The organism is Streptomyces plumbidurans (assembly GCF_019857225.1).
Classification (GTDB): domain Bacteria; phylum Actinomycetota; class Actinomycetes; order Streptomycetales; family Streptomycetaceae; genus Streptomyces; species Streptomyces plumbidurans.
In genome coordinates this window covers 1-54930 of record NZ_JAFJSY010000028.1, presented here as the reverse complement: position 1 = coordinate 54930, position 54930 = coordinate 1, and the positions used below count along the sequence as shown (strand labels likewise).

Here is a 54930-nt window from a genome sequence, read left to right as displayed (position 1 = left end):
ACGAGACCTTTGGAGATCGTGTTGGCGACCTCCACCGAGAGGAAGGCGCCGACAAGGTTCAGCACGGCGGACATGGCCACCGCGACCTTGGGCTTGAGTGCGCCGGTCGAGATGGTGGTGGCCATCGCGTTGGCGGTGTCGTGGAAACCGTTCGTGAAATCAAACGCGAGTGCGGTTACGACCACAATCGCGAGGATCAGCGAGAAGTTTTCCATTTACCCAGGCAATCGTTCGAAGTCATCGGTCGCTTGACCGTAAGCAACCTGGGTGAACGGCAAGTGAACTGGGAGGGGCGTGGGAGTGTCCAGGTGAGGAGGCCGCCGCTCCGCCCGGTTCCGGCGGCCCCCGGTCCTTCGGTGCCCTCTCGAGGCCCCCCGGCTAGCGCCCCCTGGCGAACTGCTTCAGCTGGGCGGCGGACCCGTTGAAGAGATTCTGGTCACCCGGCAGGCTGCCGCTGCTGCCGTACTGCCAGAAGGTCCAGAACGACCATCCGGCGGGCAGTGCTCCCGCATCCTCTGAGTTGGGGCGGGCCAGCCACAGCGCGTGGTTCGAGGCGAACGCGCGGCTGCTGCCGGTGCAGGTGTTCCACCAGCGGGTGGTCGTGTAGATCACCGGGTGGCGGCCGGTGCGCCGGTACATCTCGTTGCTGAACGACCTGATCCACCCGACCATGCTCGCGTGGCTGAGGCCGTAGCACTTGTGCTTCTTGTCGTACGGGTTGTATTCGATGTCGAGCGCCGGCGGCAGCGTCCAGCCGTCCGCGCTCCACCGGCCGCCGTTGCGCGCGAAGTACGCCGCCTGGGTCCTGCCCGACGACTTGTCCGGCAGTGCGAAGTGGTAGGCGCCGCGGATGATGCCGGCCTTGCGGGCGCCGTCGTACTGCTTGGTGAAGTACGGGTTGCGGTACGTGGTGGACTCGGTGGCCTTGATGTAGACGAATCTGGCGCCATTGGCCTTCGCGCGCGACCAGTCGACGTTCTTCTGGTGCGAGGAGACGTCGTGTCCCTTCGGCAGGCTCGCCGCCGAGGCCGGAAGCCCGGTGAGGACGGCCCCGCCCGCGGTGAGCGCCGCCACGGAGGCCGCGATCACACGGGTGCGGCGGCGGAACGGTTTGCGATCACGAGCCATGCTTCCCCCCGGAATGGCAACGTGCACGACAAATCAACGGGAGGCTACTGGAAGATCGCCACATGCTCGGCGATCTCCGGCCAAGCAGGACGACAAGGTGATTTGTGCGCATATGCAGACTTTCGGAAGCTTGGCTTCCGTCCTAAAGTGCCCCGCCCGGCGGCGCGTTGAGGGCGCTCCTGGCAGGATCGCGGCATGGCGGAGCAGCAGCGGGACCAGGGGGACGGGCGGGGCACCCGGGAGGGCGCACAGGATGTGCCGGAGGCGTGGGGGAGGAGTGCGCTCCCCGAGGAGGCGCGCGCCTGGGAGGCTCTCGTCGCCACGGCCCGCCGCACGGTGTTCGAGGGGCTGGTCGTCGGCACGTCCGGCAATGTCTCCGTCCGAGTGGGCGACACGGTGCTGGTCACGCCCTCGGGTGTGCCCTACGACCGGCTCGCGCCGGACGACGTGACCGGCGTGGACCTCGCGGGCCGGCAGGTGCTCGGCACCCTGCTCCCGACCAGCGAGCTGCCCATGCACCTCGCCGTGTACCGCACCACCGACGCGGTCGCCATCGTGCACACGCACGCCGTGCACGCGACCGCCGTCTCGACGCTCGTCCCCGAGCTCCCGACGATCCACTACATGGCGGCGGCCCTCGGCGGACCCGTCCGAGTTGCGCCGTATGCGACATACGGCACCGACGAGTTGGCCGAGAACATGCTCCGCGCCCTCGCCGACCGCACCGGCTGCCTGCTCCAGAACCACGGCACGATCACCTACGGCGCCACCCTGGACCAGGCCTACGACCGCACGGCGCAGCTGGAGTGGATGTGCCGCCTGTGGCTGACCGCGTCGTCCGTCCCGGGCCTGACCCCGGCCCTCCTCTCCCGCGAACAGGTGGCGGAGGTGGGGGAGAGGCTGCGGGGGTACGGGCAGCAGGGGTAGGGGCAGCGGGGGTGAGCAGACGGGAGCCACACATCCGGCACCGCGGGGTACCCGAAGTGCCGTGAGCACACCACACCTTCGGCGGCAAGCCGCATCACCCCGTCCCGTCCTCCCGCTGGCCGGTCACCCGGTCCGCCGGGACACTGGAGGGGTGCGCACTGTCAAAGCGACGGCCGCGGCCGTCACCGTAGCCCTGGCGGCCGGCGTCGCGAGCGTGGCCGCCGGGCGGTTCGCGAGCGACGCGGCGCTGAAGGCGCCCCCGGGCAGACCCCTGCCCTCCGAGCCCAGGCTCACCGTGCACGCCACGGCCGCCGGGCAGATCGCGCTCACCCGCCATCTGGCGGCGCTGCGCCCGGGTACGTACGGCCTCGCGGGCGACGGCACCCACGCGGTCGTCGGCCCGGTCCTCGACACGGCCACGCACTCCGCCGACACCGTCGTGCGCCGCCTGGAACGGGTCACGCGCGGCACGCCGGAACCGGGCGACAAGGTGCGGCTGACCCCGAACGTGCACATCGGCGACCCGCGTTCGGCCCTCTCGCTCAACTACACCGACGTCGACATCCCCGGCGAACTCGGCTCCCTGCCCGCCTGGTTCGTTCCCGGGGTCCGCGACACCTGGGTGATCACGGTGCACGGCCTGGGCGCCACCCGAGAACACCCCCTGAACGTCATGGAGTTCCTGCACCGCCAGCGCTTCCCGGTGCTCGACCTCGCCTACCGCGGCGACCGCGGTGCGCCCCGCTCCCCGGACGGACTCAACCACCTGGGCGAGACGGAGTGGCGCGACGTGGACGCGGCCATCCGGTTCGCCGTGGACAACGGTGCCCGGCAGGTCGTCCTGCACGGCTGGTCCACCGGTGCCACCATGGCGCTGCGCGCCGCCGTGCGCTCCGCGCTGCGCGACAGCATCTCGGGGCTGGTCCTCGACTCCCCGGTCCTCAGCTGGCCGACCACACTGCGCGCCCTCGCGTCGGCCCGCCGCACCCCGGGCGCCCTGCTGCCACTCGCCGTGCGCGCCGCCCAGGGACGCACGGGCCTGGAACGCGACCGCACCGCCGAGGCAGCGGGACTCACCGTGCCCACGATGATCTTCCACGGCCCGGACGACACCCTGGCCCCCTGGGAACACTCCCGCCGCCTAGCAAACACCCGCCCCAACCTCATCGCCCTGCACACCGTCCCCGAGGCCCCCCACGCAGCAATGTGGAACGCCGACCCGAAGGCATACGAGGAAGCCCTGCGCCGCTTCCTCACGCCGCTGATGTGACTTGCTCGGCCGCCGCCGAAGCGCCCCGCCGATGCGCCCCGCCAAGCTGCCGCTCGTGCAACCCGCTCGAGCGGCCTTCGGGGGGCGTTTTGCCGGGGCGGCCGAACAGTTCATACGATTCCGTTTAAGGGTGTACCACTGGCCTGTTCCCGGCCCCGGGCCGCTCGCAGGACCCCGTGCGTTGGCCAGTCCCGTCGCCCGGCGTGACATTCCGTTTGGGTTTTCGGACCGTCAACCGGAAGACTGCACCCGTGACGTCCCGTATCCCGCGCGACTCCAGGCTTCGACTCGTCCGCCCGCGACCCCTGGCCGCCGCCCCATCAGCTGTGAACCAGCGGCGCCAGCGCCGCCCCGCGCCCCACCCCCCGGAGGGCACGCCGGCACCCGCGGAGCTGGCCAGAATGGCACGCTCCGGTCTGGCCGCGGCAGCCCGCGTCGCCCGCTGGGCCGACGCCGCGCTCGGCCCCGGCGGGGACGGCGCGACCGCTGACGGCAAGGCCACGCTCTCCGACGCCACCGCCGAACGGGCCGCCGCGGAGCTGGGCCTGACCGTGGTTCAGGTGCGCGCCGACTGGGACACCGCCCGCCTCGCCGGTCTCATCGAGGTGCATGGCGACATCGCCCGCCCCGGCTGGCGGCTACGGGCCTGGAACCGCGACGACAGCGCCGTACTGCGCGGCTGGGTCGCCCTGTTCGACGCCTGGTCGCTCGCCCACCCCGAGCCCGCGCACCACGAGCCCGCCGCCGTCGCCGAGGTCGTCTCGGCCATGCCCCAGGTGCTCTCCTTCCTGCAGCTGTCGGCCGGCCCCGTCCCGGTCGCCCAGCTCCTCGACCTGCTGGAGCAGCGCGTCACCGAACTGCGCACCGAACGCTGCGAGATCCCCTACGGCCCGCAGCCCGAACCCGTGGAACCGCCGCAGACCCCCGACACCCCGCTCGCCCCGCTCCTCGACTGGGCCCTGCACGCCCTCGCCTCCGTCGGCGCCCTCACCTACGGCGGCGGACAGGCCACGCTCACCCCGCTCGGCAGCTGGGCGGTCTGGGTCAAGCTGGAGCAGATCTGTGTGGCCGCACAGAGCCCTGCGGGGAACATCGAGCAGTCCGCCGAGGACATGCTGCGCGGCTGCGCCCAGCTGCGCCCCAATGCCGCGCGCGCCGAGTACCGCGCCTGGCTCGCCGCCCGCCCCGTCAAGAGCGCCGTCACCGAACTCGTCGACGCAGCCCGCGGCGACGACGCACTGCTGCGCGGCCTCGCCTTCGAGGCGCTGCGCGTGGTCGGCGCCCCCGCGGAGCCCGACGTCAGGGCCGTGGCCGAGGAGCCCACCCTGCGGCCGTACGCCCTGCTGTGGCTGGCCGAGCACGACGGCGTCGACCCCGAGGACGCCCACGAGGTCCTCACCCGCGAGGAGGCCACCTGGCTCTGGGTCGACACCGCCGCCGCCGTGGCCGACCACGGCGAGGCCCCGATGCTCGTACGGCATCTGGAGTCGGCCGTGCAGGCGACCGTCCCGCTGCTCCTGGACGAGGTGCGCGCCGTCGGCCACCCCCGCACCGTGCAGGTCCTGGTCGCGCTCGCCGCGGCCCACCCCGACCCGGCCCTCGCGAAGGCCGTCCGCCGCGCCGCCTTCCAGGTGCACACCGGCGGCAGCTAGTCCGGAGCCGGGGCGCTCACGGGTCCGGGCGTGCCGTTCGTCACGCCCGGCCGCCCGAACCCCCGAACCCGGAAAAACCGCTTGCAGCGCCCCGTTAGACTTGGCCCATGGCCATTCTCCTCGCGCATTAGACGGCGGGAACGTCCTCAGCCGCCCACACCCGCCACCCCTGTCTGCCCTGGAGCCTGTCCGTGATCTCCGCCACCGGTATCGAGCTGCGCGCCGGCGCCCGTGTCCTCATCGAGTCCGCCACCTTCCGTGTCGCCAAGGGCGACCGCATCGGCTTGGTCGGCCGCAACGGCGCGGGCAAGACCACACTGACCAAGTGCCTGGCCGGTGAGGGGATCCCGGCCGGCGGCCAGATCACCCGCTCCGGAGAGGTCGGCTACCTCCCGCAGGACCCCCGCACCGGCGACCTCGACGTCCTCGCCCGCGACCGCATCCTGTCCGCGCGCGGCCTCGACGTGCTGATCCGCAAGATGCGCGACAACGAACAGCGCATCGCCAATGGCCAGGGCGCCACCCGCGAGAAGGCCCTCAGGCAGTACGAGCGCCAGGAGACGGAGTTCCTCACCAAGGGCGGATACGCCGCCGAGGCCGAGGCCGCCACCATCGCCGCCGCGCTGGGCCTGCCCGACCGGGTGCTCGGCCAGCCGCTGCACACCCTCTCCGGCGGTCAGCGCCGCCGTATCGAGCTGGCTCGGATCCTGTTCTCGGACGCGGACACCCTGCTGCTCGACGAGCCCACGAACCACCTCGACGCCGACTCGATCGTCTGGCTGCGGGACTACCTGAAGACGTACCGCGGCGGCTTCATCGTGATCTCCCACGACGTCGACCTGGTCGAGACGGTCGTGAACAAGGTGTTCTACCTGGACGCCAACCGCGCCCAGATCGACGTCTACAACATGGGCTGGAAGCTCTACCAGCAGCAGCGCGAGGCCGACGAGAAGCGCCGCCGCCGCGAGCGGCAGAACGCCGAGAAGAAGGCCGCCGCCCTGCACTCGCAGGCCGACAAGATGCGCGCCAAGGCCACCAAGACGGTCGCCGCGCAGAACATGGCCAAGCGCGCCGACCGGCTGCTCGCCGGCCTGGAGGCGGTGCGCGTCTCCGACAAGGTCGCCAAGCTCCGCTTCCCCGAGCCCGCGCCCTGCGGCAAGACCCCGCTCACCGCCGAGGGCCTGTCGAAGTCGTACGGCTCACTGGAGATCTTCACCGACGTCGACCTGGCCATCGACAAGGGCTCCCGGGTCGTCATCCTCGGTCTGAACGGCGCGGGCAAGACCACCCTGCTGCGCCTGCTCGCGGGCGTGGAGCAGCCCGACACCGGCATGGTCGCCCCTGGCCACGGCCTCAAGCTCGGCTACTACGCCCAGGAGCACGAGACCCTGGACCCCGGCCGCACGGTCCTGGAGAACATGCGCTCGGCCGCCCCCGACATGGACCTCGTCGAGGTCCGCAAGGTGCTCGGCTCGTTCCTGTTCTCCGGCGACGACGTCGACAAGCCGGCCGGTGTGCTCTCCGGCGGCGAGAAGACCCGTCTCGCGCTGGCCACCCTGGTGGTCTCCTCCGCCAACGTCCTGCTCCTGGACGAGCCGACCAACAACCTCGACCCCGCCTCCCGCGAGGAGATCCTCGGCGCGCTGCGCACCTACAAGGGCGCCGTCGTCCTCGTCACCCACGACGAGGGCGCCGTCGAGGCACTGCAGCCGGAGCGGATCATTCTGCTTCCGGACGGTGTCGAGGACCTGTGGGGCGCGGACTACGCGGATCTCGTCGCACTTGCTTGATCGAATGCGTGATCCACAGCGTATGGATCATTCGGCCCATCGGTGATCCACCATCTGTGTGAGATCTCCTCGTACCGAGGTGTGTCCTACATCGAATTCGCGGCCGAGTCCTTTATCGACAAGGGCTCGGCCGTCGTACGTCGCTGACCTGGCACTTCGCGGAGGAACCCGTTCGGCGGTACGAACCGCGGCACGTGGAATTTCGGATTCCCCTTGTGGGGATGCGCTCCTGTCGTCAAATCCCTGTCTTACGGACCTTGCCGAATGGGTGGCCATGAAGGCCCGGAGGGGTGATCATGAGGAGACCAGAGCGCACTTCCCATGAGGAGGCACGGGTGGCCGAGACTCTGAAGAAGGGCAGCCGGGTTACCGGCGCCGCGCGCGACAAGCTCGCGGCAGACCTGAAGAAGAAGTACGACTCCGGTGCGAGCATTCGGGCGCTGGCCGAGGAAACCGGCCGCTCGTATGGCTTCGTTCATCGGATGCTCAGTGAGTCGGGCGTCACGCTCCGTGGGCGTGGCGGGGCGACCCGGGGTAAGAAAGCCGCAGGCTGACCCCGGGCGGCCCCTCGGCTTCGATGGTGGCCACCCGGTCGGTCGGACGATCGGCCGGGTGGTTACTGTGCAGTCACTTGAGCATGCTCTGCTGACCGCACACATCGGAGGCGCCCCATGGCCACGCCCGCCAAGGACCTCGGTCCGGTACTCGACAAGGACGGCGTAAGGCTCACCGTCGACGACGCGATCGCCACGGTGACGCTGACCAACCCGGCCAAGCGCAATGCGCAGAGCCCCGCCATGTGGCGGACGCTCGCCGAGGCCGGGAGGGTCCTGCCGGGCTCGGTCCGTGTCGTGGTGCTGCGCGCCGAGGGCCAGTCCTTCTCGGCCGGCCTCGACCGGCGGATGTTCACGCCCGAGGGAATCGAGGGCGAGCCGACCTTCATCGATCTCGCGCGCAGCAGCGACGGTGAACTCGACGCGAGCATCGCCGGATTCCAGGACGGCTTCACCTGGTGGCGGCGCAGTGACCTCGTGTCCATCGCCGCCGTCCAGGGGCACGCCATCGGAGCGGGCTTCCAGCTTGCCCTCGCCTGTGACCTGCGCGTCGTTGCCGACGACGTGCAGTTCGCCATGCGCGAGACCAGCCTCGGGCTGGTGCCGGACCTGACGGGCACGCACCCGCTCGTCGCGCTGGTCGGGCAGGCCCGCGCGCTGGAGATCTGTGTGACCGGACGCTTCGTCACGGCCGAGGAGGCCGTCAGCACCGGCCTCGCCAACCTCGCCGTACCGGCCGACCAGCTCGACGGTGCCGTGAAGGATCTGGCGTCCGCGATCCTGGCGGCGCCGCGCGACGCCGTGATCGAGACGAAGGCACTGATCCGGGGCGCGCAGGGCCGCTCCTACGACGACCAGCGCGCCGCGGAGCGTGCCGCGCAGGCTCGGCGGCTCAGGGACTTGGCCGGCCTCGGCGAGTAGCCGCTCAGCCGACCGCCGTCACCAGCACCGCCACCGTCGGGCGGTCGGGCAGCGCGTCCCTCACCGCCGTACGGACCTGCCGGGCCACGTCCGACGGCCGGTGACCCGGCTCCACGGCGAGCTCCACGCGCGCGTGGCGGTGCGGCAGCGCGCCCTCGGCCTGACGTTCCTCCAGCTGTACGGCCCGGCCCAGACCCCCGGTCAGGTGGGCGACCCCGACGACGGACAGGGCGGCGGACGCGGCGCGGCTCTCGTCGTCGGACCCGGGCTCGGCGGCAGCGTACGGCGGCTCGGGCTCCCGTACGGGCGCGGGTTCCGGGTCCTCGTCCAGCAGAGCCGTCACCTGCAGATCCACCTCAGTCACCCGCAGACCGAGCCGCTCGTCCGCCGCGGCCGCAAGGGTCGTACGCACCAGGGCCGCCGTCGCCGGCAGCGGCGCCGTGGCCGTCGCCGCGAACTGCGCCGTCACCCGCAGTGCTCCCGGCGGCAGCGCGGACGGCGGAGGCGGCACGGCGGGCTCCTGCACGTCCTCCGGGTCGGCCAGAGCCATCCGCAGCCCGTCGAGGCGCACCCCGCGCAACTCCACGGCCGCGCGCCGCAGCACCGCCTCGGCCGCCTCCTCCGAGATCCATGTGCCGTCACGCGGTCCGCCGAGGGGCAGCAGCCTGCCCAGACCCAGCTGATGCCGCACCGTCCGCGTCCACCGTTCCGCCGTCATTCCTCCAGCCTGCCGCATCCCTGGCGCGCGGGACCGCAACCCCACATACCGTGGACCAAGGAGGACGAACCGAAGGGATGTACGGCAATGACCGACATGACGGAGCCGAACCGGACGGGGACCCCCGGAGTAGAGAGCGAGGCCCCGGACACCCCCGCGACCACCCGCAGAACCACACGGCGCGGCGGCGGGGACCCGGCGACCCGCGGACGGACGACGATCGCCGACGGCGTCGTCGAGAAGATCGCCGGACTGGCCGCACGGGACGTGCTCGGCGTGCACGCTCTCGGCAGCGGGCTCAGCCGCACCTTCGGTGCCGTGCGCGACCGGGTGCCGGGCGGCTCGAAGTCCGTGACCCGGGGCGTGAAGGCCGAGGTCGGCGAGGTGCAGACGGCACTCGACATCGAGATCGTCGTCGACTACGGCGTCTCGATCTCCGATGTCGCGCGCGCGGTGCGCGAGAACGTCATCGCGGCGGTGGAGCGGATGGCGGGCCTCGAGGTCGTCGAGGTCAACATCGCGGTGAGCGACGTCAAGCTGCCGGAGGAAGAGGACGAGGAGCCGGAGCCCCGGATCCAGTGACGCGCCGACGACCGGACAACCGCACCGCTGAGGGGAGCGCACGATGAGCATGGCCGTGGTCGGCATGATCGCCGGCATGGCACTGGGCTTCGCCGGATACTTCGGCGGCTTCGGAGCCTTCCTGCTGGTGGCCGCACTGGGCGCCATCGGTTTCGTCGTCGGCCGGTTCGTCGAGGGCGACCTGGAGATCGGCGACTTCTTCCGTACGCGTGACGACCGTCGGCGGTGACCCCGGTGAGCGACGGCGTCAGTGAGCTGCACAGACCCCTGGCCGCCGTCGAGGCGGCGGAGCGCGGGGCCACCAGGATCGCCGACCGGGTGGTCTCGAAGATCGCCGCCCAGGCCGCCCGTGAGATGCTCGCCGACCTGCCCAAGGAGGCCGCGGCGCCGCACGCCTCCGTGGTGGTCCGCCATCACACCGCCCATGTCCGCGTCCATGTCGAACTCGGCTATCCCTGCGACATCGGCGGCCGATGCGCGGATGTGCGTCGACATGTCGCTTTGCGGGTACGCGCGTTGGTGGGCATGGAGGTGCCGGAGGTCGCGGTCCATGTGGAGCGGCTGCATCTGACCCCGGCGCACGGCGCGGCACAGGGGAGGACGCGATGAGCGAGCCCCAGGGCTCCGAGGGCACCACACAACGACTGCCGGTCATCGAGAAAGCACCCGGCGACGACCTCGGCCGCGGTGCGCCGCCCCCACCGGCGGCGCAATCCGCCCGCGAGGGCCGCTTCTGGTCCGCGCGCCGCGTCCCCGCGGGCATCGTCGCACTCCTCGTCCTCGCCGTCGCGGGCGTCTTCCTCTACGACATCGCCGCCGTCCGCGCCGACCGGCCCGCGATGAACTGGCGCCGCCAGCTGGCCCGGCAGCTCGCCGAGCGCCCCCTCGACGACACCTGGGTGCTCGTCGGCGCCTCAGTCGCGGCGGCCCTCGGCCTGTGGCTGATCGTGCTCGCCGTCACGCCGGGGCTGCGCGCCGTCCTGCCGATGCGGCGACCGCAGGCCGACGTGCGCGCCGGGCTGCACCGCGAGGCGGCAGCGCTGGTGCTGCGCGACCGGGCCATGGAGGTCGCGGGCGTCCAGTCGGTACGGGTACGGATGCGCCGCAGGCGTGCCGACGTCGCCGCCGTCTCGCACTTCCGCGAACTGGACGACGTGCACACGGACCTGGACTCCACGCTCGCCGAGGCGATCGGCGGTATGGGGCTCGCCCGGCCGCCCGCGCTGAGGGTGCATGTACGGCGTCCCGGACGGAAGGGGTGAGTGCGGTGCTCAGGACCGTCAACCGGGTGCTGATCGGGCTCACCGGACTTGTGCTGCTCGTGCTGGGCGGCTCCGTACTGGCCGTGGGACTCGGCGTGCGGCCCCCCTCCTGGTGGATCCACGACGGCCGGCACGACGTGCTGCTCAGCACGACCGAGCGCACCCGCTGGCGGGACGCCGGCTGGTGGTGGCCGACCGTCCTCGCCGTACTGGCCGTCGTCGTCCTGCTCGCCCTGTGGTGGCTGACCGCGGTCCTGCGCCGGCGCCGCCTCGCCGAGGTCCTGGTGGACACCGGCGACGGCGAGGGCGCACTGCTGCGAGGTCGCGCCCTGGAGGGCGTCCTCGCGGGCGAGGCAGGCCAGTTGGAGGGCGTGGCCCACGCCCACGTCCGCCTGACCGGCGCCCGGACCGCCCCCGCGGCACGTATCCAACTCGAACTGCAACCCCACGTGGACCCGGGCACCGCCCTCCACCACCTGACCACCGAAGCCCTCACCCACGCCCGCAACTCAGCCGGCCTCGCCTCCTTCCCCGCAGAGGCACACCTGAAGGCGGTGAAGCACCGCGCGGAGAGGGTCAGTTGACGGGGCTGTTTTTTCAACGGCGCATCTTCAACGGGCGTGCCCCGAAGGGGCGCGGGGAACTGCGCGACCAGCCCACGACGACCCGCGGTCAAAATCCGCGCCGCACGCCCCCGTTCTTCAGGGGCGCGGGGAACGGCGCGAGCAACCCCCGCCGACCCGCACTCAGAACCCGCGCCGCATCCCCCCGTCGACGGGCAGCATGACCCCGGTCAGATAAGAAGCGGCCGGAGACAGCAAGAACGCCGCCGCCCGCCCGAACTCCTCCGGCCTCCCGTATCGCCGCAACGGAATCCGGGACTCGTGAGCGGCCCGAGTCGCCTCCGGATCGGCGGACATCGAGTCCAGCTCACGCACGCGGTCCGTGTCGATACGGGCCGGCAGCACACCGACCACCCGGATACCGCGCGGCCCCAGCTCGTCCGCGAGCGACTTGGCGAAACCGGCGAGCCCCGGGCGCAACCCGTTGGAGATGGTCAACCCCGGAATGGGCTCGTGCACCGACCCGGACAGCACGAACCCGATCACACCCCCGGGCTCCAGCTCCGCCGCAGCCGCCCGCGCCAACCGGACAGCACCCAGAAACACCGACTCGAACGCCGACTCCCACTGCTCGTCCGTGTTGTCCGCGACGAACCCGGCGGCGGGCCCGCCGACGCTGACGAGAATGCCGTCGAAACCGCCGAACCGCTGCCGTGCGGCCTCGATGAGCCGCGCCGGAGCCTCCGGATCCGCGTTGTCGACGGCGACCCCGGCCGCGTTCGGCCCGAGCTCGGCCGCCGCGTCGGCGACCCGCTGCTCGTCCCGCCCCGTGACGACCACCTTGGCGCCGTCCGCGACGAGTTCGCGCGCGGTGGCGTTGCCGAGGCCGCGCGTGGCCCCGGTGACGACGTACACCCGGTCCTTCAGTCCAAGATCCATGGCCCCTATCCTGCCTCGTCGCCCCCGAACAGGGCGAGGGCGGTGTGCACCAGCCCGACATGGCTGAACGCCTGGGGGAAGTTGCCCAGTTGGCGCTGCTGCACGGGGTCGTACTCCTCGGACAGCAGGCCCACGTCGTTGGCGAGGCCCACCAGCCGGTCGAACAGTTCCCGGGCCTCCTTCTCGCGGCCCGTCAGGTGCAGCGCGTCGGCGAGCCAGAACGAGCACACCAGGAAGGTGCCCTCGTCGCCGGGCAGCCCGTCCACCGCCGTCCGGTCCGTGCTGTAGCGGCGCAGCAGACCGCCCTGGCCCAGCTCCTCGCGGACGGCGTCGATGGTGCCGGTCACCCGGGGGTCGGCGGGCGGCAGGAAGCCGACGCGGGGCATGAGCAGAAGCGCGGCGTCGAGCTCGCCCGAGCCGTAGTACTGCGTGAAGGTGTTCCGCTTCGGGTCGAAGCCCTTCTCGCACACCTCGCGGTGCACCTCGTCGCGCAGTGCGCGCCAGCCCTCCAGGTCGCCGGGCAGCTCCGGGTTCTCCTCCAGGGTGCGTACGGCACGATCGAGGGCCACCCACACCATGACCTTGGAGTGGACGAAGTGGCGTCGCCCGCCGCGCACCTCCCACAGCCCCTCGTCGGGCTGCCGCCAGGCCGTGCGCAGCCACTCGATCAGGGAGACCTGGATGTCCCACATGTGTGGCTTGGTGGGCAGGCCCGCGCGGCGGGCCAGAAACAGCGAGTCCATGACCTCGCCGTACACGTCCAGCTGGAGCTGGTCGACGGCCTCGTTCCCGATGCGCACCGGCCTCGACCCCGCGAAGCCGGACAGCCACGACAGCTCGAACTCCGGCAGCCGGCGCTCGCCCGCCAGGCCGTACATGATCTGCAGGTCGGCCGGGTCGCCCGCGACCGCGCGCAGCAGCCAGTTGCGCCAGGCCTCCGCCTCCTCCCGGTAGCCCGCCGACAGGCCCACGTTCAGGGTGAGGGTGGAGTCGCGCAGCCAGCAGTAGCGGTAGTCCCAGTTGCGGACGCCGCCCAGCTCCTCGGGGAGCGAGGTGGTGGGCGCGGCGACGATGCCGCCGGTCGGCCGGTAGGTGAGGGCCTTGAGCGTGATCAGGGAGCGGACCACGGCGTCACGGTAGGGGCCGCGGTAGCGGCAGCGGCGGGTCCACTTCTGCCAGTCGCGGACGCTGGAGTGCAGGGCCTTGTGCGGGTCGACGGCCTTCGGGCGGGCCTCGTGCGAGGGGTGCCAGGTGAGGACGAAGGCGACCTTCTCGCCCTCCTCGACCGTGAACTCCGAGTGCGTACCGAAGTGCTTTCCCCAGGTGTGCACTTCGGGCTCGCTGCGCAGCCACACCGAGTCCGGGCCCGCGACGGCCACCCGTTGCCCGCCGGACTTGCGCACCCAGGGGACGATCGAGCCGTAGTCGAAGCGGATCTTCAGGATGCTGTGCATCGTGACGCGGCCCCGCAGGCCCTCCACGACGCGTACGAGGTCGGGGGCGCGCTCGCGCTGCGGCATCAGGTCGGTGACGCGCACCGCGCCCTCGTCGGTCTCCCACTCGGTGTCCAGGACGAGGGTGTCGGGGCGGTAGGCGCGGCGGGTGCAGGGGCCCTCGACGCCCTTCGGGGCGATACGCCAGTACCCGTTCTCCTCGTCGCCGAGCAGCCGGGCGAAGCAGGCCGCCGAGTCGAACCGGGGCAGGCACAGCCAGTCGACGGAGCCGTCACGGCCGACCAGGGCGGCGGTCTGTTCGTCACCGATGAGCGCGTAGTCCTCGATGCGGGGGTGCACGGAGTTGCGGGTTCCCGGACGGGCCGCCGGACAATCAGGGGCGGGGCCGGGGGAGTGACGGCACGCACGCGTGCTGCCCGCTCAGACGGCTGCCGGTTCCGTCTCCTCGGTCTGCTCCTTGGCCGCCGCCTCCGCGCGGTCGCGGCGCTCGCGCCGGACCAGGACCCACCAGCCCACCGGCACGGCGGCGGCGAACAGCCACCACTGGATCATGTACGCGTAGTTCAGCGGGGCGTCCTCGCGACCGGGGTCGGAGATCTGCTCCGGGCTGCCGCCCTTCGGCTCCGGCGCCGTCTGCTCGATGTAGCCGCCGAGGACCGTGGCGTGCAGCCGGCGGGCCTGCTCCTCGCTGTTGATCAGCATGATCTGCCGGTCCGGGAGACCCTTGAGCTCCTTGATGCCGCTGGCCGCGGTCGTCTCGTCGGCCTTCAGCCGGCCCTTGATGGTGACCTTGCCGGCGGGCGGCGCGGGCACCTTCGGGAACGAGGTCTGTGCTCCGTTCGCCGGGATCCAGCCCCGGTTGACCAGCACCACCTTGCCGTCCGTGAGGACGAGCGGGGTCAGGACGTGGAAGCCGACCTCGTCGTCGGAGTTGGTGCGGCGCCGGACGACGACCTGACGCGCGGTGTCGAAGGTGCCCGTCGCGGTGACGGTGCGGTACTTCTCGGTGCGGGTGACCGCGTGTCCGGGCGAGGTGAGCTTCTCCACGGGTACCGGCTCCGCGTGCAGCGCCGAGGAGACGAGGTCGTTGCGGGCGGTGCGCATCTCGTAGCGGTGCTTCTGCCAGATGCCCAGCCTGATCATCGTGGGGATCAGCGCGAGGGCGACGAGGGTGAGGATCACCCACTGCCGGGACATCAGGAAGCGGTACACCCCACGACCGTACAACTCGGTCGCGGGGTGCCATCAGGCGGGTGGCGGGTTACACCCTGTCGACGATCCCCGCCTTGCCCTCCGCGCGGGCGCAGTGCGCGCCGCAGTACCACTGCCCGTCGACCTCCACGCCCTGCCCGATGATCTGCACACGGCAGTGCTCGCACACGGGTGCCATGCGGTGGATCGCACAGGAGAAGCAGTCGAAGACGTGCACCGCGCCCTGCGCGTGCACCTCGAAGGACATTCCGTAGTCATTGCCACAAACTTCACAGGTCGCCATGCGCCACAGGGTGAGCCCTCGCCGTGGTGCGGGCGAGCGGGCGCCGGGCGAGTCGCTCGGCAATCACCCGTCCGCGGGCTCCACGTCCCGCAGCAGCTGGCCGAACGCGGCCTCGTCCACCACCGGTGTCCCGTACTGCTTGGCCTTGACCACCTTCGAGGTGCCCGAGTCCGGGTCGTTCGTGACGAGCAGGCTGGTCAGCCGGGACAGGCTCGTCGCGACATGCAGCCCGGCCTCGACCGCGCGGTCCTCCAGCAGCTCCCGCTCGACCGAGGTGTCCCCGGAGAAGGCGATCCGCATGCCCTGCTTGAGCGGTTTGCCGTCCTCGTAGCGCCCCGGGTTGGGGTACGGGCAAACGGGCCTCTTGCGGGAGGGACGCCAACTGGTCGGCCGATAGCCGCCGTAGCCGCCGGACTGGCGCGGCACGGGGCTGTCGGTCCACTCCGTCAGCGGACGGCACTCCAGCAGCGGCAGCCGTACGCCCCCCGCCGCAGCGGCCGCGAGGCTCGGGCGGAACGCCTCCGCCAGCACGCGCGCGTCGTCCAGCGCGTGGTGCGCGCGCTGCTGCACGACACCGAAATGGGCGGCCAGCGACTCCAGCTTGTGATTGGGCAGCGGCAGGCCCAGCTCCTTGGAGAGCGCGATCGTGCACAGCCGCTGCCGCACCGGTGGCTCCCGCCTCGCGCGCGCGTACTCGCGCGCGATCATCTGCCAGTCGAACACCGCGTTGTGCGCGACGAGCACACGGCCCTCCAGCCGGGAGGCGAACTCCTCGGCGATGTCCTGGAAGAGGGGTGCACCCTCGAGCACCTCGCTCGTCAGCCCGTGGATCCACACCGGCCCCGGATCCCGCTCCGGATTGACCAGCGTGTACCAGTGGTCCTCGACCTCACCGCGCGCGTCCAGGCGATACACGGCCGCGGAGATTATCCGGTCGTCCCGGGCCAGGCCGGTGGTCTCCACGTCAACGACCGCGTACCCCTGCGGATACGCGGCCGGCCACGCAGTGGGGGAGGACGCTGCGGTCGTACGGTCTTCGAGCATGGTCCTTGAGGATACGGGCCGCCACTGACACTCCTGACCGTCAGGTACCCCTGCACGCCGCTCTGTTGGGACGCCGAGAATGACCTGAATGTCTACGTCCGCGGCAATGGGCCCCCGTTGCGGGGAGAGCGACGGTGTGCCGTCCCCGGGGTGGCGTTTGCGCTGTTCCGGGCGCTCTCGGCGAGCGCCCCCCACCAGGTGCGGCGTACCGTGAAATGCGCTCGGCACCTCCGGGCGCGCTCACGGACCGGCACGAGAAGGATCCTCGACATGCGCGCCACCACGATTCACGCCCCGTACGACATGCGCGTGGAGAACGTGCCCGCGCCGGTGGCGCAGCTGCCCACCGACGCCGTGGTGCGAGTGCTGCGCGCCTGCATCTGCGGCAGCGACCTGTGGGCGTACCGGGGCGAGTCGGAGCGGCAGCCGGGGCAGCGGATCGGGCACGAGTTCCTCGGGCTCGTGGAGGAGACCGGTTCCGACGTGCGCACCGTGCGCCGCGGTGACCTGGTCGTCGCGCCCTTCATGTGGTCCGACGGCGTATGCGACTACTGCCGCGAGGGCCTGACCACCTCCTGCGAGCACGGCGGCTTCTGGGGCTCGGTCGGCTACGACGGCGGCCAGGGGGAGGCCGTCCGGGTGCCGTTCGCCGACGGCACCCTCGTACAGCTCCCCAAGGAGGCCGCCTCCGACGAGCGTCTGCTGTCCTCCCTGCTGACCCTCTCCGACGTCCTCGGCACCGGCCATCACGCCGCCCTCGGCGCGGGCGTGCGCCCGGGAGCCACCGTCGCGGTCGTCGGCGACGGAGCCGTCGGCCTGTGCGCGGTGCTCGCCGCCCGTCGGCTCGGCGCCGAGCGGATCATCGCGCTCGGCCGCCACCAGGTCCGCACGGACATCGCGCGCCGCTTCGGCGCCACCGACGTCGTCGCCGAACGCGGCGACGCGGCCGTCGAGGCCGTGCGCGAACTCACCCGCGGCCAGGGCGCGCACGCCGTGATCGAGGCCGTCGGCACCGAGCAGTCCATGCGCACGGCGGTCGACATCACCCGCGACGGCGGCGCGATCGGCTACGTCGGCGTGCCGCACGGCAGCGGCACCGGGCTCGACCTCGGCGTCATGTTCGACCGGAACATCGCGCTGCGCGGCGGCGTCGCACCCGTCCGAGCCTACATCCCCGAGCTGCTGCCCGACGTCCTGGACGGCAGCGTCGACGCCTCGCCGGTCTTCGACATGACGGTCGGTCTCGAGGGTGTGCCCGACGGCTACAAGGCGATGGACGAGCGGTCCGCGCTCAAGGTGCTGGTGACCAACTGACGTGCACCGCGCGGATGTTCACCGCCCTCACGTTCACCACCGGATGGGCAGCGGCAGCGCCGTCAGCAGCCCCGACACCGCGACCACGACCCCCAGGACGGCGACCTCCGCGCGCGCGGGGGAGCAGGCGGTGAGGGGATCGGCGGCGCGGCTCAGCCGGATCCGCGCCCACAGGGCGAGCACGGCGACGCCGGCCACGAGGATCACCTTGGCGAGCAGCGCGCGTCCGTACGCCGTCGTCGTCAGCTGGTCGAGGATCGTGTGCGAGGGCATGCGGCGCAGCGAACTCCACACCCCGGTCGCGGTGATGAGAGCGAGCAGTACGGCCGCCACGCGCGCGTAGAGCCCCAGCAGGGCCGGGCCCGCCGCCACGGGACCCCAGCCGCGCAGCGTCCGCAGCACGTGCAGCAGACCGCCCGCCCACAGCGTCGCGCACGTCAGGTGCACCAGCGTCAGACCGGACCCGAGGAGCGGGTGGTGCTCGGTCGTGGGATGCGCGCGCAGGGTCTCCGCCACGATCACCGCGGCCAGCGGCCAGAGTTGGGTCGCGGGGCGGCGCGAGCGGGCGCACAGGCCCGCCACGAGGAAGGCGTTGACCTCCACCAGGGCCAGCTTGCCGTCCCGGGAGTCGTACAGACCCCCTACGTCGATCTGGGCGAGGCTGTGCGGCACCAGGTTGCCGGTGGACACCACAGACGCCAGCCCCAGCGCGGCGAGGACACCGGCGCCGGCCGCGTACGGGGCCCAGCTGCGCGGCAGTTCGGACGCGGGAGCACCGGGCAGCGCACGGGCCAGACGGTGCACGAACTGCTCGCCCACCGGGACGCACAGGGCGGCGAACAGCACCGCCCGCAGCAGCGCGATGCCGCCGACGCCGGGTGCGGCGGCCTCGCCGGTGCCGTGCAGCGCGGCGGACGGGCCGAGCAGCGGTATCAGCGCCGCCAGGGCCACCAGGACGAGGACGGCCACGGCCCGGCGGACACCGGGACGCCGTATCGGCCCGCTCGTGTCGGCCGCGTCGGCCGTGGGTCTGGACAACGTCACCTCAAGATCTTCACCAACCGTCGCAGAACCGGGCAAGTGAAGTAGAACAACTGGCGGTGCGGTATTCCGCCCATGGGTACGTTTTCGGTCGCCCCGCGATTCAGACCCAGCGCGCGGGCTGCGACCCCCACGGCACCGGCGGCCGCGCCCAGCCCGCGGGACCGCCCGCGAAGGACACCGGCGGCAGGGCGTACCGCAGCCGGCCCAGGGCGCTGCCGGTCTCGGCGAGCCAGGGCCCGGGCCCCTCGTACACCTCGTACACCTCGTACGCGTCGTAGGTGTCGTCCTCCGCATCGCCGGCCTCGATGCCGTGCACGAGCCACTCCGCCGTCCGCGCCAACGCCAGCCGTACGGACCGGCTGCCGCCGTCGTAGGACTGCTCGGTGAGCGCGCGCAGCACGGCGGCCGCCAGCAGATAGCCCGTCCCGTGGTCGAGCGCCTGCGCGGGCAGCGCACCCGGCTGTTCCGCGGAACCCTCGACGGCGGCGATCCCCGAGGCCACCTGTACCAGGCTGTCGAAGCCCCGCCGGTCACCCCACGGCCCGTACGCGCCCCACGCCGACACCTGGGCCACGACCACCCCGGGCCGCCGTTCGGCGAGGGCCCGCGGCGACAGCCCGAAGCGGTCAAGGGCGCCCGGGCGGTAGCCGGTGACGACCACGTCCGCCGCCGCGAGCAGCTCCTCGAAGGTGCGCCGGTCGGACGTCAGGTCGAGGGTCGCCGACCGCTTCCCGAACCCCGTGTCGGCGTGCTGGTCGGGCAGTTCGGGCAGCTGCGGCGGATCCACGCGCAGTACGTCCGCGCCCAGCAGGGCGAGCGTGCGGGTGGCGACGGGACCGGCGAGGACGCGGGTCAGGTCGAGGACCCTGAGCCCTTCGGCGGGCAGCAGGGGAGAGCCGTCGAGCGGCGGGAGCACGCGCGCGTGCGCGGTGTCCAGCCGCTCGCGCTCCACCAGGGGCCGCGCCGCCACCGCGACCGCCTGCTCGTGCGCGGCCCACTCCTTCGGCGTCCGCAGCGCGACGGCAAGACCTCCGGCGGCGTACACGGCCTCCTCGATCTCGGCCGAACTCCGCCGCGCGAGCGCTGCCTCGACGGCGTCCACGTCATCGGGCACGCCCAGCGCGTCCAGCAGCCGTGCGCGGTGGTGCGGATAGTTCGCGTGCGTCCGCACCCAGCCGTCCGCCGTGCGCCAGAACCGCGACAACGGCGCGAAGTTGACCGGCGCCCGCCCGTCGACCGTCAGATGCCGCTCGCTGTGGAAGGCCGTGGCCACGGCCCCGTCGTCCACGAGTACGCCGGGCACCTCCGCGAGCCCGCCCCGCCGCGCCCCGAGCTCGGCGGCGGCCAGCGCGCACGCTCCGACGCAGGCGCGCGCCAACTCCCCTACGGGAAGGCGCGCTTCGAGCGCGCTCCGGCGCGCGACGGTGGAGACGCGCGAGAGCAGGGCGGGATCGCCGCCCAGTTCCCTCCATGCAGTGTTGATGTCTGTCGTGATACCCGTCATGACAGCACTATGCATTATTGATTCAATCAATATATTGCCCCACGCATGCAGAAGGAGGGGCCGGACGGCGGTCCGTCCGGCCCCTCCTCGCGGCGGCAGGGTTCTACTTCACCGCGCGCAGCGCGTCGACGATGCCGTACCCGTAGAAGCCGTTGACGTGCTTGCCGCCCACGCAGGTCGCGTCGACCACGCCGTCACCGTCGGTGTCGTACGGGTCCGTCGGGCAGCCCGGGTTGTCGGCCTCCGCCTTGAGCAGCGCCTGCAGACGGGCCGGCGACGCGTGCGGGTGCGTCGACTTCAGCAGCGCGGCGACTGCGGCGACGTGCGGCGAGGCCATCGACGTGCCCTGGAGGAAGCCGTACTCGTTGTTCGGCAGCGTGGAGAGGATGCGGCCGTTCTTGGACGGGGTGTCCGCCGCGACGCGGGCGTCGCCGCCGGGCCCCGCGACGTCGATGACGCCCTCGCCGTAACTGGAGTAGTACGACTTGGCGCTCGTGAAGCCCGTCGCGCTGACCGTGACGACACCCGGCAGCTGGGTCGGCACGTCGTAGCACTTGTGCGGGTCGACCGTACGCGTCACCGGCGTCCCGTCGTCCGGGCTGGAGGCGTCGGTGAGGGCGTGCGAGTCGAGGTCGTCGTTGGAGTTGCCCGCCGAGGCCACATTGAGCGTGCCCTTGCGCTGGGCGTACAACTGGGCCCTGTTGACCGCATCGACGATGGCACGTTGATCAGGGTCGTCCATGCAGTTGTACAGCCACGGGTCAACGTAATAGCTGTTGTTGGTGACCTCGATGCCGTGGTCGGCGGCGAACACGAAGGCGCACACGACGCTTTCGGGGTAGAACAGCGAACTCGCGTCCGGCTGCGCCACGGTGATGCTCGCGACCTTCACGCCGGGGGCGACGCCCGCGACACCTATGCCGTTGCGGGCCGCGGCGATCTCGCCCGCCACATGCGTGCCGTGGTAGTGGTTGCCGTCGTTCACCGGCCGCCATGCGCCGTACGTCGTGTCGGCCTTGCCGCTCACGCAGTTCGCGGACTGCGAGGCGGAGAAGTTGGGCGCGATGTCCGGGTGGGTGTCGTCCACGCCGGTGTCGATGACGCCGACGGTCACCTTCCGGCTGCCGGGGTCGATCCGGGCGGCCTTGTCGGCCCCGATCGCCCTGAGGTCCCACTGGTCGGCCTCCAGCGGCTCCTGGCCGGCCGCCGAGCCCTTCGCGACCTTCGCGGCCTGGGCCTCGGAGAGGTACTGGACCGCTCCCTCGTCCGTCGTTCCCGCCGCGGTCACCGGCGAGGTGCGGGAGGCACCCGCCGACTGCACGCCGCGTACCTTCCGTATCTCGGCGGCGAATCCGGGGTTCGCCGAACGGGCCACGACGACGCCGATCCTGTCGTACGAGGCCACGACGCTGCCGCCGTTCGCGGCGATCGCCTTCTCCACCGACGTGATCGTGTGGTGGTCTGTCCTGGTGTTGACGAGATACGCGTAGGTCCCCGCCTCGGTCGTCTGTGCGGCGGACTCCGCGCGCGGGGCGGCCTGCGCGGCCGCCGGCAGGAATCCGAGCGAGGCCGTCAGGGACAGCGCGACGGGCACGGCGAGGGCGAGACGGCGTCTGGAACGCAGATGAGCCATGGGATCTCCACATCATCCGGAAACGAAACCCGCCCGAGACACGGTGGCGCTCGGGCAGGTACATGACGGGTGGTGCAGGCCAGAACCTAACCCCCGACGTCACCGCTCAGCAATGAGCTGCCCAAGGAGAGTTCGGAAACTGGTCAAGTCAGTTGAACCCCCCTTTGCGTGGCGCCGTGACGTTGAGCAGGGAGCAGCAGGACAGCCGCCCCCGATCCCCGTCACCACTGCATCCGCACCGCGAGGAGATTCCGTGGCCACCGAGACACCGCCCCCCTCGAAAACCCAAGCCCGACTTCCTTCCACCGAGGAGTTCGTCGCTGAGCAGGAGAGCGCGGAGTTCGGTGAACTGCGCCGCTCCCACCGCTCCTTCGCCTTCCCGCTGACCATCGCCTTCATCGCCTGGTACCTGCTCTACGTCCTGCTGTCGAACTACGCGGGCGACTTCATGGGCACCGAGCTGTTCGGCAACATCAACGTCGCCCTGGCGCTGGGCCTGGCCCAGTTCCTGACCACGTTCCTCATCGCCTGGTGGTACTCGCGGCACGCCGCCGCGAAGCTCGACCCCAAGGCCGAGGCCATCAAGTCCCGTATGGAGGGCGGCGCATGAGCCCCGTACAGACCACCCTGCTCGCGGCCGGAGAGGCGAGTGAGCACCGGCCGCTGATCATCACCCTGTTCTCAATCTTCGTCGCCGCCACCCTCGTCATCACGGTGTGGGCCGGCCGCCAGACCAAGAACGCCGCCGACTTCTACGCCGGCGGACGGCAGTTCACCGCCTTCCAGAACGGCCTCGCCGTCTCCGGCGACTACATGTCCGCGGCATCCTTCCTCGGCATCGCGGGCGCCATCGCCCTCGCCGGGTACGACGGCTTCCTGTACTCCATCGGCTTCCTGGTCGCCTGGCTCGTGGCCCTGCTCCTGGTCGCCGAACCGCTGCGCAACTCCGGCCGGTACACGATGGGCGACGTCCTCGCCTACCGGATGCGCCAGCGCCCGGTCCGCACCGCGGCCGGCACCTCCACCATCGTCGTGTCGATCTTCTACCTGCTCGCGCAGATGGCGGGCGCCGGCGTCCTGGTCTCGCTGCTGCTCGGCATCACCAGCGACGGCGGCAAGATCGGCATCGTCGCGCTCGTCGGCGTCCTGATGATCGTGTACGTCACCATCGGCGGCATGAAGGGCACCACCTGGGTCCAGATGGTCAAGGCCGTACTGCTGATCGTCGGCGCCATCCTGCTGACCTTCCTGGTGCTGCTGAAGTTCGACTTCAACATCTCCGACCTGCTCGGCTCGGCCGCCGACAACAGCGGCAAGGGCTCGGCCTTCCTGGAGCCCGGCCTGAAGTACGGCCTGACCTCGACGTCCAAGCTGGACTTCATCTCCCTGGGCATCGCCCTGGTCCTGGGCACCGCGGGCCTGCCGCACATCCTGATCCGCTTCTACACCGTGCCCACGGCCAAGGCCGCCCGTAAGTCCGTGAACTGGGCCATCGGCCTCATCGGCGCCTTCTACCTGATGACGCTCGCGCTGGGCTTCGGCGCCGCCGCGCTCATCAAGCCCGACGAGATCATCGCCTCCAACAAGGCGGGCAACACCGCCGCGCCGCTGCTGGCGCTGCATCTGGGTGGCGTCGACTCCGACTGGGGCGCCATCCTGCTCGCCTCCATCTCCGCGGTCGCCTTCGCCACCATCCTCGCGGTCGTCGCCGGCCTGACCCTGGCCTCGTCCTCGTCGTTCGCCCACGACATCTACGCGAACGTCATCAAGAAGGGCCGGGCGAGCGAGAAGGACGAGGTGCGCGCGGCCCGGCTGGCCACGGTCGGCATCGGCGCGGTCTCCATCCTGCTCGGTGCCCTGGCCCGCGATCTGAACGTCGCGGGCCTCGTCGCCCTCGCCTTCGCGGTCGCCGCCTCCGCCAACCTGCCGACCATCCTCTACAGCCTCTTCTGGAAGCGGTTCACCACCTCCGGAGCACTGTGGTCGATCTACGGCGGCCTGATCACGGCGGTCGGCCTGGTGCTGTTCTCGCCGGTGGTCTCCGGCAAGGAGTCGTCGATGTTCCCCGACGTCGACTTCCACTGGTTCCCGCTGGAGAACCCGGGCATCATCTCGATCCCGGTCGGCTTCCTGCTGGGCGTCGTCGGCACCTATCTCTCCAAGGAGGAGCCGGACGCCGGCAAGTACGCCGAACTGGAGGTCCGGTCCCTGACCGGCACCGGCGCGCACTGACGTCCGCGCCCGGCACGTCCCCGAGCGGCCGCGTCGTAGATCCCTACGACGCGGCCGCCTCGTGCCTGGTGGGATCGGGCCACTGTGATTGTCAGTCGCGTCACGTAGGCTCGCAGGTGACGGAAGACGACGAGGCACAACCGATGCGCAATGAGGGAGGGGGCCCACGTGCTCATCGACACCTACGGCCGGGTGGCCACCGACCTGAGGGTCTCGCTGACGGACCGATGCAATCTGCGGTGCACCTACTGCATGCCCGAGGAGGGCCTGCAGTGGCTGGCCAAGCCGGATCTGCTCACCGACGACGAGATCGTCCGCCTGATCGACATCGCCACCACCTCCCTGGGCATCGAGGAGGTCCGCTTCACCGGCGGTGAACCCCTGCTGCGCCCGGGCCTGGTCGGCATCGTCGAGCGGGTCGCCGCGCTGCCCTCCCGCCCCCAAATGTCCCTGACGACCAACGGCATCGGCCTCAAGCGCACCGCGGCGGCCCTGAAGGCGGCAGGCCTGGACCGGGTGAACGTCTCGCTGGACACCCTCCGCCCGGACGTCTTCAAGACCCTCACCCGCCGCAACCGGCACCAGGACGTCATCGAGGGCCTGGACGCCGCCCGCGCCGCGGACCTGACCCCGGTCAAGGTCAACACGGTCCTGATGCCGGGGCTGAACGAGGACGAGGCCCCGGACCTCCTCGCATGGGCGATCGAGCACGACTACGAACTGCGCTTCATCGAGCAGATGCCCCTCGACGCCCAGCACGGCTGGAAGCGCGAGGGCATGGTCACCGCGGGCGACATCCTCACCGCCCTGCGCACCCGCTTCGAACTGACGCCGGAAGGTTCCCAGGAGCGCGGCTCGGCCCCCGCCGAGCGGTGGATCGTGGACGGCGGACCGCACCGCGTCGGCGTCATCGCCTCCGTCACCCGCCCGTTCTGCGCGGCCTGCGACCGCACCCGCCTCACCGCCGACGGTCAGATAAGGACCTGCCTGTTCGCCACGGAGGAGACGGACCTGCGCGCCGCCCTGCGCTCCGGCGCACCGGACGAGGAGATCGCCCGCATCTGGCGACTGGCCATGTGGGGCAAGAAGGCCGGAGCGGGCCTCGACGACCCGTCGTTCATCCAGCCGGACCGCCCGATGTCGGCGATCGGCGGCTAGGACGGCCCTACGACCCCGCGGGTGCTTCCCAGTCCTCGAACTTCACGACGTCCTTCAACATCCCCCGGACGCCCAGGAATTGGGAGAGATGCTCCCGGTGCTCCTCGCACGCCAGCCACGTCTTGCGCCGCTCGGGCGTGTGGATCTTCGGGTTGTTCCACGCCAGCACCCACACGGCGTCGGCACGGCAGCCCTTGGCGGAGCAGATCGGGGTCTCTTCACTCACGGATTCGTCTCACAAGTACGCCGAACAAGGCGACGCCGAGCAGCCACGGGGGGAGCTGCCCGGCGTCGGTCCGTCGCTCCGACGGGGGATGCGGAGCGCCTACGAAGTATGTCACGGGTAACCGGTCGCTCGGCACCGGAACAACATGATTGATCTGAGCATTTCTTGAGCCTCTGCACGGCCCCGAGGACCGTCTGCGCGCGGCCCGCCGGGATCACGCCCGGTCGCGCGGTTCGCCCTTCGCACCGGGCGCGGCCTCGCCCACGACATCTTCCGGGACCGGTTCCGCGGGACCGTCGTTCGTCCGCGGCGACGCGATCATCGGACGCATCGGAACGCTCACGAACGTCGACGGAAGCGACGGCGCGTTCTCCCGCCCCGCGTTCGCGACCACGACGGCGATATAGGGCAGGACCAGCCCGAGCACCAACGCCACGATCGCGACGGGCCGTTCGACGTTCCACAGCGAGGCCGCGAGGATCACCGCCACCGTACGGACCGACATCGAGATGACATACCTGCGCTGCCGTCCGCGCACGTCCTCGTCGAGACCCGTCCGGGCGCCGGTGATCCGGAAAACCTGGCCGTTGCCACTGCCATGCTGCTTCCGCATCAGATTCCACCATCCGCCCGCATCGGACTCTCCCCGCCCCGTGACCGGGGTACCCCCCGGTCGGGGGACGACTCCCGGACATCTCCCACGGTACGCCGCGCCTGCGCCGCCTACGAGACCGGGTCCGCTCCCGCCTGGGCGGACGGCCTCAGCCGTAACGCGTACGGCAGTCCCCGACATGCGCCGTACGGTGCACGGGCCGACACTGGGCGTAATGCTCACGTCGAGCCGTACAAGGAGGCAGCCATGGGCTGGTTGTGGGCGATCATCGTGGGATTCGTACTGGGTCTGATCGCCAAGGCGGTCATCCCCGGGAAGCAGCACAGCCCTCTTTGGCTGACCACCATCTGCGGCATGCTCGGCGCCATCGTGGGCAACGCGATCGCTCGCGCGGCCGGCGTGGAGTCGACCTCCGGCATCGACTGGAGCCGGCACGCCTTCCAGCTGGTCGCCGCGATCATCATCGTGTTCGTGGTCGACATGCTGTACATGGCGACGCTCGGCAAGAGGAAGCGGCAGCGGCAGACGACCTAGCCGCACCGGCCTGGCGCGGGCTCGCCGGAGGGGCGGGCCCGCGAGGAGCCCGCCCCTTGGGATCGTGTCTACGCGGACGCGACCTCGACCGCCGCGAGGTTCTTCTTGCCGCGTCGCAGCACCAGCCAGCGCCCGTGCAGCAGGTCCGCCTCGGCGGGGACGGCGTCCTCGGCGGCGACCTTCACGTTGTTCACGTAGGCGCCGCCCTCCTTGACCGTGCGCCGCGCGGCCGACTTGCTGGCCACCAGCCCGACCTCGGCGAACAGGTCGACGACGGGGCCCAGCTCGGCGACCTTGATGTGCGGCACCTCGGACAGCGAGGCCGTCAGCGTCTTCTCGTCCAGCTCCGCCAGCTCGCCCTGCCCGAACAGGGCGCGGGACGCGGCGATCACCGCGGCCGTCTGGTCGGCGCCGTGCACCAGCGTCGTCAGCTCCTCCGCCAGCGCACGCTGAGCGGCACGGGCCTGCGGACGCTCCTCGGTCTGCCGCTCCAGCTCCTCGATCTCCTCGCGGGAGCGGAAGCTGAAGATGCGCAGGAACTTGGAGACGTCCCGGTCGTCCGCGTTCAGCCAGAACTGGTAGAAGGCGTACGGCGTGGTCATCTCGGGGTCGAGCCAGACCGTGCCGGACTCCGTCTTGCCGAACTTGGTGCCGTCGGCCTTGGTGATCAGCGGCGTGCCCAGGGCGTGCACCGCCGCGTCGGGCTCGACCTTGTGGATCAGGTCGGTGCCCGAGGTGAGGTTGCCCCACTGGTCGCTGCCGCCGGTCTGCAGGGTGCAGCCGTACCGGCGGTACAGCTGCAGGAAGTCCATGCCCTGCAGGATCTGGTAGCTGAACTCCGTGTAGCTGATGCCCTCCTGGGACTCCAGGCGCCGGGCGACGGCCTCCTTCGCGATCATCTTGTTCACGCGGAAGTGTTTGCCGACGTCCCGCAGGAACTCGATGGCCGAAAGGCCCTGCGTCCAGTCCAGGTTGTTGACCATCACCGCGGCGTTCGGACCCTCGAAGTCCAGCAGCGGGGCGATCTGCGCGCGCAGCCGCTCGACCCACTGGGCGACGATCTCGGGGGCGTTCAGCGTGCGCTCGGAGTTGGGCTTGGGGTCACCGATCAGGCCGGTGGCACCCCCGACCAGGCCCAGCGGACGGTTGCCCGCCTGCTGGATGCGGCGCATCGTCAGGATCTGCACGAGGTTGCCGAGGTGCAGGCTGGGCGCGGTCGGGTCGAAGCCGCAATAGAACGTGACGGGACCGTCCGCGAACGCCTTGCGCAGTGCGTCCTCGTCAGTGGAGAGGGCGATCAGCCCGCGCCACTGCAGTTCGTCGACGATGTCCGTCACGGTTCTCGATCTCCTTGATGATCCTCGGGCGGTCGCACGACCACCGGCTACGAGGTTATACGCCCCGACTGACAGAGCTCATATTGAAGTCGGGCACGCGCAGCGCCGGCATCGCAGCCCTAGTGAACCAGTCGCTCCATTCCCGGGGCAGCGTCTTTTCGGTGCGCCCGGCCTCCGCGGCCCGCCCCAGCAGGTCGACCGGCGACTCGTTGAAGCGGAAGTTGTTCACCTCGCCGGTCACCTCGCCGTTCTCCACCAGGTACACGCCGTCCCGGGTCAGGCCGGTCAGCAGCAGGGTGGCCGGGTCGACCTCGCGGATGTACCACAGGCAGGTCAGCAGCAGCCCGCGCTCGGTGCTCGCGACCATCTCCTCCAGGGAGAGGTCCTGGCCGCCGGTCAGGATGAGGTTGTCGATCGCCGGGGCGACCGGCAGACCGGTCAGGCCGGCGCTGTGCCGGGTGGTGGTCAGATGCGTCAGCTCGCCCTCGCGCACCCAGTCGGTGCCCGCGAGCGGCAGGCCGTTGTCGAAGGCGGACTGGTCGCCGCCGGAGGAGTGCGCGATGACGAACGGCGCCGACTCCAGACCCGGCTCGTTCGGGTCGCTGCGCAGGGTCAGCGGCAGCTCGCTGAGCCGGTCGCCCACGCGCGTGCCGCCGCCCGGCCGGGAGAACACCGTGCGGCCCTCGGCCGCGTCCCGGCCCGACGCCGACCACAGCTGGTAGATCAGCAGGTCCGCGACGGCGGTCGGCGGCAGCAGCGTCTCGTAGCGCCCGGCCGGCAGGTCGATGTGCCGCTCGGCCCAGCCCAGCCGCACCGCGAGCTCCGCGTCCAGCGCGGCCGGGTCGACGTCCTTGAAGTCGCGGGTGGAGCGCCCGGCCCACGCCGAACGGGTGCGGTCCGGCGACTTGGCGTTCACCTCCAGCGTCCCGTTGGGCTGGTCGTGCCGCAGTCGCAGCCCCGTCGACGTACCCACATAGCTCGACACCAGCTCGTGGTTGGCGAAGCCGTACAACTCGCGGCCGCCCGCACGCGCGCGTGCGAACGCCTCGCCGAGGGCGGGCGCGAAGTCGGTGAACACGGCGGAGGTGGTCTCGGCGGGCGCGTCGGTGAAGTCGGGCGACTGCGCCACGTCCGTCACCAGGGGCTGCGCGTCCTCGGCCGGTCCGGCGCCGCGCGCGGCGGCCTCGGCGGCCCGCACCAGGGGCTCCAGATCGTCCGCGGTCACGGCCGAACGGGAGACCACACCGGAGGCCGTGCCCTCCTTGCCGTCGACTGTGGCGATCACCGTGAGAGTACGTCCGCGGGTGACGCCGTTCGTGGTGAGCGCGTTGCCCGCCCAGCGCAGGTTGGCGGTGGAGTGCTCATCGGCGATGACCACGCAACCGTCGGCGGTGGACAGCGCCAGGGCCCGCTCGACGACCTCGTGCGGCTTGTCCGCCTTGCTGGTACCCGCGCTCATCGACCGGCCTCCGACGTGGTGTTGAGAATGTTGACGCCCTTGAAGAGGGCCGAGGGGCAGCCGTGCGAGACGGCGGCGACCTGGCCCGGCTGGGCCTTGCCGCAGTTGAACGCACCCCCGAGGACATAGGTCTGCGGGCCGCCCACCGCGGCCATCGAGCCCCAGAAGTCGGTGGTCGTCGCCTGGTAGGCGACGTCCCGCAGCTGTCCGGTGATCCGCCCGTTCTCGATCCTGAAGAACCGCTGGCCGGTGAACTGGAAGTTGTAGCGCTGCATGTCGATGGACCAGGAGCGGTCCCCGACGACGTAGATCCCGCGGTCGACCCCGCCGATCAGATCCTCGGTGGCCATCCCCGCCGGGTCGGGCTGGAGTGACACGTTGGCCATGCGCTGCACCGGCACATGCCCGGGGGAGTCGGCGTAGGCGCAGCCGTTGGAGCGCTCGAAGCCGGTCAGTCTCGCGATGCGCCGGTCGAGCTGGTAGCCGACGAGCGTGCCGTCCTTGACCAGGTCCCAGGACTGGCCCTCGACGCCCTCGTCGTCGTAGCCGATGGTCGCCAGGCCGTGCTCGGCGGTGCGGTCGCCGGTGACGTTCATCAGCTCGGAGCCGTACCTGAGCTTGCCCAGCTGGTCGAAGGTCGCGAAGGAGGTGCCGGCGTAGGCGGCCTCGTAGCCGAGCGCGCGGTCCAGTTCGGTGGCGTGGCCGATGGACTCGTGGATGGTCAGCCACAGGTTGGACGGGTCGACGACGAGGTCGTACAGGCCCGCCTCGACGCTGGGCGCACGCATCTTCTCGGCGAGCAGCTCCGGCAACTGCTCCAGCTCGCCCTCCCAGTCCCAGCCGGTGCCGGTGAGGTACTCCCAGCCGCGTCCGACCGGCGGTGCGATCGTCCGCATCGAGTCGAACTCGCCGCTCGACTCGTCGACCGACACCGCCGTCAGCTGAGGGTGCAGCCGTACCCGCTGCTGGGTGGTCACGGTTCCGGCGGTGTCGGCGTAGAACTTGTTCTCGTGCACGGTGAGCAGCGAGGCGTCCACGTGGTCCACGCCGCCCGCCGCGAGCAGCTGCGCGCTCCAGTCCGCCAGCAGCGCCGACTTCTCCTCGTCGGGCACGGTGAACGGATCGATCTCGTACGACGAGACCCAGGTCCTGTCCGCGTGCACGGGCTCGTCGGCGAGTTCCACCCGCTCGTCCGAACCGGCCGCCCTGATCACCTGGGCGGAGAGCTTGGCCATCGCCACCGCCTGGGAGGCGACCCTGGCGGCGGCGTCGAGGCTCAGGTCCACGCCCGAGGCGAAGCCCCAGGTGCCGCCGTGCACGACCCGGACCGCGTACCCGAGGTCGGTGGTGTCCGACGAACCGGCGGGCTTGGCGTCGCGGAAGCGCCAGGAGGCGTTGCGCACCCGCTCGAACCGGAAGTCCGCGTGCTCGGCGCCCAGCGCACGCGCGCGTGCCAGCGCCGCGTCGGCCAGGGCGCGTAGAGGAAGTGCCGTGAAGGCTTCGTCGATGGAATGAGGCACCGAGGTCTCTCCTTGTTGTCGTGACCCGTTGTGACCTGTTGACCTGTTGACCTGTGGCTGCTCCGATCATGTCGCGTGAGCGGCCCGGCGGACCACAGGTTTCGCTCCGGTACGGAGAACTTTCTGTAGGGACCCGACAGCGAGTCCCGTACGCCACTGTCGGTGCCCGATTGTCCGCCGGAGGTGTCGGACCGATAGGTTTTCGAGGAAGCCGCCTGTCATCCAGGTGTCCAGGCGCAGGCATCAGACCGCTATCGAAAGGGTGATCCGTTGAGCCGCTCGGTTCTCGTCACCGGAGGCAACCGGGGCATCGGCCTCGCCATCGCCCGCGCATTCGCCGACGCCGGCGACAAGGTCGCGATCACATACCGCTCGGGAGAGCCGCCGGCCGGCTTCCTCGCGGTCAAGTGCGACATCACCGACACCGAGCAGGTGGAGCAGGCCTACAAGGAGATCGAGGCGGAGCACGGCCCGGTCGAGGTCCTGGTGGCCAATGCCGGCATCACCAAGGACCAGCTCCTGATGCGGATGTCCGAGGAGGACTTCACGTCCGTCCTCGACACCAACCTCACCGGCACCTTCCGCGTGGTCAAGCGCGCCAACCGAGGCATGCTGCGCGCCAAGAAGGGCCGTGTCGTCCTCATCTCGTCGGTCGTCGGCCTGTTCGGCGGACCCGGCCAGGCGAACTACGCCGCCTCCAAGGCCGGTCTTGTCGGCTTCGCGCGTTCCCTCGCCCGTGAGCTGGGCTCGCGCAACATCACCTTCAATGTCGTCTCTCCCGGCTTCGTCGACACCGACATGACCAAGGTGCTCACCGACGAGCAGCGGGCCAACATCGTGTCGCAGGTGCCGCTCGGCCGGTACGCGCAGCCCGAGGAGGTGGCCGCGACGGTGCGGTTCCTCGCCTCCGACGACGCCTCGTACATCACTGGAGCCGTCATCCCCGTTGACGGCGGACTGGGAATGGGTCACTGATCACCATGAGCGGAATTCTCGAGGGCAAGCGCGTCCTGATCACCGGTGTGCTGATGGAGTCCTCCATCGCCTTCCACGCCGCCAAGCAGGCCCAGGAGCAGGGTGCCGAGATCATCCTGACCGCGTTCCCGCGGCCCACGCTGACCGAGCGCATTGCCAAAAAGCTGCCCAAGCCCACCAAGGTCATCGAGCTCGACGTCACCAACGACGAGCACCTGGGCCGCCTGGCCGACGTCGTCGGCCAGGAGCTCGGCGGCCTGGACGGCGTCGTGCACTCCATCGGCTTCGCGCCGCAGGACGCGCTCGGCGGCAACTTCCTGAACACGCCCTTCGAGTCGGTCGCCACGGCCATGCACGTCTCGGCGTACTCCCTGAAGTCGCTGACCACGGCCTGTCTGCCGCTGATGCAGAACGGCGGCTCGGTCGTCGGACTCACCTTCGACGCCCAGTACGCCTGGCCGCAGTACGACTGGATGGGCCCGGCCAAGGCCGCCCTGGAGGCCACCAGCCGCTACCTGGCGCGCGACCTGGGCAAGCAGAACATCCGCTGCAACCTCATCTCCGCGGGCCCGATCGGCTCGATGGCCGCCAAGTCCATCCCGGGCTTCAGCGACCTGGCCGCGGTGTGGGACAGCCGCTCCCCGCTGGAGTGGGACCTCAAGGACCCGGAGCCGGCCGGCAAGGGCATCGTCGCCCTGCTGAGCGACTGGTTCCCGAAGACCACCGGCGAGATCATCCACGTCGACGGCGGTCTGCACGCCATCGGCGCCTGACCCCGGTCACTGCCGCAGGACGCTGTTCGAGGGCGCGCATCCCACGGGAGGCGCGCCCTCGGCATGTCACCCGATCGGCCTACCCGGCCGGGCGGGGCCGGGGCTCAACTGGGCACTCTGGATCACGTGTTCAGCACGTGGGAGTACGTGTTCGTCACGTGACTCCCTCCGGGGCACGGCCGAGGAGGTTTCCTTGTGCGTCTGTTCCGCAGCCTGGCCTCAGCGACCTTCGCCGTCGTACTCGTGCTCTCCCTGCCGTACGAGGCGATGCCCTACGCGCGCGTGCAGCCCGCGAAGCCGCCCTCGCCGCAGCCCTTCGGCGCCGAGTGCCGTATCCGGATCACCGGATCGCACGTGACCGCGTACTGCCACAACCCCTATCCGCAGACCGACGGCGTCAGCCTGCACGTCGAGTGCGCACGCTGGTGGGACCTCGACACCGACGGCGCCCGGGTCGACACCTGGCCGGCCATGACCGTACGGCTCACCGGACGGTGCTGGGAGGAGGTCCGCTCGGCATGGGTCAGCCACCAGAAGCGGTGAACCGCCCCGGACGGCACAGGACCGGATAGCTCGCCGCCGCCGCGCCCGCCGCCTCGGCGTCGCCCGCGCGGATCGCGTCGACCAGGCGGGTGTGCTCCATGTACGTCTCCGGTGTCAGGGCCTCGCCGACGTCGACGCGCAGCCAGTCCCGCAGCACCTCGCCGAGGTCGGCGTACATCGCGCTCATCACGTCGTTGTGGGACGCCGCCACCACCGCCATGTGGAAGGTGGCGTCCGCCGTCACGAACGCCTCCGTGTCGCCCGACTCCCAGGCCTCCTCGCGCCGCACGAGCAGCGCGTCGAGCTGCTTGAGGTCCTTCTCCGTGCGCCGCTCCGCGGCCAGCCTCGCGGCGGCCGACTCCAGCGTGGAGCGCAGCTCGGCGATGTGCCCCGGATCCGCGTCGGCGAAGCGGCGGTGCATCACGCCCGCCAGCTCACTGGTCGCCACGACGTAGGTGCCCGAGCCCTGACGGATGTCCAGCAGACCGTTGTGGGCGAGCGCGCGGACGGCCTCACGGACCGTGTTCCGGGCCACACCGAGCTGCTCGACCAGCTCCGGCTCGGTCGGGATGCGCGAGCCGACCGGCCACTCGCCCGAGGTGATCTGATGCCGCAGCGCGGCGATGACCTGCTCGGACAGCGCCGAACGGCGCGGGTGGCTCAAGGGCATGGCACACCTTCGCACGGGAGGGACGGGGCCGGACGGGCAGGACGGTCGGGATGGCCCCGCGATGGACAACCAATCATCCCATGATTCTATGATGGGCGTCATGGCAAGCGAGGAATCCAGGACGATCACGCCCGCGCAGATACGCACCCCGGAGGCGCGGACGACCACAGGGCCCGCCACGCGCGCGTGGGCGACGCGGCTGCTGGTGGTCGGCATCGTGCTGACCGCCCTCAACCTCCGGCCTGCCATCACCAGTCTTGGCGCGCTCCTGGAGGAGGTCCGCGACGGGCTCGGCATGAGCGGCAGCGTGGCCGGACTGCTCACCTCCGTACCGCCCCTCTGCTTCGCCGTCTTCGGTGTCACCGCACCCCGCCTGGCCCGCCGCTTCGGACCCGCCGCGGTGGTCTGCGCGGGCATGGTCGCCATCACCGCGGGGCTGCTGGTGCGGCCGTACACCCACAGCACGGCGGGCTTCCTGGCCGCCAGCGCGCTCACGCTCATGGGCATCGCGGTCAGCAACGTCCTCATGCCGGTCATCGTCAAGCGCTGGTTCCCGAACCGGGTCGGCTCCATGACCGGCCTCTACTCGATGGCCCTCGCCCTGGGCACCGCGGTCGCCGCGGCGGTGACGGTGCCCATGACCGATGCCCTGGGCGGCAGTTGGCAGTCGGGGCTCGCGGTCTGGTCGCTGCTCGCGGCCGTCGCCATCGTGCCGTGGATCCCGTTCGTACGGCAGCGGGGCGCGCGGCCCGCCGATCAGCCGGCCGCGCCGTCCGCCGAGCAACCGACCGTGCAGCAGGAGCACGCGCGCGTGGCGGCGCCCGCGCTGCGGATCACCCGCAGCCGCACCGCCTGGGCCCTGGCCGTCTACTTCGGGCTCCAGGCCACCGGTGCCTACATCACCATGGGCTGGATGGCGCAGATCTTCCGAGACGCGGGCGTGCCCGCGGGCACCGCGGGACTGCTGCTCGCCGTCACGATGGTGATGGGCGTGCCGCTGGCCTTCGTCATCCCGCGCCTTGCCACCAGGCTGCCCCACCAGGGCCCGATCGTGATCGCGCTGGGCGTGTGCGGCCTCGCCGGCTACGCCGGTCTTTACCTCGCCCCCGCCGCCGGGTCCTGGGCGTGGGCCCTGTTGCTCGGTGTCTCCAACTGCTCGTTCCCGCTGGCTTTGACGATGGTCGGCATGCGCTCCAGGACCAGCGCCGGAGTGGCCCAGCTCTCCGGCTTCGCGCAGAGCACCGGATATCTGATCTCCATCCCCGGACCGCTCCTGGTGGGCGTGCTCTACCAGCACAGCGGCGGCTGGAGCCTGCCGATCGGCCTCATGACCGCCCTGCTGATCCCGCAGATGGTGGTCGGCGTCCTGGCGGGCCGCAACCGCACCGTCGAGGACGAGGCGGCCGGCTGACCCCCGCCGCACCGCCGCACGCGCGGAGTGGGAGACTTGGCGCATGCCAGTGCTCGACCCGAACCCCAAGAACGGCCAGAAGAAGATGCTCATGGTCTTCGGCGCGTTCCTCGCCATCTTCGTGGTCATCGCCATCATCGCGACGATCGCTTCGCCGTGACGCGCGAGACCTTGCCGCAACGCGCGACGGCTCGCCGTGACGGCCGGTGGTGGGGCTAGCCCCACCATCCCCTAGGGGGCGGGTGTCAGGGTCAAGTGGGTGGATCTCCGGATGGGTTGGGGGCCGCCGACTGCGTAACTTCGAATCGTGACCGCGGGGGCGGTCACCGACGACTCGGAGACCGCGGAGGCACTCATGTCCGCCCGTTCGCACACCCTGCCCCACCCGGCTACCACGGGTGTCCAGACCCGGCTGCCCTGGTGGGCACTGGCCCTGCCGACGCTCGCCTTCGTCGTGCTCCTGGCGCTGATGCTGAACCCCACCCACGCGCAGGCGGCGGACGACCCGGCGATCACCCACCTCTTCGAGCGCATACAGCAGCTCGTGGCCCGCTGAGCACCTCGCGGACCGCCGGTCAACTACCTGCGCTTGCTGGCCTGTTTCATGCGAAGCTGGATTCCATGAGCGTCGCTGAACCCCGCAGGATCGTCCTCTTCCGGCATGCGAAAGCCGACTGGCCGCAGGTGACCGACCATGAGCGCCCCCTGGCTGACCGGGGCCGCACGGACGCCGCAGTCGCCGGACGCAAGCTGGCCGACACCGGCATCCCCTTCCACCTGGCCCTGTGCTCCACCTCGATCCGGACCCGAGAAACCTGGAAACTCGCCGTTCACGAGTTCCCGCAGCGGCCGAAAACCGTCTACGAGGAGCGTATCTACGAGGCCTCGCCCGGCGAGCTGATCGCGCTGCTCAACGAGACCCCCGACGACGCGCAGAACGCCGTGCTCATCGGCCACAATCCGGGTGTCCAGGGCCTCGCCGACATCCTCGCCGGCTCGGCCGAGGGCGACGCCCGCGAGCGGATGAGCCAGCGCGGGTTCCCGGCCGCCGCCTTCGCGGTCCTGTCCTTCGAGGGCTCCTGGAAGAGCCTGGAGCCGGCCTCCGCCAAGCTGATCGACTACTGGGCACCCACCGAGTAGCCGCCACGCCGCACGATGGGCCCGGCGCCACTGCGGTGCCGGGCCCCGATACGTACGAAGACGCTTTGGTGCTGGTCGACGATCTGCTGCCGCTTGCCGGTCTACTGATCGTCGTGCGTGTCCGCCGCCTCGACCTCTTCGCGGGTGACGCCCAGCAGATACAGGACGGTGTCCAGGAAGGGCACGTTCACCGCGGTGTGCGCCGCCTCCCGTACGACCGGCTTGGCGTTGAAGGCGACCCCGAGACCGGCCGCGTTCAGCATGTCCAGGTCGTTGGCACCGTCACCGATCGCGACGGTCTGCGCGAGGGGCACGCCCGCCTCGGCGGCGAACCGGCGCAGCAGCCGCGCCTTGCCCGCACGGTCGACGATCTCCCCGATGACCTTGCCGGTGAGCCTCCCGTCGATGATCTCCAGGGTGTTGGCCTGCGCGAAGTCGAGCCCGAGCCGCTCCTTGAGGTCGTCGGTGACCTGGGTGAACCCGCCGGAGACGACGCCCACTTGGTAGCCGAGCCGCTTCAGCGTGCGGATCAGTGTGCGGGCACCCGGTGTCAGCCGTACCTCGCTGCGCACCTTGTCCACCACGGAGGCGTCGAGCCCCTCCAGCAGCGCCACGCGCGCGTGCAGCGACTGTTCGAAGTCCAGCTCCCCGCGCATCGCGGCCGCGGTGACCTCGGCGACCTTGTCCGCGCAGCCCGCGTGCGCCGCGAAGAGCTCGATCACCTCGTCCTGGATGAGCGTCGAGTCGACGTCCATGACCACCAGACGCTGGGCCCGCCGGTGCAGACCCGCCGCGACGACCGCCACATCGACACCGAGTGCCGCGGCGTCGGTCACGAGAGCCGTGCGCAGTGGCTCGGTCTCCACGCCCGAGACCGCGAACTCCACCGCTGTGACGGGGTACTTGGCGAGCCGGAAGATGCGGTCGATGTTGCCGCCCGCTTTGGTGATCTTGGCGGCGATCCGGGCGGTCGCCTCCGAGGTGAGCGGATGGCCGAGGACGGTGACCAGGGAGCGCCCGAGACCGCGTGGCCGGTTGTCGCCGTGGCCGGAGATGATCTCCGCCTGCATCTTCATGGACTCGGCCCAGCTGTGCACGGTCGCGCGCAGGTCGCCCTCCAGCCCGGCGGGCGGCGGGGTCACCAGCGCGCACAGCACCATCCGGCCACGGGTGACGACCTGCTCGATGTCGACCACGTCGACCGAGTAGGCGGCGAGGGTGTCGAAGAGACCGGCCGTGATGCCCGGCCTGTCCTTGCCGAAGATCTTGACCAGCAGAGTGGGGGCGTCGGGCGTGACGTCAGAGGGCGGGGTCTGCGAAGCGCTCATGGTGTACCCACCGTATCCGGCACGCAGTGCCCACCGCCGCTGTGGTCCGCCTGGCGGACACGGAACAGTGGGTGTCGAGTGGGTGACGTGAGGCTGAAAAGGCCCTCGCGCCCTCGCTATGTCGGCCTCTCCGCACCCGTACGCGCATGCCTACGCCAGCCTGCCCGAACGTCGCCGTCAGCTCACGGCCGGCCCTTGGGCCGTCCCGGTGGCGGAGGGGGCGGGGGCGGGGGAGGTGGCTCGCCCGGTGCGGACTGCGACCGGTCCGCGGGGCGCGGCCGGGGCGGACGGCGCCAGGACCGCGGGGGCGGGCCGCCGACCGGTCCGGCGACCGTGGGCGCGCCGTACATGCCGGCGCCCTCCTCCGGCGCCCTGGGCGGCTGCTCACGCGGCTGCTTGCTCGGCTGCGCACCGGGGCGGGCAGTGTCGCCGGACGGCGGCCGTGCGTCCTCCGGTTCGCGCAGCTCGTCCGGCACTTGCAGATAGGGATTGGTGGCGGGGTTGGGCGCCCGGTACGAGGCGCTGGGCGTGTACGGCCCGGACTCACCCCGCTGCGCGCCCGGCTCTGCGGGAACCCCGGCGCCCGCCTCGTGCGCGTACTGCGGCTGCCCGGGGCTCGCGGCCACAGCCCCCGCGGGCACGGCCGTCAGCGCGAGCGGGGCCGCCCGCCGTCCCGCCGCACCCGTGGCCCGGGCCAGCAGCGCCCCCACGGCCCCCGTTCCAGCACCCCACAGGGCGCCCAGGAGCAGCGCCATGCCGAGGTGTCCGTGCAGTTCGATCCCGGCGCCGAACGCGTCGAAGCCCAGCACCGACAGCGAGGCGTTCACGGACACCTCCGTGAGCCAGGCGAGCAGCGGCAGCGTCAACGCCGTGACGATCCCCAGCCGCAGCGCGCACCGGCCCGCGAACGCGAGAGCGCCCGTACCCGAGTCCGGGCCGGTACCCGAGTCCGGGCCCGCACCGGAGACCAGGCCCGCACCGGAGACTCGGCCCGCACCGGAGACCCGACCCGCACCCGAGACGGCGCCACCCGCGGCGCGCGCACCCGCGCCCCCGGCGCCGACCGGCGTCCGCACCGGCGTCCGCACCGCCGTCAACACCCCGGCCAGCAGCATCATCAAGGCCGCCGCCACGCCCAGCAGCCACACCCGCCCGTCCAGGTCCGCCAGCCGCCCCAGCGTCACCGACTGGTCGGTCTTCGCGGTGAGCAGGTCGTCCAGCGGGTCCGGCAGGAGTTTGGCGAGCGCACCGCTCGCGTTGCCGTCGAACGGCACGAACAGGCCGATCGGGATGCCCAGCCAGGTGCCGTTGGGCGCGCCCAGCAGCGCGGCGCCGAAGATCCGCTTGGGGTGGTCGTCGCCGATCGCCGCGTACGCGGCCGCCGCGAGGCCGGCCACCACCGCCGTCAGCATCACCGCGACGATCGCCGACACCGCCGGCCGTACCACCCGGTGCACGGCCTCCCAGCCGGGCGGCAGGGGAGTGCGGCGCGAGGCCAGCAGGGCGATCAGCAGGACGCCGGCGCACCAGACCAGACCGCCGAGCAGCGTGGACGCGGTGTCGACGGTGAAGCCGACCGCCGCCTTCGCGTGGATGAGGTTGCCGATGTTGTCGGGCAGCAGCCCGCCGATGTCACCGAGGTCGCCGAGACCGGGGATGTTCACGCCCCCGCCGCCCCTACCTCCGCCGCCGGGCAGCATGTCCAGGCCCAGTGAGCCCCCGTCGATCGTGATGACATCGTGTCCCGCCCACGCCAGCCCGCCCAGCGTGGCCACGAACAGCGCGACCACCGCGCCCGCGCGCGCGAGGAGTTCGGCCGGTGCGACGACAACTCCGCTTGTGCGCAAGGATCGTAGAAAGAACCAGGCCAGCAGCAGTGCGCCGACCAGGCTCACGCCCAGCGGGGTGATCGTGACGGCCGTGTGCGCCTCCGCACCCTTCAGTCCGAAGGCGGACACATCGCCGGACGGGGTGACCGAACCGCCCGCGGCGAGCGCCACGACCGCCGCGGTCATCGGTCCGAGCGAGGCCGAGGCGTCCGCCTCCAGCAGATGCAGACCCAGTGCCGCCACGCCCGCCATACCGATCAACGCCCAGCTCACCGAGGCGATTGCGGACAGTACGACGTCTCCCCACGGCACCCTCGTACCGCTCGTCACGGTCTCGATCCTCGACGACGCGCTCATTGCAGACCCCCCGATCCGCGGCACGGCACGGCCGCCGTGCCAGTCCCCCTCGCGTGGATTACCACTCTCCGGGTCGGTTTCAACCCCGTCAACGGAACCATCCGATGCGCACGTGCGTGCTCTTCACAAGGCCCGGCTTTCGGTCAGGGGGGCGAGCCTGAAATAGTTCCCGACGATGTTCGACATCCCTAGACTCCCTGTGATGGGGGTAACTCGGGGGACTACTCATGGGGCATGGAGTGCCGGAACTCGTACTGGAATTGAATGGACGTACCTGGACGCTCGATCCGTCCAGGCCGTACACCCTCGGACGCGATCCGCAGGGCGACATGGTCATCGACGACGCCAGGGTGTCCTGGCGCCACGCCACGATCAGCTGGAGCGGCCGTAGTTGGGTCATCGAGGACCACGGCAGCACGAACGGCACCTTCGTGCAGGGGCAGCGGATCCACCAGCTGGAGATCGGGCCGGGTCTTGCGGTGCATCTCGGCAACGCGACCGACGGCCCGAAGGTTACCGTGGCCGGTGCGGCGGCCGCCGTCGCGCAGCCCCAGCAGCAGCCGTACGCCGCCCAGGGCGCGAGCCCCGGCTGGGCGCAGGCCCAGCAGGCGCCGCCGCAGCAGGCACCGCAGGCCGGCTGGCCGCAGCAGGGGGCGCCGCAGCAGGCCGTGCCTCAGGTCCCGGCGCAGCAGGGCCCCGGTGGTGCCGCGGGGGCGCCGCCGGTCTACGGCGACCGCAGCCCGACCACGTTCCACCAGTTCTCACTCGGCCGCGTCATGCGCATCGGCCGTGCCCTGGAGAACGAACTGGTCGTCTCCGATCTGCAGGTCTCGCGGCACCACGCCGAGTTCCACGCGACGCCCGACGGTCGCTTCGAGATCCGCGACCTGGGCTCGCACAACGGCACGTACGTCAACGGTCAGCCGATCGCCAAGGGTGGCACCCAGCTGCTCGGCCCGAACGACATCGTCGGTGTCGGCCACTCGACGTTCCGCCTGGTCGGCGACCGTCTCGAGGAGTTCGTCGACACCGGTGAGGTCTCCTTCTCGGCCCGCCATCTGACCGTCACGGTCGACGGCGGCAAGCAGATCCTCAAGGACGTCTCCTTCGGTGTCCCGGAGAAGTCCCTGATCGCGGTCATCGGCCCGTCCGGCTCCGGAAAGTCGACCCTGCTGAAGGCGCTGACCGGCTACCGGCCCGCCAACCAGGGCGACGTCCTGTACGACAACCGCAACCTCTACAAGCAGTTCGCCGAGCTGCGTCAGCGCATCGGTCTGGTCCCGCAGGACGACATCCTGCACAAGGAGCTGACCGTCAAGAAGGCCCTGAAGTACGCGGCCAAGCTGCGCTTCCCCGCCGACACCACCGGCGCCGAGCGTGAGGCCCGTATCGACGAGGTGCTGCGCGAGCTGAAGCTGGACATCCACAAGGAGAAGAAGGTCACCTCCCTCTCCGGTGGCCAGCGCAAGCGTGTCTCGGTGGCTCTGGAGCTGCTGACCAAGCCGTCGCTGATCTTCCTGGACGAGCCCACCTCGGGTCTCGACCCGGGCATGGACCGCGACGTCATGCAGCTGCTGCGCGGCCTGGCCGACGACGGCCGCACGGTCCTCGTGGTCACCCACTCGGTGGCCGAGCTGGCGATCTGCGACAAGCTCCTGGTGATGGCCCCGGGCGGCTCGGTCGCCTACTTCGGCCCGCCGGAGGAGGCGCTGAACTTCTTCGGCTACGACAGCTGGGCCGACGTCTTCTCCGCCTTCGAGAACTACCGCGACTACGACTGGGCGGGACGCTGGAAGGGCTCGCAGCACTACCAGATGTACGCCGCGGACATCGACGCCGTTGCGCCGCAGTCCGTACAGATGCCGCCGATGCAGGCGATGAAGCCGCCCAAGCCGCAGGGCTGGATGTCCCAGCTCACCACGCTGGTGCGCCGCTATGTCTCGGTCATCGCCTCCGACAAGGGCTTCCTGGCCCTGACGGTGATCCTGCCGCTCGTCCTCGGCGCGGTCAGCCTGCTCATCGACTCCGGCAAGGGCCTGCTGCCGAACCCGATGATCAACCGGGCCACCGGCCAGCCCGTCCCGAACGGCACGGCCACCACCGTCCTGCTGATCCTCGCGGTCGGCGCCTGCTTCGCCGGCGCCGCGAACTCCGTCCGTGAGCTGATCAAGGAACGGGTCATCTACGAGCGGGAACGCGCGACCGGCCTGTCCCGCTCGGCCTATCTGATGTCCAAGGTCTTCGTGCTCGGCGCGATCACCCTGCTGCAGGGCCTGATGGTCGGCGTCATCGGCTTCGCGAGCCGCGACATCCCCAAGAAGGGGCTCGTCCTCGGCAACGCCACGCTGCTCGAGCTTTCCCTGCCGATCATGGCGCTGGGCTTCACCTCGATGATGTTCGGCCTGATCATCTCGTCCCTGGTGAAGACCGCCGAGAAGACCATGCCGCTGCTGGTCATGTTCGCGATCATCCAGGTCGTCTTCACCGGTTGCCTGTTCGCCCTGAACGGCTCGATCGGCGCCAACCAGATCTCTTATCTGATGCCGTCGCGCTGGGCGGTGGCCGCCGCGGGCGCCACGCTGGACTTCAACAAGATCAGCCCGCCCGGCAAGGGCAAGAGCAACGACCCGCTGTGGGAGCACACGGTCGGCGCCTGGGGCATGGACATGCTCGCCCTGCTCGTCCTCGGCGTCATCTGCGGCATCTTCGTGGCCCGCTTCCTGCGGCGCCACGAGCCGGAGGTCATGCGCAAGTAGCCGCGTTCGTACGTGGCTGTCGTACGTCGCTGTCGTACGTCGTTCTCGTACGTCACGAAGGGCGACACCCCGTGATGGGTGCCGCCCTTCGGCGTTCAGTCACGTGAAGAGGTCCGCGCTGACCTCAGTACGCGCTGTTGACGTTGTCGATCGAGCCGTACTTGTCGGCCGCGTAGTTGGCAGCGGCGGTGATGTTGGCGATCGGGTTGTAGATGTTCCAGGACGTGCCGGCGACGTGGTAGGCGCTGAAGGTCGGCGGTATGACCTGCAGCAGACCCTTCGACGGGATGCCGTTGATGGCGTTGATGTCCCAGCCGTTGATCGCGTTCGGGTTGCCGGAGGACTCCCGCATGATGTTGCGGTACAGGCCGTTGTAGCTGCCCGGGATGCCCTTGGACTTCATGATGTCCAGGGAGTGCCTGATCCAGCCGTCCAGGTTGTTGGAGTAGCTCTTGGTGACGACCTTCTTGATGGTGGCGCGCTTGGCGGACCGGCTCGCGGCCTCCTTGGCCTTGCGCGCGGCCTCGGCCTTCTTGGCCGCGGCGGCGGCAGCAGCCTTCTTCTGGGCTGCGGCCTTCCTCTGCGCGGCGGCCTTCTTCACCGCTGCCTTCTCGGCGGCGGCCTTCTTCGCGGCCTGCGCCTTCAGGTCGGTGCCGGCGAGCTGGTCGGTGACGCTGGCCTTGACGTCCTTGATCGGCTTGGTGCTGTACTCCACCTTGGCCGCGGAGGCCGCGGTGTCCTTGGTGGTGGTGTCGGCGTTGCTGGGTACCGCGGAGAAGGCGAGCGCGGCGGCACCGAGGGTGGCGACACCGGCCACAGCGATCCGCTGGTGGCGGTTGAGCGAACGACTGAGTCGGCGAATCTCGAACTTCTTGGGCATAACAGACGGACCTCTTCGAATAGCGCGGAGCCGCTCGGGGTCAGCGGGGGGCATGGGACCCGGCCCGCACAAACGCCGCGGTGGGAACCCGCGGCGCTGAGCGACGGCAGCCATTCTTAGCGACCGCAAAATCTCCAGGCAAAGGTGTGACGTACGATGCTGGATAGTGGATCGGGGAAGGGCAAAACGGGGCAGACTGGACCGTCTGCCCCGCTCAAAAGGGGACGCTTTATCTCCTAACGTCCTTCGTACGTGATGTGCGCCCTATGCGCGGGCTCACATCGGGCCCGTTGCGGTCTCACCAGCAGTTGCTGCAGCAATGCTCTGTGTGAGGACCCTCTTCCGGGAGGACGAGATGGACGTCCCCGAACTCGTGCCACAGATACCGACCGCGCAGCGCCTCGTCGTAGCCGCGGTCGACCGCGGTCCGCCCGGCGATCGCCTCCAGCATCAGCAGATGGGAGGCCTCCGGCTCGTGCAGTCCGGTCAGCAGCCCGTCCACCGCCCGCACCCCGCGCTCCGGGGTGACCACGAGGTCCGTCCACCCTGCACGCGCGCGTACGACGCCGTCGGGCCCGGCCGCGGACTCCACCGCCCGTACAGCGGTCGTCCCGACGGCGACCACCCGCCCGCCGCCCGCCCGTGCCGCGTTGATCAGCCGTGCCGAGGCGGCGGGCACCGAGAACCGCTCCGGATACGGCGGCTCGTGCGCCTCCGTCGACGCCACCCCGGTGTGCAGCGTGATCGGCGCGAACTGCACACCCCGGCTCACCAGCTCGGCGACCAGCCGCGCGGTGAAGGGCCTGGCGGCGCTCGGCATCTCCGCACTGCCCGTCCCGTCGGCCGTCGGCAGCGCGAACACCGTCTGGTACACCGACAGCGGCTGATCCCGCTCCGTATAGGAGTACCGAATGGGCCGCCCGTGCTCCCGCAGCATCCCGAGAACCTCCGCCCCGGACGCGCATGCCCACCACAGCCGGTCGGCATGCGCACTGAGCGGTTCCTCCAGGGCCAGCAGCACGCCCCCCGGCAGGCGCACCTCCACACCCGCGGGCCCACCCGCACGCGCGCGCGTGGTTCCCCTTCCGTCGGGGTCGCGCAGCTCGACCGCCCACCGCCCGTCGTCCCCGAGCGTGGAGAAATGCACCACCACGCGCGCGTGCCCGATCCGCCCGTCCACGGCGGCGGCCAGCGTGGGCGAGGTGTTCACCACGAGCAGGTCCCCGGCCCGCAGCAGCCGCGGCAGCTCCGCGAACGCGTGGTGCGACACCTGTGTCCCACGCGACACCAGCAGCCGTACGGCATCCCGGCCGAGCCCGGCCCCGCGCTGCTCGACCGGGACGCGCGCCAGCAGTTCCTCCGGAACCTTCCCCCACGCCCGGACGGGCTCGCTCGGAGGAACCCCCGTCGCCACCGTCATCGCTGCTCCCCGAGCAGCGCCGGAGCCGTATAGCGGCCACTGGCCGGCCGCTCGTCCAGCAGCCGCAGGAAGCCCGGCACCACACTGGCGGGCGCCGGCCGCGGATCGCCGTCGTCCGGTACGGCCGCCGCGTACAGATCGGTGGCCATGTCGCCCGGGTCGACGGCCCAGACCCGCAGCCCCGGCTCCTCCGCGCCGAGCACCGCGGCAAGATGATCGAGGGCCGCCTTCGACGCCCCGTACCCGCCCCAGGTCTCATAGGCCTCGGCGGCCGCGTCCGAGCTGACCGCGATCACCGTGCCCGCCCCGGACGCCCGCAGCAGCGGCAGCGCCTCCTGGACCAGGCCCAGCGCGGCCACCACGTTCACCTCCAGCGCCCGCCGCAGCCCCTCGACGGGAAGCACCTCCAGCCGTACGAGCGGCTCGGCGCCCAGCGCGCTCGCATTGCTCACCAGCAGATCCAGGCCGCCCAGCTTCCACGCGGCGGCCACCAGCTCGGCCCGGTGACCGGCGTCCGTGACATCCCCGGGCAGCGCCGTCACGCGCGTGCCGTACGTCCTGACCCGGTCCGCCGCTTCCTGAAGGACTCCGGGTGTTCTGGCGTCCAGCACCAGATCCCAGCCGCGCGCGGCCAGCGCCTCGGCCAGCGCCCGCCCCAGCCCCTTCGAGGCCCCCGTGATGATCGCTACCGGCATGACACGTCCCCTCGTCTCGCCCGCCTCTCGATCGGCGGTGACCTCAACGTAGGAACCGCATCGCCCGCCCCGCCTCGGACGCGGGCCGCAAAAGTGCGGGGCCCTTCGCCCTAAGCCGCAGGCCCCGGGTGCCCGGCCTAGTCCTTCGGCCCTAGGCCCACCGGCGCAGTCCGCGCCGCCACAGGTCCGATCCGCGCTGTCACACCCCGCCGGTACCGTGAGGACATGAGTCAGGAACCCCGGTCCGGCCTGGCGGCGGTGAGTGCCGCGCTGCTGGCCATGAGCAGGCATCTCGAGGTGCGCGACGTCCTCAAGACGATCGTCGCCTCGGCCCGCGAACTGCTCGGCGCGCAGTACGCCGCGCTCGGGGTCCCCGACGACCACGGCGGCTTCGCCCAGTTCGTGGTCGACGGCGTGAGCGACGCCCAGTGGAAGGCCATCGGCCCCCTCCCGCGCCAGCACGGCATCCTCGCCTCGATGCTGCAGGAGGCGAAGACCGAGCGCCTCGCCGATGTGCGCAAGGACCCCCGCTTCGAGGGCTGGCCCTCCGCCCACCCCAACATGTCCGACTTCCTGGGCCTGCCCATCAAGGACAGCGACGAGGTCATCGGCGCGCTCTTCCTCGCCAACAAGGACTGCCCCAAGCCGGAAGGCGGCTGCGGCTTCACCGAGGACGACGCACAACTGCTGGAGATCTTCGCCCAGCACGCGGCGATCGCCCTCACCAACGCGCGGCTGTACGAGCGCAGCCGCGAGCTCACCATCGCCGAGGAGCGCTCCCGTCTCGCCCACGAACTGCACGACGCGGTCAGCCAGAAGCTCTTCTCCCTGCGCCTGACCGCCCAGGCCGCCGCCGCACTCGTCGACCGCGACCCCTCCCGCGCCAAGGGCGAGCTGCAGCAGGTGGCGGTGCTCGCCGCCGAGGCCGCCGACGAACTGCGCGCAGCCGTCGTGGAGTTGCGCCCCGCAGCCCTCGACGAGGACGGCCTCGTGGCCACCCTGCGCACCCAGATCCAGGTCCTCGACCGCGCCCACGCCGCCCGCGTGACCTTCGACTGCTGCGGCGTACGGGCGCTGCCCGCCTCCCAGGAGGAGGCCTTTCTCCGCGTCGCCCAGGAGGCCCTGCACAACGCCCTGCGGCACTCCGGTGCGCACCGGGTCGACGTGACCCTGGCCCGGCGCGGCACCGGAGCGGTCCTGCGGGTGACGGACGACGGCAGCGGTTTCGACCCGAAGGCGATACGACGGGCGGGACGCCATCTGGGCCTGGTCTCCATGCGCGACCGCGCGAGCGGCGTCGGCGGCACGCTGACGGTGGAGTCGGCGCCCGGAAAGGGCACCACGATCGAGATGGAGGTCCCCGGTGGCTGACGCAATCAAGGTGCTGCTCGTCGACGACCACCAGGTGGTCCGCCGCGGCCTGCGCACGTTCCTGGAGGTGCAGGACGACATCGAGGTCGTGGGCGAGGCCGCCGACGGCGCCGAAGGAGTCGCCCGCGCCGAGGAGTTGCGGCCCGACGTCGTCCTGATGGACGTCAAGATGCCCGGCATGGACGGCGTGGACGCCCTGCGCAGACTGCGCGAGCTGGACAACCCCGCGCGCGTGCTGATCGTCACCAGCTTCACCGAACAGCGTACGGTGGTCCCGGCGTTGCGCGCGGGCGCCGCCGGCTATGTCTACAAGGACGTGGACCCCGACGCGCTCGCCGGAGCCATCCGCTCCGTCCACGCCGGGCACATCCTGCTCCAGCCCGAGGTCGCGGGCGCCCTGCTCTCCCAGGAGGAGGCCAACTCGGGCCAGGGGAGAGGTGGTTCGCTCACGGAGCGGGAGCGCGAGGTGCTCGGCCTGATAGCGGACGGCCGCTCCAACCGCGAGATCGCCCGCGCCCTCGTCCTGTCCGAGAAGACCGTCAAGACCCACGTCTCGAACATCCTGATGAAGCTCGACCTGGCGGACCGCACCCAGGCCGCCCTGTGGGCCGTGCGCCACGGCGTGGCCGGCTGACACGAGCCGCGCGCGCCGGGCGCCCCCGGACGGCAACACGGAGGGTTCCGTTCCGGACTGAGATTCATACCGTCGTGGGAATGTCCCCCGGATGGCGCATCCTTCGTGGATCTCCGCCGTTCTTCAGTGCGTGCTGCGGCGAGCGCCGCGGCAATCGCCAGGGAGGGCTCAGAACAGTGAAGAACCTGAAGAAGGCAGCGGCCGTGACGATGGTGGCCGGCGGTCTGATCGCCGCTGGTGCCGGTATGGCCTCCGCCACCGACGCACACGCCCACGGCAAGGCCGTGGGCTCGCCCGGTGTCATCTCGGGCAACCTCGTCCAGGCCCCGGTTCACATCCCGGTGAACGCGGTGGGCAACAGCGTGAACGTCGTGGGCGTCCTGAACCCGGCCTTCGGCAACCTGGGCGTCAACCGCTGACGCTGCCAGACGCACGCAGTGACTCCGGCCTCCCGCCAGCAAGCGGGAGGCCGGAGTCACTTTTATGCGTAACGGTCCCGTTCATGCGCAACCGTCTCGGCGCACGTCAGCCATCCAGCCCGTCCGGCGCTTGAGGACGAGGCCGTCCAGGCCGAAAGGGGGTCTGGGGGCGAAGCCCCCAGCTACGGCACCCCAAATCCCGGCGCCAAAGAACCCGGCGCTCACTGCACCCCCCGCTCACCTCACCCCCCGCTCCCGCTCCTCCACAACGGAGTTGTACGCGGCGACCTGCGCCCGCCGAGCCACCCGCTCCACCGGCCGCAGCGCCTCGGCCCGCGCCCCCATCTCGGCGGAGCTCACTGCACCCCCGTGCCCGTTCTCCCGGGCCAGCGAGACCAGCAGCCCGACCCGCTGCGCCAGCTCGAGCACCCGTACCGCCCGCGGCGGATAGCCCGGAGCCAGCACTTCCTGCCCCCGCTCGGCCCGCGCCCGGTACGCGTCGATCGCCGCCTCCGCCACCGGCCCCGACGCGGCGACGTCCAGCCGCGACAGCACCTCCGTGGCGTCCCGCAGCGCCTCCGCCAGCTCCCGCTCGGCCTCGCCGAGGGAGGGCACGTCGGCGGGCGGTGCCTCCCGGACCGGCAGACAGTGCCAGACCACCTCGACATGCAGATCGCCGTCGGGCCCGGCCTCGTACATCTCGGGCACCAGCCCGAGAGCGGCGCCGTAACAGATGACCGCCTCCTCGGCGTCCAACGCCCGAGTGTTGAACTCCGGCGGACCGCTCAGCCCCAGCGGATGCCCCGGCGCGGGCAGCGCCAGCCGCAGCCCGGTCACGCCGAGCGACCGCAGCCGCCCGAGCGCGAGCGTGAGCCCGACCGGCCCCGTCTCACCGGGCAGCCCCTCCATACGGTGCACGGCATCGTCCCCGACGATCGTGAGCACGGCATCGTCGGGCGAGACAAGTCCGGCCAAAAGGGCATTTCCCCAAGCCGCAAGGCGTCCTGAACGCGGTTCCGAGAGCATGCGTCCACCCTAAGGACCGGACCGATGGAATGGAGCGGGCGGCCGGTGGCGTAGATTTCGTTGAGGGCAGCGCCAAAAACGCGCACGCACAGCCGAGACGCCGACCGGTCACACTGCAAGGGGAGACAACGCGCTCATGAGCGATGTTCTGGAGCTTCAGGACGTATCCGTGGTCCGGGAGGGCCGGGCTCTGGTGGACCAGGTCTCCTGGTCGGTCAAGGAAGGCGAGCGCTGGGTCATCCTCGGCCCGAACGGCGCCGGCAAGACCACCCTCCTCAACGTCGCGTCCAGCTACCTCTACCCCAGCAAGGGCACCGCGACCATCCTCGGCGAGACCCTCGGCAGGCCCGGCACCGACGTCTTCGAACTGCGCCCCCGCATCGGCGTCGCCGGCGTCGCCATGGTCGACAAGCTCCCCAAGCGCCAGACCGTCCTGCAGACCGTGCTGACCGCCGCGTACGGCATGACCGCCGGCTGGCAGGAGGAGTACGAGGACGTCGACGAGCAGCGTGCCCGCGCCTTCCTCGACCGCCTCGGCATGACCGAGTACGTCGACCGGAAGTTCGGCACGCTCTCCGAGGGCGAGCGCAAGCGCACCCTCATCGCCCGCGCCCTGATGACCGACCCCGAGCTGCTCCTTCTCGACGAGCCCGCCGCCGGTCTCGACCTCGGCGGCCGCGAGGACCTCGTACGCCGCCTCGGCCGCCTCGCCCGCGACCCCATCGCCCCCTCGATGATCATGGTCACCCACCATGTCGAGGAGATCGCCCCCGGCTTCACCCACGTCCTGATGATCCGTCAGGGCAAGGTGCTCGCCGCCGGCCCGCTGGAACTCGAACTCAGTTCCCGCAACCTCTCGTTGTGCTTCGGCCTCCCGCTCGTCGTCGAACAGGTGGGTGACCGCTGGACCGCCCAGGGCCTTCCGCTGTCCTGAACGTGTGAAGCCCCGCGCCTGACTTTGTGTGAAGCCCCCGCGCCCGACTGTGTGAAGCAACCGCGAAAACCCGGGTAACAAGCCCCTTCCCGAGGCATCGCGCCCTGTCGGAGGCGGGACTCGCGGTCATACCATGACCATGTGAACGACATCGACGCTTGGGTGTGGTGGCTCGTAGGCGCGGCTGCGCTCGGAATCCCCCTGGTGGTCACGGCGATGCCGGAATTCGGCATGCTCGCGGTGGGCGCCATCGCCGCCGCGGTCATCGCCGGACTCGGCTTCGGAGCCGTGGCCCAGGTCCTCGCCTTCGTCGTCGTCTCGGTCGCCCTCATCGCCGTCGTACGGCCCATCGCGACCCGGCACAGCGCACAACGCCCCCAACTCGCCACCGGCGTGGACGCGTTGAAGGGCAAGCAAGCCGTAGTACTGGAGCGCGTCGACGGCTCCGGAGGCCGCATCAAGCTCGGCGGCGAGATCTGGTCGGCACGCTCGCTCGACACCAGCAGCGCCTACGAGGTCGGCCAGGAAGTGGATGTCGTGGAGATCGAAGGTGCCACCGCGATCGTCATCTGACCTCGTAGGACTCAACTGAACCGAACAGCCCCCGAGTTGTGCGACGGTCTGACAGACTCGACCAGCAAGATCTTCAACAGCCATAAGATCTTCCGAAAGAGCCGAGGCGGAGAAGGGTACGGGGAAGACCGATGGAACCGATCATCATCGTCCTGATCATTCTGGTGGTGTTGGTCTTCATCGCCCTGATCAGGACGATCCAAGTGATCCCGCAGGCCAGCGCCGCCATCGTCGAGCGCTTCGGCCGCTACACGCGGACACTCAACGCGGGCCTCAACATCGTCGTCCCGTTCATCGACACCATCCGCAACCGCATCGACCTGCGCGAACAGGTCGTGCCCTTCCCGCCCCAGCCGGTGATCACCCAGGACAACCTGGTCGTGAACATCGACACGGTCATCTACTACCAGGTCACCGACGCCCGCGCGGCCACCTACGAAGTCGCCAGCTACATCCAGGCGATCGAGCAGCTGACCGTCACCACGCTGCGCAACATCATCGGCGGCATGGACCTGGAGCGGACCCTGACCTCCCGCGAGGAGATCAACGCGGCCCTGCGCGGCGTCCTCGACGAGGCGACCGGCAAGTGGGGCATCCGCGTCAACCGCGTCGAGCTCAAGGCGATCGAACCGCCCACCTCCATCCAGGACTCGATGGAGAAGCAGATGCGCGCCGACCGTGACAAGCGCGCCGCGATCCTCACCGCCGAAGGTACGCGCCAGGCCGCGATCCTCACCGCCGAGGGCGAGAAGCAGTCCCAGATCCTGCGCGCCGAAGGTGAGGCCAAGGCAGCCGCCCTGCGCGCCGAAGGTGAAGCCCAGGCGATCCGTACGGTCTTCGAGTCCATCCACGCCGGCGACCCCGACCAGAAGCTGCTGAGCTACCAGTACCTCCAGATGCTCCCGAAGATCGCCGAGGGCGACGCCAACAAGCTCTGGATCGTCCCCAGCGAGATCGGCGACGCCCTCAAGGGCCTGTCCGGCGCCATGGGCAACTTCGGCCTGGGCGGCACCCCGAGCGGCGGCAGCCCCGCCCCCGAGAAGGGGACAGAACGCCGAGAGAGGCCGTCCATAGACTGACGTTTTCTCGGGGCGCGGGAGACTGAAGCTCTCTGGGGCACGGGAGACCGATGTGCTTTGGAGGCGCCGGGGACTGACGTTCTTGGGGGCGCGGGGAACTGCGCGACAAGCCACAACCCACCCGCGCCCAACCAACAACCGAACCCCTACGGCGCCGAAGACTCAGGCAGCACCCCGAGCCAGCCAAGCCGGCAGCGCCGTAAACTCCTCCGCCCCCAGCGTCAGCAACATCGCATCCTGCGGCGTCGGCTCGAACGGCTGCCGCAGCAGCGGCATCCCCGCCTGCTCCGGAGTCCGGTCCGCCTTGCGGTGGTTGTCCTCGGCGCACGAGGCGACCGTATTGAGCCAGGAGTCCTGCCCACCGCGCGACTTCGGCACCACGTGGTCCACGGTCGTCGCGCGCCTGCCGCAGTAGGCGCACCGGTGCCGGTCCCTGACCAACACACCCCGCCTGGACCACGGCGCTTGTCTTCGGAACGGCACCTTCACGTACCTGCACAGCCGGATCACCCGGGGCACGGGTATGTCGACCTCGGCACCGCGCATGCGCAGTTCGGGGTGGGCCTGCTCGACGACGGCCTTGTCCTGCAGCACCAGAACGACAGCCCGGTTCAACGTCACCGTCGACAGCGGCTCGAAGCTCGCGTTCAGCACCAGCGTGTCCCGCATCCAGCCCACCTCCCATGCGCACCGGCCCACCCCCTGGCGGGCTTGGATCAACTCTGGCCGGGCACGCCGGGATGGACAACGCAATAAAAGATGCCCGCCCCCGATCACTTCCATGACCGGGGGCGGGCAAACGTTCCATGAACGACAGGCTGCGGCAGACATCAGCCTTCGGCAGGCACCTCGTACTCGCCGATCAGCTGGGCGCGCGCCAGCGTGTGGAACCGCAGATTGAAACCGACGACCGCCGGAGTGGCATCGGAATCCGGGCCGAGCTTCTCCTGGTCCACGGCGTACACCGTGAACACATAACGGTGCGGCCCGTCCCCGGGCGGCGGCGCGGCCCCGCCGAACTCCTTCGTCCCGTAGTCGTTGCGCACCTGCACGGCACCCTCGGGCAGTCCCTCGAACTTGCCGCTTCCCGCACCCGCCGGCAGCTCGGTCACCGAGGCCGGGATGTCGAACACGGTCCAGTGCCAGAACCCGCTCCCCGTCGGGGCGTCAGGGTCGTAGCAGGTCACGGCGAAGCTCTTCGTCCCGGCCGGGAAACCCTCCCACCGCAGCTGCGGCGAGGTGTTGCCGGCCGCGAAGACCTGAGCGTCCTTGAGCGTGGCGCCCTCCTGGACGTCCTCACTCGTCACCGTGAACGCGGGCACGGGCGGATGGAAGTCGTGGGGGAGCGGCCGCCGCTTGAGCTCGGTCACCTCGATACCTCCTGATCGATTACGGAATCAGCAGTTCCGAGCCTAGAACCAGTTCCGCTTGCTGCCGACCTCGGACAGCCACTGGTTGAGGTACGCCGCCCAGTCGGTCCCCTGGAAGTCGTGCTGACCCACCTGGAACGAACGGAAGGTGTCGCTGCCCTCGCTGAACAGACCGGGCTTCTTGTCCATCTCCAGGACGACGTCCATGGCGTGCTCGTCCGCCACGAAGCTCAGCTCGACCTGGTTCAGGCCGCGGTACTGCGACGGCGGGTAGAACTCGATCTCCTGGTAGAACGGCAGCCGCTGGCGCGTGTTGCGGATGTGCCCGCGCTCCATGTCCGCGTTCTTGAAGCGGAAGCCCAGCTGGATGAAGGCGTCCAGGATGGCCTTCTGCGCCGGCAGCGGGTGCACATTGATCGGGTCGAGGTCACCGGAGTCGATGGCGCGGGCGATCGACAGCTCGGTGGTCACACCGATGTTCATCCCCCGCAGCGCCTGACCGTCGATCATCGTGATCGGCGTCTCCCAGGGGATCTCCAGCCCGAACGGCACGGCGTGCACCGCCCCGGCCTGCAGCTCGAAGGCCCCGCCGAGGCGCACCTTCGTGAACTCGATGTTCTGCTTGTACTCCTCGTCGCCGCTCTCGACCTCGACCTTGGCCTGCAGGCCCACCGACAGGCCCTCGATCTCCTGGTTCACGGACCCGCCCTGGATCCGTACCTCACCCTGGACGACGCCACCCGGAACAACGTTGACCTCGGTCAGCACCGTCTCGACCGAAGCCCCGCCGGCCCCCAGACTCGCGAGCAGCTTCTTGAACGCCATGACTCTCCCTTTACGTGTGGACCCTTGATCCCTACAAACGCGATCCGGGCACATCCGGTTCCGCGCCCTCACCCTGGCAATCACACCGGGACTTGACCACCCCTTGGCACACACCCGTCTGGACTAGGCTCGGGCGCCATGATCACGCCCCCGGACCGTACGCCACTCCCCAGGGAGTTCTTCGACCGCCCCGTACTGGAAGTCGCCCCCGACCTCCTCGGCCGCATCCTCGTACGTACGACCCCGGAAGGTCCGATCGCCCTGCGCCTCACGGAGGTCGAGGCCTACGACGGCGCTGCCGACCCCGGCTCCCACGCTTATCGCGGCCGCACCGCCCGCAACGGCGTGATGTTCGGTCCGCCCGGCCATGTGTACGTCTACTTCACCTACGGCATGTGGTTCTGCATGAACCTCGTGTGCGGACCCGAGGGGCGCGCGAGCGCCGTCCTGCTCCGGGCCGGCGAGGTGATCGAGGGCGCTGAGCTCGCTCGCAAACGTCGACTCTCGGCCCGAAACGACAAAGAACTGGCCAAAGGCCCTGCACGCCTGGCCACGGCCCTGGGCGTGGACCGCGCCCTGGACGGCACGGATGCCTGCGCCGCCGGGGAGACCCCCTTGCGCATCCTGACGGGCACTGCTACCGACTCCGACCAGGTAAGCAACGGCCCGCGCACGGGTGTGGGGGGAGATGGTGCCGTCCACCCCTGGCGCTTCTGGGTCACCAACGACCCGACGGTGAGCCCCTATCGGGCCCACGCACCCAGGCGCCGCCGAAGTTGACGCGTCCTCGGAGGGTGCGTAATGTAGCCCGAGCCGCTTGAACCGGGTACGGCGTTCGCCAGCAGCCGGAAGCGGCCAAACCACTACCTACGGTCACCCCTCAGCGGGGTCGAATTCGGCGTGCCCGCATGCTTGAATTCAACCTCGTGGAACTCGATTATGAGTTGGCAAGGGAATCGGCTAACGTAGTGAATGTCGAAAGGCCCCGCCGACAGGGAATCAGGCCCAAAAGGATCTGATAGAGTCGGAAACGCAAGAACGAAGGGAAG

57 protein-coding genes (1 of these 57 only partly in view) are annotated in these 54930 nt (G+C 70.8%); 31 read left to right on the top strand and 26 right to left on the bottom strand.

Translation table 11 applies throughout. The features are described 5' to 3' along the window. Both JYK17_RS19640 and JYK17_RS19635 read right to left on the bottom strand, forming a co-directional pair. Nucleotides 1-215 carry the start of an inorganic phosphate transporter gene (locus tag JYK17_RS19640; protein ID WP_108013651.1) on the bottom strand. Its footprint begins 1033 nt before the window's first position, so 215 of the gene's 1248 nt are visible here — the first part of the coding sequence; it begins with the start codon at nucleotides 213-215; the stop codon falls past the left edge of the window. A gap of 163 nt (nucleotides 216-378) precedes the next feature. After that, on the bottom strand, nucleotides 379-1128 hold the full coding sequence (locus JYK17_RS19635; RefSeq protein WP_222810888.1) for a lysozyme: 750 nt from the start codon (nucleotides 1126-1128) through the stop codon (nucleotides 379-381). Nucleotides 1129-1323: 195 nt separating this feature from the next. On the opposite strand from JYK17_RS19635, the gene JYK17_RS19630 reads away from it, so the two are divergent. The 6 genes from JYK17_RS19630 to JYK17_RS19605 all read left to right on the top strand — a co-directional run bounded on the left by JYK17_RS19630 (nucleotide 1324) and on the right by JYK17_RS19605 (nucleotide 8242). Next, on the top strand, nucleotides 1324-2055 hold the full coding sequence (locus JYK17_RS19630; protein WP_222810887.1) for a class II aldolase/adducin family protein: 732 nt from the start codon (nucleotides 1324-1326) through the stop codon (nucleotides 2053-2055). A 151-nt stretch (nucleotides 2056-2206) separates the two neighbouring features. Then, complete coding sequence (locus JYK17_RS19625; RefSeq protein ID WP_222810886.1) at nucleotides 2207-3325, top strand: alpha/beta hydrolase; 1119 nt, start codon at nucleotides 2207-2209, stop codon at nucleotides 3323-3325. A 401-nt stretch (nucleotides 3326-3726) separates the two neighbouring features. After that, nucleotides 3727-4977 (top strand): hypothetical protein, encoded by a 1251-nt coding sequence (locus JYK17_RS19620; RefSeq protein WP_164932281.1) that lies wholly within the window; start codon nucleotides 3727-3729, stop codon nucleotides 4975-4977. A 191-nt stretch (nucleotides 4978-5168) separates the two neighbouring features. Next, a complete protein-coding gene (locus tag JYK17_RS19615; RefSeq protein WP_108013656.1) occupies nucleotides 5169-6767 on the top strand; it encodes an ABC-F family ATP-binding cassette domain-containing protein in 1599 nt (532 codons plus the stop codon). A gap of 335 nt (nucleotides 6768-7102) precedes the next feature. Beyond that, complete coding sequence (locus JYK17_RS19610) at nucleotides 7103-7321, top strand: helix-turn-helix domain-containing protein (RefSeq protein ID WP_019758351.1); 219 nt, start codon at nucleotides 7103-7105, stop codon at nucleotides 7319-7321. Between the two features lie 117 nt (nucleotides 7322-7438). Beyond that, complete coding sequence (locus JYK17_RS19605; protein WP_108013657.1) at nucleotides 7439-8242, top strand: enoyl-CoA hydratase/isomerase family protein; 804 nt, start codon at nucleotides 7439-7441, stop codon at nucleotides 8240-8242. 4 nt (nucleotides 8243-8246) lie between these two features. Here JYK17_RS19605 and JYK17_RS19600 read toward each other — a convergent pair whose 3' ends face one another. Beyond that, nucleotides 8247-8960: a nucleopolyhedrovirus P10 family protein gene (locus tag JYK17_RS19600; RefSeq protein WP_222810885.1), complete on the bottom strand. Its 714-nt coding sequence runs from the start codon at nucleotides 8958-8960 to the stop codon at nucleotides 8247-8249. Between the two features lie 87 nt (nucleotides 8961-9047). Between JYK17_RS19600 and JYK17_RS19595 the strand changes: the two genes are divergently transcribed. Genes JYK17_RS19595 through amaP form a run of 5 tightly spaced genes read left to right on the top strand, consistent with a single transcriptional unit; the run spans nucleotide 9048 to nucleotide 11388 of the window. After that, a complete protein-coding gene (locus JYK17_RS19595; RefSeq protein WP_108013659.1) occupies nucleotides 9048-9542 on the top strand; it encodes an Asp23/Gls24 family envelope stress response protein in 495 nt (164 codons plus the stop codon). Between the two features lie 43 nt (nucleotides 9543-9585). After that, nucleotides 9586-9771 carry a hypothetical protein gene (locus JYK17_RS19590; RefSeq protein ID WP_108013660.1) on the top strand — a complete coding sequence of 62 codons (186 nt, stop codon included), beginning with the start codon at nucleotides 9586-9588 and terminating at the stop codon, nucleotides 9769-9771. Beyond that, nucleotides 9768-10151, top strand: a complete 384-nt coding sequence (locus JYK17_RS19585; RefSeq protein WP_222810884.1) for an Asp23/Gls24 family envelope stress response protein — start codon at nucleotides 9768-9770, stop codon at nucleotides 10149-10151. Before JYK17_RS19590 ends, JYK17_RS19585 begins: the two co-directional genes overlap by 4 nt. Beyond that, on the top strand, nucleotides 10148-10804 hold the full coding sequence (locus JYK17_RS19580; RefSeq protein ID WP_108013662.1) for a DUF6286 domain-containing protein: 657 nt from the start codon (nucleotides 10148-10150) through the stop codon (nucleotides 10802-10804). The genes JYK17_RS19585 and JYK17_RS19580 overlap by 4 nt, the downstream gene beginning before the upstream one ends. A gap of 5 nt (nucleotides 10805-10809) precedes the next feature. Continuing rightward, nucleotides 10810-11388, top strand: coding sequence for an alkaline shock response membrane anchor protein AmaP (gene amaP / locus JYK17_RS19575; protein WP_108013729.1), 579 nt, complete (start codon nucleotides 10810-10812; stop codon nucleotides 11386-11388). Between the two features lie 162 nt (nucleotides 11389-11550). On the opposite strand, the gene JYK17_RS19570 is transcribed toward amaP, so the two are convergent. The 5 genes from JYK17_RS19570 to JYK17_RS19550 form a co-directional block, all read right to left on the bottom strand. Further along, nucleotides 11551-12306, bottom strand: a complete 756-nt coding sequence (locus JYK17_RS19570; protein WP_108013663.1) for an SDR family oxidoreductase — start codon at nucleotides 12304-12306, stop codon at nucleotides 11551-11553. 5 nt (nucleotides 12307-12311) lie between these two features. Then, entirely contained in the window at nucleotides 12312-14099 is a 1788-nt protein-coding gene (locus JYK17_RS19565; protein WP_108013664.1) for a glycoside hydrolase family 15 protein, read from the bottom strand. Between the two features lie 81 nt (nucleotides 14100-14180). Beyond that, nucleotides 14181-14972, bottom strand: coding sequence for an SURF1 family cytochrome oxidase biogenesis protein (locus JYK17_RS19560; protein WP_234547581.1), 792 nt, complete (start codon nucleotides 14970-14972; stop codon nucleotides 14181-14183). Nucleotides 14973-15021: 49 nt separating this feature from the next. Next, nucleotides 15022-15255 (bottom strand): metallothionein, encoded by a 234-nt coding sequence (locus JYK17_RS19555; RefSeq protein WP_108013665.1) that lies wholly within the window; start codon nucleotides 15253-15255, stop codon nucleotides 15022-15024. Nucleotides 15256-15318: 63 nt separating this feature from the next. Next, nucleotides 15319-16299 (bottom strand): DEDDh family exonuclease, encoded by a 981-nt coding sequence (locus JYK17_RS19550; protein ID WP_108013666.1) that lies wholly within the window; start codon nucleotides 16297-16299, stop codon nucleotides 15319-15321. A gap of 270 nt (nucleotides 16300-16569) precedes the next feature. Between JYK17_RS19550 and JYK17_RS19545 the strand changes: the two genes are divergently transcribed. After that, nucleotides 16570-17613: a zinc-dependent alcohol dehydrogenase family protein gene (locus tag JYK17_RS19545; RefSeq protein WP_222810883.1), complete on the top strand. Its 1044-nt coding sequence runs from the start codon at nucleotides 16570-16572 to the stop codon at nucleotides 17611-17613. Between the two features lie 33 nt (nucleotides 17614-17646). Here JYK17_RS19545 and JYK17_RS19540 read toward each other — a convergent pair whose 3' ends face one another. The 3 genes from JYK17_RS19540 to JYK17_RS19530 form a co-directional block, all read right to left on the bottom strand. Further along, on the bottom strand, nucleotides 17647-18657 hold the full coding sequence (locus tag JYK17_RS19540) for a CopD family protein (RefSeq protein WP_222810882.1): 1011 nt from the start codon (nucleotides 18655-18657) through the stop codon (nucleotides 17647-17649). Nucleotides 18658-18757: 100 nt separating this feature from the next. Next, nucleotides 18758-20161 carry a CoA transferase gene (locus JYK17_RS19535; RefSeq protein WP_222810881.1) on the bottom strand — a complete coding sequence of 468 codons (1404 nt, stop codon included), beginning with the start codon at nucleotides 20159-20161 and terminating at the stop codon, nucleotides 18758-18760. A gap of 103 nt (nucleotides 20162-20264) precedes the next feature. Beyond that, on the bottom strand, nucleotides 20265-21794 hold the full coding sequence (locus JYK17_RS19530) for a S8 family peptidase (RefSeq protein ID WP_128803442.1): 1530 nt from the start codon (nucleotides 21792-21794) through the stop codon (nucleotides 20265-20267). Between the two features lie 253 nt (nucleotides 21795-22047). On the opposite strand from JYK17_RS19530, the gene JYK17_RS19525 reads away from it, so the two are divergent. From JYK17_RS19525 to moaA, 3 genes are all read left to right on the top strand, one after another. After that, entirely contained in the window at nucleotides 22048-22404 is a 357-nt protein-coding gene (locus JYK17_RS19525; protein WP_108013674.1) for a DUF485 domain-containing protein, read from the top strand. Then, on the top strand, nucleotides 22401-24026 hold the full coding sequence (locus JYK17_RS19520) for a monocarboxylic acid transporter (protein WP_108013675.1): 1626 nt from the start codon (nucleotides 22401-22403) through the stop codon (nucleotides 24024-24026). The genes JYK17_RS19525 and JYK17_RS19520 overlap by 4 nt, the downstream gene beginning before the upstream one ends. A gap of 168 nt (nucleotides 24027-24194) precedes the next feature. Then, nucleotides 24195-25184 carry a GTP 3',8-cyclase MoaA gene (moaA, locus tag JYK17_RS19515; RefSeq protein WP_219917686.1) on the top strand — a complete coding sequence of 330 codons (990 nt, stop codon included), beginning with the start codon at nucleotides 24195-24197 and terminating at the stop codon, nucleotides 25182-25184. A 7-nt stretch (nucleotides 25185-25191) separates the two neighbouring features. Here moaA and JYK17_RS19510 read toward each other — a convergent pair whose 3' ends face one another. Both JYK17_RS19510 and JYK17_RS19505 read right to left on the bottom strand, forming a co-directional pair. Further along, nucleotides 25192-25410 (bottom strand): hypothetical protein, encoded by a 219-nt coding sequence (locus JYK17_RS19510; protein WP_108013677.1) that lies wholly within the window; start codon nucleotides 25408-25410, stop codon nucleotides 25192-25194. Nucleotides 25411-25624: 214 nt separating this feature from the next. Further along, a complete protein-coding gene (locus JYK17_RS19505) occupies nucleotides 25625-26023 on the bottom strand; it encodes a DUF3099 domain-containing protein (RefSeq protein WP_108013678.1) in 399 nt (132 codons plus the stop codon). 246 nt (nucleotides 26024-26269) lie between these two features. Between JYK17_RS19505 and JYK17_RS19500 the strand changes: the two genes are divergently transcribed. Continuing rightward, on the top strand, nucleotides 26270-26557 hold the full coding sequence (locus tag JYK17_RS19500; protein ID WP_108013679.1) for a GlsB/YeaQ/YmgE family stress response membrane protein: 288 nt from the start codon (nucleotides 26270-26272) through the stop codon (nucleotides 26555-26557). Between the two features lie 68 nt (nucleotides 26558-26625). Here JYK17_RS19500 and tyrS read toward each other — a convergent pair whose 3' ends face one another. Genes tyrS through JYK17_RS19485 form a run of 3 tightly spaced genes read right to left on the bottom strand, consistent with a single transcriptional unit; the run spans nucleotide 26626 to nucleotide 30873 of the window. Then, nucleotides 26626-27894 carry a tyrosine--tRNA ligase gene (gene tyrS, locus JYK17_RS19495; RefSeq protein WP_108013680.1) on the bottom strand — a complete coding sequence of 423 codons (1269 nt, stop codon included), beginning with the start codon at nucleotides 27892-27894 and terminating at the stop codon, nucleotides 26626-26628. A 55-nt stretch (nucleotides 27895-27949) separates the two neighbouring features. Beyond that, complete coding sequence (locus tag JYK17_RS19490; protein ID WP_108013681.1) at nucleotides 27950-29353, bottom strand: metallopeptidase TldD-related protein; 1404 nt, start codon at nucleotides 29351-29353, stop codon at nucleotides 27950-27952. Further along, nucleotides 29350-30873 carry a TldD/PmbA family protein gene (locus JYK17_RS19485; RefSeq protein ID WP_128803444.1) on the bottom strand — a complete coding sequence of 508 codons (1524 nt, stop codon included), beginning with the start codon at nucleotides 30871-30873 and terminating at the stop codon, nucleotides 29350-29352. Before JYK17_RS19485 ends, JYK17_RS19490 begins: the two co-directional genes overlap by 4 nt. A gap of 270 nt (nucleotides 30874-31143) precedes the next feature. Between JYK17_RS19485 and fabG the strand changes: the two genes are divergently transcribed. The 3 genes from fabG to JYK17_RS19470 all read left to right on the top strand — a co-directional run bounded on the left by fabG (nucleotide 31144) and on the right by JYK17_RS19470 (nucleotide 33164). Further along, complete coding sequence (gene fabG / locus JYK17_RS19480) at nucleotides 31144-31848, top strand: 3-oxoacyl-[acyl-carrier-protein] reductase (protein ID WP_108013683.1); 705 nt, start codon at nucleotides 31144-31146, stop codon at nucleotides 31846-31848. A 5-nt stretch (nucleotides 31849-31853) separates the two neighbouring features. Beyond that, a complete protein-coding gene (gene fabI / locus JYK17_RS19475; RefSeq protein WP_128803445.1) occupies nucleotides 31854-32621 on the top strand; it encodes an enoyl-ACP reductase FabI in 768 nt (255 codons plus the stop codon). Nucleotides 32622-32816: 195 nt separating this feature from the next. After that, a complete protein-coding gene (locus JYK17_RS19470) occupies nucleotides 32817-33164 on the top strand; it encodes a hypothetical protein (protein ID WP_108013685.1) in 348 nt (115 codons plus the stop codon). Here the strand turns inward: JYK17_RS19470 and JYK17_RS19465 are convergent. Continuing rightward, nucleotides 33145-33834, bottom strand: a complete 690-nt coding sequence (locus tag JYK17_RS19465; RefSeq protein WP_108013686.1) for a FadR/GntR family transcriptional regulator — start codon at nucleotides 33832-33834, stop codon at nucleotides 33145-33147. The two genes, JYK17_RS19470 and JYK17_RS19465, sit on opposite strands and share 20 nt — an antisense overlap. Before the next feature lie 88 nt (nucleotides 33835-33922). On the opposite strand from JYK17_RS19465, the gene JYK17_RS19460 reads away from it, so the two are divergent. The 4 genes from JYK17_RS19460 to JYK17_RS19450 all read left to right on the top strand — a co-directional run bounded on the left by JYK17_RS19460 (nucleotide 33923) and on the right by JYK17_RS19450 (nucleotide 36385). Next, the gene (locus JYK17_RS19460; RefSeq protein WP_108013687.1) at nucleotides 33923-35245 is read left to right on the top strand and encodes a CynX/NimT family MFS transporter; all 1323 of its coding nucleotides are present in this window, start codon (nucleotides 33923-33925) and stop codon (nucleotides 35243-35245) included. Nucleotides 35246-35288: 43 nt separating this feature from the next. Then, nucleotides 35289-35405 (top strand): SGM_5486 family transporter-associated protein, encoded by a 117-nt coding sequence (locus JYK17_RS40610; protein WP_108013688.1) that lies wholly within the window; start codon nucleotides 35289-35291, stop codon nucleotides 35403-35405. A 195-nt stretch (nucleotides 35406-35600) separates the two neighbouring features. After that, entirely contained in the window at nucleotides 35601-35801 is a 201-nt protein-coding gene (locus tag JYK17_RS19455) for a hypothetical protein (protein ID WP_108013731.1), read from the top strand. A gap of 65 nt (nucleotides 35802-35866) precedes the next feature. Then, a complete protein-coding gene (locus JYK17_RS19450; RefSeq protein ID WP_108013689.1) occupies nucleotides 35867-36385 on the top strand; it encodes a SixA phosphatase family protein in 519 nt (172 codons plus the stop codon). A gap of 101 nt (nucleotides 36386-36486) precedes the next feature. On the opposite strand, the gene serB is transcribed toward JYK17_RS19450, so the two are convergent. Further along, nucleotides 36487-37713, bottom strand: a complete 1227-nt coding sequence (gene serB / locus JYK17_RS19445) for a phosphoserine phosphatase SerB (protein WP_108013690.1) — start codon at nucleotides 37711-37713, stop codon at nucleotides 36487-36489. A 182-nt stretch (nucleotides 37714-37895) separates the two neighbouring features. After that, nucleotides 37896-39899, bottom strand: a complete 2004-nt coding sequence (locus JYK17_RS19440; RefSeq protein WP_222810880.1) for a streptophobe family protein — start codon at nucleotides 39897-39899, stop codon at nucleotides 37896-37898. 239 nt (nucleotides 39900-40138) lie between these two features. On the opposite strand from JYK17_RS19440, the gene JYK17_RS19435 reads away from it, so the two are divergent. Beyond that, the gene (locus JYK17_RS19435; RefSeq protein ID WP_108013692.1) at nucleotides 40139-42655 is read left to right on the top strand and encodes an ABC transporter ATP-binding protein/permease; all 2517 of its coding nucleotides are present in this window, start codon (nucleotides 40139-40141) and stop codon (nucleotides 42653-42655) included. 124 nt (nucleotides 42656-42779) lie between these two features. Here JYK17_RS19435 and JYK17_RS19430 read toward each other — a convergent pair whose 3' ends face one another. The 3 genes from JYK17_RS19430 to JYK17_RS19420 form a co-directional block, all read right to left on the bottom strand. Beyond that, the gene (locus tag JYK17_RS19430; RefSeq protein WP_108013693.1) at nucleotides 42780-43535 is read right to left on the bottom strand and encodes a transglycosylase SLT domain-containing protein; all 756 of its coding nucleotides are present in this window, start codon (nucleotides 43533-43535) and stop codon (nucleotides 42780-42782) included. A gap of 298 nt (nucleotides 43536-43833) precedes the next feature. Further along, nucleotides 43834-44955, bottom strand: a complete 1122-nt coding sequence (locus JYK17_RS19425; RefSeq protein WP_128803448.1) for an S-adenosylmethionine:tRNA ribosyltransferase-isomerase — start codon at nucleotides 44953-44955, stop codon at nucleotides 43834-43836. Further along, entirely contained in the window at nucleotides 44952-45650 is a 699-nt protein-coding gene (locus JYK17_RS19420; protein ID WP_108013695.1) for an SDR family NAD(P)-dependent oxidoreductase, read from the bottom strand. The genes JYK17_RS19425 and JYK17_RS19420 overlap by 4 nt, the downstream gene beginning before the upstream one ends. A 225-nt stretch (nucleotides 45651-45875) precedes the next feature. Here JYK17_RS19420 and JYK17_RS19415 point away from each other — a divergent pair, with 225 nt between their 5' ends. From JYK17_RS19415 to chpE, 3 genes are all read left to right on the top strand, one after another. Next, complete coding sequence (locus JYK17_RS19415) at nucleotides 45876-47021, top strand: GAF domain-containing sensor histidine kinase (RefSeq protein WP_108013696.1); 1146 nt, start codon at nucleotides 45876-45878, stop codon at nucleotides 47019-47021. Beyond that, nucleotides 47014-47655, top strand: coding sequence for a response regulator (locus JYK17_RS19410; protein ID WP_108013697.1), 642 nt, complete (start codon nucleotides 47014-47016; stop codon nucleotides 47653-47655). The genes JYK17_RS19415 and JYK17_RS19410 overlap by 8 nt, the downstream gene beginning before the upstream one ends. Nucleotides 47656-47831: 176 nt before the next feature. Continuing rightward, nucleotides 47832-48074, top strand: a complete 243-nt coding sequence (gene chpE, locus JYK17_RS19405; protein WP_108013698.1) for a chaplin ChpE — start codon at nucleotides 47832-47834, stop codon at nucleotides 48072-48074. 237 nt (nucleotides 48075-48311) lie between these two features. On the opposite strand, the gene JYK17_RS19400 is transcribed toward chpE, so the two are convergent. Then, the gene (locus JYK17_RS19400) at nucleotides 48312-49100 is read right to left on the bottom strand and encodes an Rv1486c family protein (RefSeq protein WP_128803450.1); all 789 of its coding nucleotides are present in this window, start codon (nucleotides 49098-49100) and stop codon (nucleotides 48312-48314) included. A 136-nt stretch (nucleotides 49101-49236) separates the two neighbouring features. Between JYK17_RS19400 and JYK17_RS19395 the strand changes: the two genes are divergently transcribed. From JYK17_RS19395 to JYK17_RS19385, 3 genes are all read left to right on the top strand, one after another. Beyond that, the gene (locus JYK17_RS19395) at nucleotides 49237-50034 is read left to right on the top strand and encodes an ABC transporter ATP-binding protein (RefSeq protein ID WP_108013700.1); all 798 of its coding nucleotides are present in this window, start codon (nucleotides 49237-49239) and stop codon (nucleotides 50032-50034) included. Between the two features lie 141 nt (nucleotides 50035-50175). Further along, on the top strand, nucleotides 50176-50607 hold the full coding sequence (locus tag JYK17_RS19390; protein WP_108013701.1) for an NfeD family protein: 432 nt from the start codon (nucleotides 50176-50178) through the stop codon (nucleotides 50605-50607). Between the two features lie 131 nt (nucleotides 50608-50738). Continuing rightward, nucleotides 50739-51686 (top strand): SPFH domain-containing protein, encoded by a 948-nt coding sequence (locus tag JYK17_RS19385; RefSeq protein ID WP_108013702.1) that lies wholly within the window; start codon nucleotides 50739-50741, stop codon nucleotides 51684-51686. 162 nt (nucleotides 51687-51848) lie between these two features. Here the strand turns inward: JYK17_RS19385 and JYK17_RS19380 are convergent, their stop codons facing one another. From JYK17_RS19380 to JYK17_RS19370, 3 genes are all read right to left on the bottom strand, one after another. Then, a complete protein-coding gene (locus JYK17_RS19380) occupies nucleotides 51849-52355 on the bottom strand; it encodes an HNH endonuclease (RefSeq protein ID WP_108013703.1) in 507 nt (168 codons plus the stop codon). Nucleotides 52356-52516: 161 nt separating this feature from the next. Then, nucleotides 52517-53056 carry a YbhB/YbcL family Raf kinase inhibitor-like protein gene (locus JYK17_RS19375; protein ID WP_108013704.1) on the bottom strand — a complete coding sequence of 180 codons (540 nt, stop codon included), beginning with the start codon at nucleotides 53054-53056 and terminating at the stop codon, nucleotides 52517-52519. A gap of 42 nt (nucleotides 53057-53098) precedes the next feature. Further along, the gene (locus JYK17_RS19370) at nucleotides 53099-53881 is read right to left on the bottom strand and encodes a sporulation protein (protein ID WP_108013705.1); all 783 of its coding nucleotides are present in this window, start codon (nucleotides 53879-53881) and stop codon (nucleotides 53099-53101) included. Nucleotides 53882-54019: 138 nt separating this feature from the next. Between JYK17_RS19370 and JYK17_RS19365 the strand changes: the two genes are divergently transcribed. Then, on the top strand, nucleotides 54020-54661 hold the full coding sequence (locus JYK17_RS19365) for a DNA-3-methyladenine glycosylase (RefSeq protein WP_222810879.1): 642 nt from the start codon (nucleotides 54020-54022) through the stop codon (nucleotides 54659-54661). The last annotated feature ends 269 nt before the right edge of the window (nucleotides 54662-54930 follow it).

Bases quoted from the DNA above. Each gene is read 5' to 3' on its own strand.
- JYK17_RS19635 (WP_222810888.1), bottom strand. From the start codon at position 1,128: ATGGCTCGTGATCGCAAACCGTTCCGCCGCCGCACCCGTGTGATCGCG.
- JYK17_RS19630 (WP_222810887.1), top strand. From the start codon at position 1,324: ATGGCGGAGCAGCAGCGGGACCAGGGGGACGGGCGGGGCACCCGGGAG.
- JYK17_RS19620 (WP_164932281.1), top strand. From the start codon at position 3,727: ATGGCACGCTCCGGTCTGGCCGCGGCAGCCCGCGTCGCCCGCTGGGCC.
- JYK17_RS19605 (WP_108013657.1), top strand. From the start codon at position 7,439: ATGGCCACGCCCGCCAAGGACCTCGGTCCGGTACTCGACAAGGACGGC.
- JYK17_RS19600 (WP_222810885.1), bottom strand. From the start codon at position 8,960: ATGACGGCGGAACGGTGGACGCGGACGGTGCGGCATCAGCTGGGTCTG.
- JYK17_RS19595 (WP_108013659.1), top strand. From the start codon at position 9,048: ATGACCGACATGACGGAGCCGAACCGGACGGGGACCCCCGGAGTAGAG.
- JYK17_RS19590 (WP_108013660.1), top strand. From the start codon at position 9,586: ATGAGCATGGCCGTGGTCGGCATGATCGCCGGCATGGCACTGGGCTTC.
- JYK17_RS19580 (WP_108013662.1), top strand. From the start codon at position 10,148: ATGAGCGAGCCCCAGGGCTCCGAGGGCACCACACAACGACTGCCGGTC.
- JYK17_RS19570 (WP_108013663.1), bottom strand. From the start codon at position 12,306: ATGGATCTTGGACTGAAGGACCGGGTGTACGTCGTCACCGGGGCCACG.
- JYK17_RS19555 (WP_108013665.1), bottom strand. From the start codon at position 15,255: ATGGCGACCTGTGAAGTTTGTGGCAATGACTACGGAATGTCCTTCGAG.
- JYK17_RS19550 (WP_108013666.1), bottom strand. From the start codon at position 16,299: ATGCTCGAAGACCGTACGACCGCAGCGTCCTCCCCCACTGCGTGGCCG.
- JYK17_RS19545 (WP_222810883.1), top strand. From the start codon at position 16,570: ATGCGCGCCACCACGATTCACGCCCCGTACGACATGCGCGTGGAGAAC.
- JYK17_RS19535 (WP_222810881.1), bottom strand. From the start codon at position 20,161: ATGACGGGTATCACGACAGACATCAACACTGCATGGAGGGAACTGGGC.
- JYK17_RS19530 (WP_128803442.1), bottom strand. From the start codon at position 21,794: ATGGCTCATCTGCGTTCCAGACGCCGTCTCGCCCTCGCCGTGCCCGTC.
- JYK17_RS19520 (WP_108013675.1), top strand. From the start codon at position 22,401: ATGAGCCCCGTACAGACCACCCTGCTCGCGGCCGGAGAGGCGAGTGAG.
- JYK17_RS19505 (WP_108013678.1), bottom strand. From the start codon at position 26,023: ATGCGGAAGCAGCATGGCAGTGGCAACGGCCAGGTTTTCCGGATCACC.
- JYK17_RS19500 (WP_108013679.1), top strand. From the start codon at position 26,270: ATGGGCTGGTTGTGGGCGATCATCGTGGGATTCGTACTGGGTCTGATC.
- JYK17_RS19490 (WP_108013681.1), bottom strand. From the start codon at position 29,353: ATGAGCGCGGGTACCAGCAAGGCGGACAAGCCGCACGAGGTCGTCGAG.
- fabI (WP_128803445.1), top strand. From the start codon at position 31,854: ATGAGCGGAATTCTCGAGGGCAAGCGCGTCCTGATCACCGGTGTGCTG.
- JYK17_RS19465 (WP_108013686.1), bottom strand. From the start codon at position 33,834: ATGCCCTTGAGCCACCCGCGCCGTTCGGCGCTGTCCGAGCAGGTCATC.
- JYK17_RS19460 (WP_108013687.1), top strand. From the start codon at position 33,923: ATGATGGGCGTCATGGCAAGCGAGGAATCCAGGACGATCACGCCCGCG.
- JYK17_RS40610 (WP_108013688.1), top strand. From the start codon at position 35,289: ATGCCAGTGCTCGACCCGAACCCCAAGAACGGCCAGAAGAAGATGCTC.
- JYK17_RS19455 (WP_108013731.1), top strand. From the start codon at position 35,601: ATGTCCGCCCGTTCGCACACCCTGCCCCACCCGGCTACCACGGGTGTC.
- JYK17_RS19450 (WP_108013689.1), top strand. From the start codon at position 35,867: ATGAGCGTCGCTGAACCCCGCAGGATCGTCCTCTTCCGGCATGCGAAA.
- serB (WP_108013690.1), bottom strand. From the start codon at position 37,713: ATGAGCGCTTCGCAGACCCCGCCCTCTGACGTCACGCCCGACGCCCCC.
- JYK17_RS19440 (WP_222810880.1), bottom strand. From the start codon at position 39,899: ATGAGCGCGTCGTCGAGGATCGAGACCGTGACGAGCGGTACGAGGGTG.
- JYK17_RS19430 (WP_108013693.1), bottom strand. From the start codon at position 43,535: ATGCCCAAGAAGTTCGAGATTCGCCGACTCAGTCGTTCGCTCAACCGC.
- JYK17_RS19425 (WP_128803448.1), bottom strand. From the start codon at position 44,955: ATGACGGTGGCGACGGGGGTTCCTCCGAGCGAGCCCGTCCGGGCGTGG.
- JYK17_RS19420 (WP_108013695.1), bottom strand. From the start codon at position 45,650: ATGCCGGTAGCGATCATCACGGGGGCCTCGAAGGGGCTGGGGCGGGCG.
- JYK17_RS19415 (WP_108013696.1), top strand. From the start codon at position 45,876: ATGAGTCAGGAACCCCGGTCCGGCCTGGCGGCGGTGAGTGCCGCGCTG.
- JYK17_RS19400 (WP_128803450.1), bottom strand. From the start codon at position 49,100: ATGCTCTCGGAACCGCGTTCAGGACGCCTTGCGGCTTGGGGAAATGCC.
- JYK17_RS19395 (WP_108013700.1), top strand. From the start codon at position 49,237: ATGAGCGATGTTCTGGAGCTTCAGGACGTATCCGTGGTCCGGGAGGGC.
- JYK17_RS19385 (WP_108013702.1), top strand. From the start codon at position 50,739: ATGGAACCGATCATCATCGTCCTGATCATTCTGGTGGTGTTGGTCTTC.
- JYK17_RS19380 (WP_108013703.1), bottom strand. From the start codon at position 52,355: ATGCGGGACACGCTGGTGCTGAACGCGAGCTTCGAGCCGCTGTCGACG.
- JYK17_RS19370 (WP_108013705.1), bottom strand. From the start codon at position 53,881: ATGGCGTTCAAGAAGCTGCTCGCGAGTCTGGGGGCCGGCGGGGCTTCG.
- JYK17_RS19365 (WP_222810879.1), top strand. From the start codon at position 54,020: ATGATCACGCCCCCGGACCGTACGCCACTCCCCAGGGAGTTCTTCGAC.